Annotated in this window: 40 protein-coding genes, 1 tRNA gene and 2 pseudogenes; 13 read left to right on the forward strand and 30 right to left on the reverse strand. The window is 66.7% G+C overall.

All coding sequences use genetic code 11. The features are described from left to right. Nucleotides 1–555 precede the first annotated feature (555 nt). Nucleotides 556–882 (reverse strand): P-loop NTPase family protein, encoded by a 327-nt coding sequence (locus E1261_RS10325; RefSeq protein ID WP_132405219.1) that lies wholly within the window; start codon nucleotides 880–882, stop codon nucleotides 556–558. A gap of 163 nt (nucleotides 883–1045) precedes the next feature. On the opposite strand from E1261_RS10325, the gene E1261_RS10330 reads away from it, so the two are divergent. From E1261_RS10330 to E1261_RS47090, 3 genes and pseudogenes are all read left to right on the forward strand, one after another. Further along, a complete protein-coding gene (locus tag E1261_RS10330) occupies nucleotides 1046–2287 on the forward strand; it encodes a helix-turn-helix domain-containing protein (protein WP_238176121.1) in 1242 nt (413 codons plus the stop codon). Next, complete coding sequence (locus tag E1261_RS10335; protein ID WP_132405223.1) at nucleotides 2284–2808, forward strand: NUDIX domain-containing protein; 525 nt, start codon at nucleotides 2284–2286, stop codon at nucleotides 2806–2808. The genes E1261_RS10330 and E1261_RS10335 overlap by 4 nt, the downstream gene beginning before the upstream one ends. A 3-nt stretch (nucleotides 2809–2811) precedes the next feature. Beyond that, nucleotides 2812–3093, forward strand: a pseudogene (locus E1261_RS47090) (flavoprotein); the annotation flags it as partial. 256 nt (nucleotides 3094–3349) lie between these two features. Here the strand turns inward: E1261_RS47090 and E1261_RS46285 are convergent. The 9 genes from E1261_RS46285 to coaE form a co-directional block, all read right to left on the reverse strand. Then, nucleotides 3350–4564, reverse strand: a complete 1215-nt coding sequence (locus tag E1261_RS46285) for a class I SAM-dependent methyltransferase (protein WP_165952444.1) — start codon at nucleotides 4562–4564, stop codon at nucleotides 3350–3352. 185 nt (nucleotides 4565–4749) lie between these two features. Continuing rightward, nucleotides 4750–6420, reverse strand: coding sequence for a hypothetical protein (locus E1261_RS10350; RefSeq protein WP_132405227.1), 1671 nt, complete (start codon nucleotides 6418–6420; stop codon nucleotides 4750–4752). 137 nt (nucleotides 6421–6557) lie between these two features. After that, on the reverse strand, nucleotides 6558–8105 hold the full coding sequence (locus E1261_RS10355) for an ATP-dependent nuclease (protein ID WP_132405229.1): 1548 nt from the start codon (nucleotides 8103–8105) through the stop codon (nucleotides 6558–6560). Nucleotides 8106–8111: 6 nt separating this feature from the next. Next, on the reverse strand, nucleotides 8112–10217 hold the full coding sequence (gene uvrB, locus E1261_RS10360; protein WP_132405231.1) for an excinuclease ABC subunit UvrB: 2106 nt from the start codon (nucleotides 10215–10217) through the stop codon (nucleotides 8112–8114). A gap of 48 nt (nucleotides 10218–10265) precedes the next feature. After that, the gene (locus E1261_RS10365) at nucleotides 10266–11063 is read right to left on the reverse strand and encodes a hypothetical protein (protein WP_132405233.1); all 798 of its coding nucleotides are present in this window, start codon (nucleotides 11061–11063) and stop codon (nucleotides 10266–10268) included. A 28-nt stretch (nucleotides 11064–11091) separates the two neighbouring features. Then, the gene (locus E1261_RS10370; RefSeq protein ID WP_132405236.1) at nucleotides 11092–11937 is read right to left on the reverse strand and encodes a hypothetical protein; all 846 of its coding nucleotides are present in this window, start codon (nucleotides 11935–11937) and stop codon (nucleotides 11092–11094) included. 41 nt (nucleotides 11938–11978) lie between these two features. Continuing rightward, nucleotides 11979–12965 carry a hypothetical protein gene (locus E1261_RS45905; RefSeq protein WP_202874593.1) on the reverse strand — a complete coding sequence of 329 codons (987 nt, stop codon included), beginning with the start codon at nucleotides 12963–12965 and terminating at the stop codon, nucleotides 11979–11981. Beyond that, on the reverse strand, nucleotides 12962–14167 hold the full coding sequence (locus E1261_RS10380; protein ID WP_132405238.1) for a PrsW family glutamic-type intramembrane protease: 1206 nt from the start codon (nucleotides 14165–14167) through the stop codon (nucleotides 12962–12964). Before E1261_RS10380 ends, E1261_RS45905 begins: the two co-directional genes overlap by 4 nt. An 82-nt stretch (nucleotides 14168–14249) precedes the next feature. Continuing rightward, nucleotides 14250–14867, reverse strand: a complete 618-nt coding sequence (gene coaE / locus E1261_RS10385) for a dephospho-CoA kinase (protein ID WP_132405240.1) — start codon at nucleotides 14865–14867, stop codon at nucleotides 14250–14252. 17 nt (nucleotides 14868–14884) lie between these two features. Here coaE and E1261_RS10390 point away from each other — a divergent pair, with 17 nt between their 5' ends. Next, nucleotides 14885–15517, forward strand: a complete 633-nt coding sequence (locus tag E1261_RS10390; RefSeq protein WP_132405242.1) for a hypothetical protein — start codon at nucleotides 14885–14887, stop codon at nucleotides 15515–15517. A gap of 58 nt (nucleotides 15518–15575) precedes the next feature. Here E1261_RS10390 and rpsA read toward each other — a convergent pair whose 3' ends face one another. The 3 genes from rpsA to E1261_RS10405 form a co-directional block, all read right to left on the reverse strand. Beyond that, nucleotides 15576–17072 (reverse strand): 30S ribosomal protein S1, encoded by a 1497-nt coding sequence (gene rpsA, locus E1261_RS10395; RefSeq protein WP_132405244.1) that lies wholly within the window; start codon nucleotides 17070–17072, stop codon nucleotides 15576–15578. Nucleotides 17073–17336: 264 nt separating this feature from the next. Continuing rightward, nucleotides 17337–18224: a phosphotransferase family protein gene (locus E1261_RS10400; protein ID WP_238176113.1), complete on the reverse strand. Its 888-nt coding sequence runs from the start codon at nucleotides 18222–18224 to the stop codon at nucleotides 17337–17339. A 13-nt stretch (nucleotides 18225–18237) separates the two neighbouring features. Beyond that, the gene (locus E1261_RS10405) at nucleotides 18238–19116 is read right to left on the reverse strand and encodes an SGNH/GDSL hydrolase family protein (protein ID WP_202874599.1); all 879 of its coding nucleotides are present in this window, start codon (nucleotides 19114–19116) and stop codon (nucleotides 18238–18240) included. A gap of 120 nt (nucleotides 19117–19236) precedes the next feature. On the opposite strand from E1261_RS10405, the gene E1261_RS10410 reads away from it, so the two are divergent. Genes E1261_RS10410 through E1261_RS46290 form a run of 4 tightly spaced genes read left to right on the forward strand, consistent with a single transcriptional unit; the run spans nucleotide 19237 to nucleotide 22303 of the window. Beyond that, the gene (locus E1261_RS10410; RefSeq protein WP_132405248.1) at nucleotides 19237–19803 is read left to right on the forward strand and encodes a TetR/AcrR family transcriptional regulator; all 567 of its coding nucleotides are present in this window, start codon (nucleotides 19237–19239) and stop codon (nucleotides 19801–19803) included. Further along, nucleotides 19800–20315, forward strand: coding sequence for an SRPBCC domain-containing protein (locus E1261_RS10415; protein ID WP_132405250.1), 516 nt, complete (start codon nucleotides 19800–19802; stop codon nucleotides 20313–20315). Before E1261_RS10410 ends, E1261_RS10415 begins: the two co-directional genes overlap by 4 nt. Nucleotides 20316–20324: 9 nt before the next feature. Further along, entirely contained in the window at nucleotides 20325–21125 is an 801-nt protein-coding gene (locus E1261_RS10420) for a class I SAM-dependent methyltransferase (RefSeq protein WP_238176114.1), read from the forward strand. Then, entirely contained in the window at nucleotides 21122–22303 is a 1182-nt protein-coding gene (locus E1261_RS46290; protein WP_238176115.1) for an acyltransferase family protein, read from the forward strand. Before E1261_RS10420 ends, E1261_RS46290 begins: the two co-directional genes overlap by 4 nt. 544 nt (nucleotides 22304–22847) lie before the next feature. On the opposite strand, the pseudogene E1261_RS46295 reads toward E1261_RS46290, so the two are convergent. Then, a pseudogene (locus E1261_RS46295) lies at nucleotides 22848–24707 on the reverse strand (alpha-(1->3)-arabinofuranosyltransferase domain-containing protein); the annotation flags it as partial. 86 nt (nucleotides 24708–24793) lie between these two features. On the opposite strand from E1261_RS46295, the gene E1261_RS10430 reads away from it, so the two are divergent. Both E1261_RS10430 and E1261_RS10435 read left to right on the forward strand, forming a co-directional pair. Then, entirely contained in the window at nucleotides 24794–26020 is a 1227-nt protein-coding gene (locus tag E1261_RS10430) for a lipopolysaccharide biosynthesis protein (protein WP_132405254.1), read from the forward strand. A 14-nt stretch (nucleotides 26021–26034) separates the two neighbouring features. Beyond that, nucleotides 26035–26946, forward strand: a complete 912-nt coding sequence (locus E1261_RS10435) for a hypothetical protein (RefSeq protein WP_132405256.1) — start codon at nucleotides 26035–26037, stop codon at nucleotides 26944–26946. Here E1261_RS10435 and E1261_RS10440 read toward each other — a convergent pair. Genes E1261_RS10440 through E1261_RS10450 form a run of 3 tightly spaced genes read right to left on the reverse strand, consistent with a single transcriptional unit; the run spans nucleotide 26932 to nucleotide 30581 of the window. Further along, on the reverse strand, nucleotides 26932–27906 hold the full coding sequence (locus E1261_RS10440) for an ABC transporter permease (protein WP_132405258.1): 975 nt from the start codon (nucleotides 27904–27906) through the stop codon (nucleotides 26932–26934). The two genes, E1261_RS10435 and E1261_RS10440, sit on opposite strands and share 15 nt — an antisense overlap. Nucleotides 27907–27912: 6 nt before the next feature. Then, entirely contained in the window at nucleotides 27913–28818 is a 906-nt protein-coding gene (locus E1261_RS10445) for a carbohydrate ABC transporter permease (protein ID WP_238176116.1), read from the reverse strand. A 5-nt stretch (nucleotides 28819–28823) separates the two neighbouring features. Next, nucleotides 28824–30581 carry an extracellular solute-binding protein gene (locus E1261_RS10450; protein ID WP_132405262.1) on the reverse strand — a complete coding sequence of 586 codons (1758 nt, stop codon included), beginning with the start codon at nucleotides 30579–30581 and terminating at the stop codon, nucleotides 28824–28826. Between the two features lie 159 nt (nucleotides 30582–30740). Between E1261_RS10450 and E1261_RS10455 the strand changes: the two genes are divergently transcribed. Continuing rightward, the gene (locus E1261_RS10455) at nucleotides 30741–31211 is read left to right on the forward strand and encodes an NUDIX hydrolase (protein WP_132405264.1); all 471 of its coding nucleotides are present in this window, start codon (nucleotides 30741–30743) and stop codon (nucleotides 31209–31211) included. 164 nt (nucleotides 31212–31375) lie between these two features. On the opposite strand, the gene E1261_RS45910 is transcribed toward E1261_RS10455, so the two are convergent. Both E1261_RS45910 and polA read right to left on the reverse strand, forming a co-directional pair. Continuing rightward, complete coding sequence (locus E1261_RS45910) at nucleotides 31376–32227, reverse strand: hypothetical protein (protein ID WP_238176117.1); 852 nt, start codon at nucleotides 32225–32227, stop codon at nucleotides 31376–31378. Nucleotides 32228–32229: 2 nt separating this feature from the next. Continuing rightward, a complete protein-coding gene (polA, locus tag E1261_RS10465; protein ID WP_132405266.1) occupies nucleotides 32230–34947 on the reverse strand; it encodes a DNA polymerase I in 2718 nt (905 codons plus the stop codon). A gap of 85 nt (nucleotides 34948–35032) precedes the next feature. Here polA and E1261_RS10470 point away from each other — a divergent pair, with 85 nt between their 5' ends. Further along, nucleotides 35033–35452 (forward strand): hotdog fold thioesterase, encoded by a 420-nt coding sequence (locus E1261_RS10470; protein WP_238176118.1) that lies wholly within the window; start codon nucleotides 35033–35035, stop codon nucleotides 35450–35452. Here E1261_RS10470 and E1261_RS10475 read toward each other — a convergent pair. Further along, nucleotides 35415–36032 carry a GNAT family N-acetyltransferase gene (locus E1261_RS10475; RefSeq protein WP_132405268.1) on the reverse strand — a complete coding sequence of 206 codons (618 nt, stop codon included), beginning with the start codon at nucleotides 36030–36032 and terminating at the stop codon, nucleotides 35415–35417. The two genes, E1261_RS10470 and E1261_RS10475, sit on opposite strands and share 38 nt — an antisense overlap. 128 nt (nucleotides 36033–36160) lie before the next feature. On the opposite strand from E1261_RS10475, the gene E1261_RS10480 reads away from it, so the two are divergent. After that, nucleotides 36161–36901, forward strand: coding sequence for a DUF554 domain-containing protein (locus E1261_RS10480; RefSeq protein ID WP_132405270.1), 741 nt, complete (start codon nucleotides 36161–36163; stop codon nucleotides 36899–36901). An 18-nt stretch (nucleotides 36902–36919) separates the two neighbouring features. Here E1261_RS10480 and E1261_RS10485 read toward each other — a convergent pair whose 3' ends face one another. The 10 genes from E1261_RS10485 to E1261_RS10535 form a co-directional block, all read right to left on the reverse strand. Continuing rightward, nucleotides 36920–37663, reverse strand: a complete 744-nt coding sequence (locus tag E1261_RS10485) for an ABC transporter ATP-binding protein (protein WP_132405272.1) — start codon at nucleotides 37661–37663, stop codon at nucleotides 36920–36922. Continuing rightward, complete coding sequence (locus E1261_RS10490) at nucleotides 37660–38610, reverse strand: ABC transporter ATP-binding protein (protein ID WP_132405274.1); 951 nt, start codon at nucleotides 38608–38610, stop codon at nucleotides 37660–37662. Before E1261_RS10490 ends, E1261_RS10485 begins: the two co-directional genes overlap by 4 nt. Further along, nucleotides 38607–40304, reverse strand: coding sequence for a branched-chain amino acid ABC transporter permease (locus E1261_RS10495; protein ID WP_132405276.1), 1698 nt, complete (start codon nucleotides 40302–40304; stop codon nucleotides 38607–38609). The genes E1261_RS10490 and E1261_RS10495 overlap by 4 nt, the downstream gene beginning before the upstream one ends. After that, nucleotides 40301–41617, reverse strand: a complete 1317-nt coding sequence (locus E1261_RS10500) for a branched-chain amino acid ABC transporter permease (RefSeq protein WP_238176119.1) — start codon at nucleotides 41615–41617, stop codon at nucleotides 40301–40303. Before E1261_RS10500 ends, E1261_RS10495 begins: the two co-directional genes overlap by 4 nt. Nucleotides 41618–41702: 85 nt before the next feature. After that, a complete protein-coding gene (locus E1261_RS10510) occupies nucleotides 41703–42944 on the reverse strand; it encodes a branched-chain amino acid ABC transporter substrate-binding protein (protein ID WP_238176120.1) in 1242 nt (413 codons plus the stop codon). A 414-nt stretch (nucleotides 42945–43358) separates the two neighbouring features. Beyond that, a complete protein-coding gene (locus E1261_RS10515; protein ID WP_202874604.1) occupies nucleotides 43359–43946 on the reverse strand; it encodes an ANTAR domain-containing response regulator in 588 nt (195 codons plus the stop codon). 16 nt (nucleotides 43947–43962) lie between these two features. Then, nucleotides 43963–44733 carry a transcriptional regulator gene (locus E1261_RS10520; protein ID WP_132405280.1) on the reverse strand — a complete coding sequence of 257 codons (771 nt, stop codon included), beginning with the start codon at nucleotides 44731–44733 and terminating at the stop codon, nucleotides 43963–43965. 94 nt (nucleotides 44734–44827) lie between these two features. Then, nucleotides 44828–44913 (reverse strand) — tRNA-Leu (locus tag E1261_RS10525). Between the two features lie 227 nt (nucleotides 44914–45140). Next, nucleotides 45141–46592: a pyruvate kinase gene (gene pyk, locus E1261_RS10530; protein ID WP_132405282.1), complete on the reverse strand. Its 1452-nt coding sequence runs from the start codon at nucleotides 46590–46592 to the stop codon at nucleotides 45141–45143. A gap of 99 nt (nucleotides 46593–46691) precedes the next feature. Further along, nucleotides 46692–48248 (reverse strand): metallophosphoesterase family protein (locus tag E1261_RS10535; RefSeq protein WP_338033920.1); only part of this gene is annotated, 1557 nt, incomplete at its 5' end.

Consider the following 48248-nt stretch of genomic DNA (forward strand, 5'->3'; position numbering starts at 1 on the left):
CCCCGACCTCCACGCGCTACCGCGCGCCCCGCGGACTACCGCCCGCACTCAACTACCCGTGGTCGCCGTCACCTGCCGCCTTGGCCAGCACCTGGAACATGTTGGCCAAGGCGCACCGATGCTCGCCTCCAGCGAGCTCTTGGGCGCCCGTGGGCTAGGCCTTTCTACAGGTCAGGTCGCAAGTTCAGAGCCGGCGTCCAACTCCAACCGATCCCGTACCGGCGCTGGTATTGATCTGCAGCTGTCATCGGCCCATCCCTAGATCGGCGTCGTTCGAGACACCTAGGACCGCACGTAGGGCCTCACCGTAGGAGCCGCCTGTACGACGGACGGCTCCTCGTTCGAGCTTTGCGATGTAGTGGGCGTCCAGTGGGCGGTTGTCGCCCTTCGTGATCCACAACCAGGTGCAGACGGCGTCCGCCAACTCCGCGCGTGACATGGAACGGTCGGCGTCAGCCGGGGATGGGGTGCGGAGTCTTGCTTCGCGGAGCGCGTGATTCGGGGACAGCAGGGGTTGGTCCTCTGATGGAGAGCGGGGCGGGCGCGGATCTGATGTCAGCACGCCCGCCCCGCTTGCTGAGGAGGTTCCGAGAGCAGTACGGCGACCTGCTGAGCTCGGAGCAATTCGCGGAACTCGAGCGGGTTGCCGCTACCTGCGAAGTGGACGAGGCTGGGGACGATCAGAGCCCTGTCGTCCAGCTCCATGACCGCGGCCAGGGCGTTGTGAAATTCGTCGGGAGCGGTCGCAATCTCGTCGATGAAGAGGGCAACTAGTTCGCGATGATTGGCTGCCGCGCAGTCGACGATTCGCTGGCGACGCGACGCCACTTCGGCATCTGTCATCAGGAAGTGTTTCTTGAAGTAGCCAAAGGCGAACCGCATATCTGACCCCGTTGCTGCTGAGTTGCTGATGAACAATCAGCGTCGGGCAGGATGCTTTGACAGCGACATGGTGTGCTGCCGACGCAGTACTGAACCTGTACTGAACCGACACCCGTTGTTCGGCTGGAGCGGTGCACGCTTGAGTGCCAGACTGGGGCCCGTGATGGTGCAGGTCTGGTCGGGCCGTGAAGTGCGAGCTCTGCGCGAAAGCCAGCGGCTCAGCATTCGCGAGTTCGCGGCGCGGATCGGCGTGAGCGAGCGGATGGTGTCCCGCTGGGAAGCGGGCGGTGAGCGGATCCGGCCGAGGCCGATCAATCAGGAGGGGCTGGATTCGCTGCTGGCCGGCGCGAGCGACGACGTACGGACGCGGTTCGCCTCCCGCCTGGAGATTGCCAGGGAGCCAGTCCCTGCCGCTGTGAAGCATCGACCAGCTACCGCGCTTGCAGGACGACGAACCCACGATCCGGACGTTCTCGCGATGCGTTCGTTCCGATCCGCTGACCTGCAGGTCGGCGGTGGACACTTGTACGGCTCAGTGGTGAAGTACCTGCGCACAGAGGTCGGTCCGCGGCTGTTCGGCGGCGACGACCCTGTCGAAGATCCGGGTGTCTTCACAGCCGCTGCCGGTTTGACCGAGATGGCTGGTTGGATGGCTCATGACGCGGGCCGAGACGACCGCGCGTACAGTCATTTCCTCCGCGCGTTCCACCTGTCGAAGGCCGGTCAGGACCGACAACTCGGAGTCCACGTACTCGCCAGCCTCAGCCATCTGGCACACCACCGAGCCGACCCGAACGGCGCGATCCGCTTCGCCCAAGCGGGCGAGACGGCACTCGCTGAAGGTCCTGCAAACCCCGAACTCCGGGCACGACTCCTGGCCATGCAAGCGCGCGGACGAGCGGCACTAGGTGACGATCACGAGACGCGGACGTTGCTCGGCAGAGCCGAATCCGCAATCGGTGGATCGTCGTCAGATGCATCATCGGAGTGGATCAGTCACTTCGACAGCGGAAGCCTGGCGAGCGAGGCCGCGCGGTGCATGCGACAGCTCGGGCGCCCCGCGGAAACCCAAAGCCACGCCGAGGCGATCATTCGACTACGGCCGTCGAACCGGACTCGCAGTCATGCCTTTGGCCAGCTCTTCCTGACGGCTGCACTCATTGATCAGGGCGAGCCAGAGCAAGCATGTCGGATCCTGCACGACGTTGTGGAATCAACGCAGAGCCTGGGCTCCTACCTGATCGTTCAGCAGCTCCGGGAGATCTACGAACGCCTGACGCCGTACGCGGGCATCAACAGCGTCAGCGAAACCCGGCAGGTGCTCGCTGAGACTCTGCGCCAGCGGGCCTGGCTGCAGCAATGGATCATTTCTGGCACCGTCGAGACACAGCCCGAGCAACGATGACGGCCGACGAACCGCTGTACAAGCGCGACCCAGAGGCTTGGCGGGATCACCTGGCCGAGGGCAATGCCAAACAAGCACGCAAGCGTGTCGGTGCCGATGCGATTCTGCGAGACGAAGGCGGCCGGATCCTTCTCGTCGACCCTGACTACAAGCCCGACTGGGATCTCCCCGGCGGGATGATCGAGGCGAACGAGCCGCCGCTCGACGGCGTTCTCCGCGAGCTGAACGAGGAACTGAACCTTCAACTCGACCCGTCCGACCTGACGCTCGCCTGCATCGACTGGGTGTCGCCCCACGGCCCGTGGGACGACTCGTTGATGTTCATCTTCGACGCCGGCCGCCTCTCCTCAACGCAGCTCGCTCACCTCGAGCCCGACCTCAGTGAACTGCGCCGCTACACGTTCCTCGCGCCCGACGAAGCCCGTGACCGACTTCGACCGTACGTCTGGCTCCGCCTCGAAGCAGCCCTCAAGGCCGCCGAGTCGCACACCGTCGCCTACCTCCACGACGGCAGGAGTTGAGGTGTGAGTCGTATTCTGCATCTGATCGTTTGCGGCGCCGGCCCTGCGGAGCGAGTCGCGGACCTGATCGACTTGGCGCGGCAGAACGGCTGGGAGACGTATTGCATCGTGACCGAGGCCGCGGCTGAACACTTCGTCGATCTCGACGAACTGCGGAAGGCCGCCGGGCATCAGGTCCGAACTACTTATCGTGTTGAGGGTGACGGGCGGGTGCCGCCTGCCGATGCGGTGATCGTGGCGCCGGCGACCTACAACACGATCAACAAGTGGGCGGCAGGAGTGGCAGACAACTACGCACTGACGCAGCTCGCCGAGCTGACGGGAAGCCGGCGTTCGCATCGTCGTTGTTCCTTTCGTCAACCAGGCTCTGGCGGCGAACGCGGTGTTCCGTCGAAGCGTCGAGAGCCTCCGCGCGGCCGGGGTTCGCGTCCTGTTCGGGCCGGGCGAGCTCGAGCCTCATCCGCCTCGGACCGGTGGCTCTGCACTGGCCTGCTTCCCGTGGAGTCTCGCGCTACGCGCCGCCTCCTAGTGCGGCGCCCCGTCAGCTCGACCGTCCGGCTGCCGATCGGCGTCGCAGGACCCGGCGTCGATCGTGTGCTGAGATGCTTTCGCCCCCTTCGGCCTTGTAGGCATGGACGGCGAAGCGAGGGAACTGGACCAGATCGGGGTCGAGGTCCTTGACATCTGCCGCCAAGTCCTGGCGAACGATCTCAAAGGCTGAGGGCGCTGCTCGCTGCAGACGGCTGAGCGAGGAGGTGATCTGCCGGGCCACGATTTCCTGGCTCGGGCGGTCGTCCTGAGACTGGTAGGTCTGGCTGAGCACCTTCTTCAGCTTGGGGAACCCTGATTCGCATGCGAGTGTGTCGACCTGCGCGTAGATCGGCTGGTACTGGTTGCTAGGGCTGCCCAGGACCAGCAGAATCCCGCCTGGGGTGAGCGAGCGTGCCAACTCGCGGATCTCGACTTCGAAGGCGGCCGTCATGCTCGGCACAGTAAGGAAATTGCACAGGATGATGAGGTCGTAGGCGCTCGGCGGGAAGCCTCCTTGATCGAGTGCGAACTCACGGGCCTGACGTTCGCTGAGGTACTCGTCAGCTCGGTCGAAATCGGCTTGAATGTTGTTCGCGACAGCGCCGATGCCGTCGTGGTGCAGTTGGCGTGCTGAGAAGGCCTGGAAGTTGCGATATGTCGTTCCATACAGCCGTCTCCGCCCGTGTGTCGGGACCATTTCGGATAGGAATTGGATCAACGGCGCCCATGCCGGTCCGCGGTCGACCGAGCTAGGAATCACGGCCGGTGCTGGTTGGATCGGCTGCTCAGTTCGCCGACACCAGTCGGCGAACTGAGCGTAGTAGTCGCCGACAGCGTAGGAGGCTGGAGAAGGACCAGCGCCTACCTCCAACAGTGTGACCGCCGTCTTGCGAATAGGCAGATGACCCAAAGTACACAGAGCATCGAGGGCCTGCCGGATACGCCCATACCGGTCGAGCAGGTGCCAGCAGATGTAGGCGAGGCACTGCTCACGGGTGTCGAACGGCAGGCTGTCGCACCTCGCTAGGACCGGATTAAGTTGGTCGATGACCGCTTCAGCCTCCGGACGATCCCGCGCGTCGTACGGCATGAGCTGCTGGATACCTCGAGACAGATCATTCATATCGCCGTACCGTGCCGAGCCCGGTGACGTCGCTGCACCAATCCAGGTATCTGCAATGGCAAGCTGCCAACGCTTGGCGGTCGGTTGTGTCCCTGATCGCATGACGTCCCTCCGCGGATTGGCGGCCACATTGGCCTTGCTACTCTCATCGTCGATCCAGTGACATAACAGAGGTCACAGAGCCGTATGGTGATACGCGAAGCGCCAAGGGTTTGCCGGGGTATCTCTGGCGACCTGGTGGTGTTGACCTGAGTGGAAGAGTCCGGTCATGGACGTGCTGACGACCGCTAGTTTTGTCGGCTCTTGACGTAGTTTCGGAACGCCAGCAGACCCGTGACGAGAGGGATGGCCACGGCGGCACGAGCCAGATGCTGCCACAGCGACGTCAGAGAGGAATTGCCTGCGTAGAGCAGGCCAGTTAGCGGGCCGACGGCCTGCTTCCCAGCCTCCCCGAGAAGCGTGAGAAGCCCATGTGGGGTCGGATCAGGCTTCAACCCGAGACTGATCGCCGCCACGCAAAGAGAGACGGCCATCCATGTGAAGAGCGCGGGCATCGGCCGTTCGCCGTAGCCGAGCAGCCGGTACCCAGCGAGAACGGCGTACTCGACCCGGCTCGTGACGCCACGGTGGCGTAGACGGTAGGCGTTCCAGGCAACTTTGGTTCTCGTCGAGCCCGGGGCACCCTTCTCGATCACAAGGCGTTGTAACTCCCGCAGCAGTTCTGCGTCCTGGCGAAGCCCGCGATCGAGCTGACGGCGATGGCGATCGCTGGTCGACCGGTGTTGCTTCCAGCGCTTGAGCGGCTGAAGCAGCCCATGCTCGGATCCCGGAAGGTCAGCTGTATCGGGATCAACATGGTAGGTATCAGCCATCGCCGCGAGGACATCCCGTCCTGCCAGGCCGTGTGGTGTCCTGAAACCGGTCAGAACTGAGCCGGCGAGATGGTCTGCGGCACGGGGTACGTTGCGCGACGTTTTGATGTCCGCGATAAGGAAGCCGTCGGCCGAGCCGATCAGATGGCACTTGCTGACCATCCCGAGTGTAAGCGTCCCGCTGAGCTCATCAACGACTGAATCCTCATCCGCGGACAGGGTCGGATGCTGTTCACCGGTATCGATGGAACAGGTCAAGCTGTTGACCGTCGATCCCGTCCCGAGCGTGAGGTGTGCAGGTCCGCTGATCTTGCAGTCCTGGACGAACTTCGACCGGATCTGCACGGCCGACTGGGCTTCCAACCGCAGATCCGTGAGCATCTCCACAGTCCAGTCCCGACCGGCGTAGTCGGATCCGAATCGGAGCGTCGCCGCGTCACTCTGGCCGGTCAGCTGGACGACGATCGGTGCTTTCTTCGCGGGAAACCTCAGGTCGGCGGATCCGATGACTGTCAGCAACATGATCCGCGGGACGTTCCCGCCGGGGAGGTCGATCGACGACGTTCCTCGCACAGTCACGTAATCGCGATCGGATTCGAGCCGTAGAGTCGAACCGGTCACCGCGACATGAGCTGCCGCAGGAAAACCTCGCAAGAGAGCCAACGTCCCCGACTGAATCTCGACGCGGCCCCTGTACTCGTCGTGGGCGCCGATAGTTAGCGGTCTGTTCCCCGCGCCGGATGCCAGCGTCACGTCTCCGAGGAACGCGCTATCGAGATAGACGTCCACGCGGTCCGGTTGGGAGTTCACCTCCTCCAGGAGCAGGCTGAGGCGCGCCGATCGGTCTAGGTGGCGAAGGTGTACCGCATGCATACCGCCGACGAACGCGAAGCGCATCTGGGTGTTGGAGCCCTCCGGCAGGTTGGAAAGATCAAGGTGGGCAGGTCCGGCAATTGTCAGATCCAGGGCTGAGTCGAACCCCTCAGGAATATCTACCTTCGTTACGACGGGCACCTCGCGAAGTCCTTCGAGGTACGTCTGTAGCTGGTCTTCCCATGCCGGGCGACCGGTGGTGTTCGTTGGCACAGGTCGATCCTGGAGCGATGGCATCGCCTAATCAAGACCAATCGCCGGAGGTTGTGGCAGCTCAGCCGCCAATCAGGCTGGCGCGCCCGCATGGAGAAGCCGTCTGGCGCCGTTGTGGGCGCACGCGACCATTCCAGTCATCGATAGAGGTCCGCGTGTCCCGACATGATCGTGTTCAGAATCTCGATGAGCTCGTGTGCGCTTTCCTCCACCTCCGCGCGCGACCCATCGGGACTGTTGAACCAGGCGCAGACTTCTTCGACGAGCGCGCCTTTGAGGGATCGTTGTGCTTCCCAGGTAGCCCCAGCGGCGCGTGCGGTCTCGATCTCGGCAACTCGCTCTTCGAACCGGCGAGGGTAGTACTTCTCGATCATCGGCTCGGTCGTGGTGATGAACCGGTCGGCCGGCCACTTGCTGAAGGCCGTGGTCAGCGCATCTGTGGCCTTTTTGCCGGACTGGTCGCCGTCGACCAGGACCCATGCCCTCGGCGTAGGTTCGGAGTCATCGCTCTTTTGCACGAACAACATGAAATGCCTGAGATCCTCGAAGATCTTCCTCACACGGCCGGTGCCGCCGGCAGCGAGGGTGCGGAAGCCCGCAAGCTTCGGGACGAACGCAGGTATGAGCACCTCACGGAAGAATCTCTCCGCAGTGCTCTCCTCGAAGATCAGCCAACCGATCGGCTCAGTGATGTCATAGCCAAGGTCAGCCAGGGCCTCGCGACGGTCGAGTGCGCTGTCGAGGCGCGTGTACGTCGTGGTTGGCACTTGACCGTCGGACTGCTCGAGAGTTGTTCGGTACACGACAGCGCCGGCAGCAGACCCGAGCGTCCGCAGTACGAGGTCGCTATGTGTCGAAACAACAACCTGGTAGCCGAGCTCGTCAACCGCTTCGAGGATGACCTTCAACAACTCACGCAATGCCTCAGGATGTAGATCGTTCTCGGGCTCTTCGAGCAAGAGGACACGACGGCCGGGGCTCGCAAGCTCGGCGAGGATGGTGATGACGCTGCTGACCCCCTCCCCCATACGTTCGAGCGATACGTTCTCGTATTGCCTGATTGACAGACCCGGCTGCTGGCCATTCTGACTAACGAACGTTCCGATCGACGTCCCAGGTCCTAGAACCCGCCTGACGAGTTCGCGATAGCGCCGTCCCTCCGTATGGTCGCCTGACAGTGACTGCAGCAGCGCTGTCAGGTCTCGGTCGGTTACGTTGACGCTTCGGGAGCGGTCGTCGTCCACTCCGTGGTCGTATGCGTTGACCTTCCTTCTTGCGAAGACCGGCACGAAGAGATGGTGCGGACGGCGCGCGGCCAGCGGTGCAATGCCGGTCGCGGCCCGACCGTTGTCCCAAACCAGCCGCACGGTTGGCTGTTCGTCTGATGGTGCTGTGACTCTGATTCCGAGATTTGGTGGTACTGAGCTCGGGTCGGGAAAGGAAGTCGTTGCTGCTTCGACCGGTGGGTCCGCGAGCGCCATGTCGACCAGCACAGGGTCTGCGCTGCGGAGTCGATGGTCGTCCTGATGGAACTGAGCTCCGGCCTGTGCAAGGTACAGCGCTCGCAGGAGGGCTGACTTGCCGGAGTTGTTGCGCCCGATCAGCACGGTGACCGGGCCTAGTTCGAGCTTCTCCGTGTTGACGATCGAACGATACGACTGGACTCCGACCCACTTGACGATCAAGTCGCGCTACTTGGCGCCGGCGTTGGTCATTTGGCGGAGTTCTTTCTTGAGTTCGGAGATTTCGTCTCGGTAGCGGGCGGCTACCTCGAACTGGAGCTCGGCGGCGGCGTTGTGCATCTGGTCGGTGAGTTGCTGGATGAGGTCGGCGAGGTCGGAGGATGGCAGGCCGCCGGCCAGCTCGCGGGCCTTCTCGCCGGCGCGGCCCTTGCCGCCGCCGGGGGTCGGGGCCTTGCCGCGGGACTGGTTGCGGCCGGAGCCGAGGAGCTCGGCGGTGTCGGCGTCCTCGCGGGCGAGCATGTCGGTGATGTCGGCGATCTTCTTCCGCAGCGGCTGCGGGTCGACCCCGTGCTCGAGGTTGTACGCGACCTGTTTGGCGCGCCGCCGGTTGGTCTCGTCGATCGCCATCTCCATCGACGGCGTGATCTTGTCGGCATACATGAACACCGCACCGGACACGTTTCGAGCGGCACGGCCGATGGTCTGGATCAGCGACCGCCCGGAGCGCAGGAAGCCTTCCTTGTCCGCGTCCAGGATCGCGACCAGCGACACCTCCGGCAGGTCGAGACCCTCGCGCAGCAGGTTGATGCCGACCAGTACGTCGTACTCCCCCATCCGCAGCTCGCGGAGCAGCTCGACCCGGCGCAGGGTGTCGACCTCGCTGTGCAGATATCTGGTCCGGATGCCCATCTCCAGCAGGTAGTCGGTCAGGTCCTCCGACATCTTCTTGGTCAGCGTCGTCACCAGGACCCGTTCGTTGCGCTCGGTCCGGATCCGGATCTCGTGGATCAGGTCGTCGATCTGGCCCTTGGTCGGCTTGACGATCACCTCGGGGTCGATCAGGCCGGTCGGCCGGATGATCTGCTCGACGAACCCGTCGGACTTGTCCTGCTCGTACTGCCCCGGGGTCGCGGAGAGGTAGACCGTCTGGCCGATCCGCTCCAGGAACTCCTCCCAGCGCAGCGGCCGGTTGTCCATCGCCGACGGCAGCCGGAAGCCGTGCTCGACCAGGGTCCGCTTGCGGGACATGTCGCCCTCGTACATCCCGCCGATCTGCGGGACCGTCACGTGCGACTCGTCGATGACGAGCAGGAAGTCCTCGGGGAAGTAGTCGAGCAGGCAGTGCGGCGCCGTACCGGCCTCGCGGCCGTCGGTGTGCCGGGAGTAGTTCTCGATCCCGGAGCAGGTGCCGATCTGGCGCATCATCTCGATGTCGTACGTCGTCCGCATCCGCAGCCGCTGGGCCTCCAGCAACTGGCCACCGCGCTCGAGCTCGGCCAGCCGCTCGGCCAGCTCGGCCTCGATCGAGGCGATCGCGCGCTCCATCTTCTCCGGCGCGGTCACGTAGTGCGTCGCGGCACCGATGTAGAGCTCGTTCTCCTCGCTCAGCACCTCGCCGGTCAACGGGTGCAGCGTCATCACCCGCTCGATCTCGTCACCGAAGAACTCGACCCGGACGGCCAGCTCCTGGTAGACCGGGAAGACCTCGAGCGTGTCGCCGCGGACCCGGAAGGTGCCGCGGGTGCCGGCCAGGTCGTTGCGCGCGTACTGCACGCCGACCAGCTTGCGGAGCAGGCCGTCGCGATCCATCTCGTCGCCGACCTTCACGTGGATCATCCGGTTCAGGTACTCGTCGGCGGAGCCCAGGCCGTAGATACAGGAGACGGTCGCCACCACGACGACGTCGCGGCGGGTCAGCAGCGACCAGGTCGCGGAGTGCCGGAGCCGCTCGACCTCCTCGTTGATCGAGGAGTCCTTCTCGATGTAGGTGTCCGTCTGCGGAACGTACGCCTCGGGCTGGTAGTAGTCGTAGTACGAGACGAAGTACTCGACCGCGTTCTCCGGGAAGAAGTGCCGCAGCTCGGTCGCGAACTGCGCGGCGAGCGTCTTGTTCGGCTGCAGGATCAGCATCGGGCGCTGGATCTTCTCCGCCAGCCAGGCCATCGTCGCCGTCTTACCCGTACCGGTGGCACCCAGCAGTACGACGTCCTGCTCGCCGGCGTTGATCCGCCGCTCGAGCTCTGCGATCGCGGCCGGCTGGTCGCCGGCCGGATCGAAGTCGGACACCACCTTGAGCGGCGCCACCATACGCTGGAGATCCGTGACCTGTCTCATGTCACCCAACGGTACGGGGCGCCGCCGACAAAAACTGAAAACCGCAGGTCAGAAGCTCTTTTCGACGCTGGCGTTCATCGACTGGAGCTGGTTGAAGCGGCGCTCGTAGACCCGCGCCTCGAGCCCGGCGTCGGTGGCCGTCACCCGGTCCCACTTGTCCGAGTACGCCGTCACGAAGCCTTTGTAGTCGATCAGGCCGTTCTTCGAGGTCTTGATCTTGGCCGTGTAGTTCAGCGCGTAGCAGGTCTTGATCGCCTCGTTGGCGGGCTTGCAGACCTCACCCTTGCCGATCACCACGTTCTGCATCCCGTTCGACTCGATGTCGACCAGGTGCTCGGCGAATCCCTTCGCGTCGTACAGCTCGGTCTGCCGGACCCAGTAGTACCCGTCGATCAGGCCGCGGACGTTGAACTGCTGCAGGATGTAGTTCCGCCCGGACTTCGACCTCGGGTCCGGCAGCCAGCCCTTGGCCGGGGTGAACCAGATCCCGCGGCCGACCTCGACGCCGACGTCGTTCTCCTTCTTGGAGTCGTCCGGCTTCGAGCCGGCCGGCGGCGTGTACAGGGTGCCGGGCGCGTCCGGGGTCTGGACCGCGGCCGGCTTGTCGTCGCCACCGCCGGTCACCAGCAGGACGACGCCGACCGCGACCAGGACGATCGCGAGCGCCGCGCAGCCGATGATGATGAACTGCGACCGGTTCGACTTGGCCGGCCGGCCCTGCGGCCGGCCAGGACCGGGTCCCCAGCCGCCGGGACCCGCGGGTCCCGCGCCACCGGTGCCGGTTCCCCAGCCACCGGGTGCGGCGGCCGGCGGCGGTCCCGGAGGTGGTCCGTACTGCTGACTCATAGCTGTTCCTCGTGGTGTCGGGGGTTCGTCACAGGCTGTCGAGAACCGACGTCTTCATCTGGGCGGCGTCCGCCTCGGCCTTCGGCGCGAAGTCGGTGCGGGTCCGGAAGTCCAGCGCGGTGGCCACCTTGTCCTTGCGCAGGTAGACCTCCACGTAGCCCTGGACCGCGACGTCCTGACCGGCCTTGTCCTTGGCCGTGGAGGTGTAGCTCATCGCGATGCACTCCTCCAGGACGTCCTTCGGGCACGGCAGGTTCCGCTCGTCACCGAGTTTGGCGATCTCGTTCTCGGTCTCGCCCTCGATGATCGCGAGCAGGTACGCCTTCGCGGTCACGTTCTGCTTCTGGCGGACCCAGAAGAACGCCCGCGCCTCACCGTTCGGTGCGTAGGTGACGAGCTCCTTGCCCTGCTTCTCGGTCTCCAGCACACTCCAGCCCGGGACCGGTACGACGGAGACGCCGAACGCCACCGGGATCGCACCGGCGGGCGGCGTGTACGACGTGCTCGGCGTACTCACGCTCGGAGTCGTCGACGGGACCGGGTCGACGCGCTTGTCGTCGCCACCGGACAGCAGCACCAGGGCCACTGCGACCAGCGCGACGACGACCAGACCGGCACCGATCGGCAGCAGCACCGGAGGGATCCGGGGCCGCTTCTTCTCGGGCGGGGGGCGGCGCAGCGACGGCGGTCCGACCTTGTCGCCCCAGGCAGAAGACGTCTCGGTGGCCGGGCCGCCACCCTGCTCAGGCCCCGGCCCGGACCACGGCGACGCCGTACCGCCGGGTGCCGGTGGTACTTCGAGATTCCACGGGGACGGCGGCAGCGCCGGTGCAGGCGCTGCCGCTGGGTCCTCGTCGGGGCCGGGTTTGCTCACCCATGGGTTGCTGTCCCCGGCCCCCTTGTCGCGTTTCCCGGTCACTGGCTGTTGAGCACCGACTTCAGCATGGCAGCGCTGTCCGTCTGTGCGGTCGTGACCTTGTCCTTACGGGCGAGCACCCTGACCAGCGTGATGACGCCGTCCTTGCGCTCGATCACGCCGACGTAGCCGACGATCTCGGTGGTTCCCTGCTGGCCGGTCGACAGACCGGAGTAGCCCTGCGTGGCGGCCGTCTTGATCTGAGTCTTCTCGTCGGCGCCCGGCGTGGCCCGGACCGGCGCCTTCGTCTTCACGTCCTTCAGCGACTTGGTCTCGGCGGTCAGCAGCTTCGGCAGGATGGTGTCGACCGTCTCACCTTCAGCCTTGAACACCTGGACCATGAAGTAGGCCTCACCCGTCTTCAGCAGGTAGACGCCCTTGAAGTCCTTCAGTTCCTTGCGGACGTAGCCCGAGGCCGGCTTCACGAAGATGCCTTCGCCGACCTCGATGCCCTCGTCGGTGTTGGTCGGCTGGTTGGTGCCGTTGTCACCACCGCCACCGGTCTCCGGCGGCGGCTGGACCTGCTTCTTGTCGTCACCGCCACCGAAGATCAGCGCGAGCACGATGCCGATCACCGCGACGACGACCAGGCCACCACCGGCCAGGTACAGGATCTTGCTGTTGCCCTTGCCACGCGGGGCTCCGCCGCCGTACTGCGGCTGTCCCGGATACCCCTGCTGCTGCGGGAACTGCTGCTGCCCGGGATAGCCCTGCTGCTGCGGCGGGTACTGCTGCTGCCCGTACGGCGGTTGTCCCGGCTGCTGCCCGTAGCCGGGCGGCGGGCCCTGCGGGGGCTGCTGCCCGTAACCAGGCGGCGGACCCTGAGGCGGCTGCTGGCCGTAGCCCGGAGGCGGACCCTGCGGAGGCGGTCCGTAACCGGGCGGCGGCCCTTGCGGGGGCTGCTGGCCGTAGCCAGGCGGCGGACCCTGCGGCGGCCGGCCCTGCGGAGGCTGACCCTGCCCGTACGGAGGTTGCTGGTTGCTCATGCCTGCGTCTCCCCAGTCGTCACGTCGTACCCACTCGCTGTCGCCGGTGCGGTCACGCCACGGGCCGCCTTCGGCACCGAGCGGACGGAGTTGCCACAGGCGGAGCAGAAGTCCGAGTGCGGCAGCAGCGGCATCTCACAGCGCGAGCAGAAGGCCTGGTCGCCGGAGGCGTGGTTGGAGCCGCCGCGTGCGGCCGCCTCCAGCGCAGCCTCGAGCAGGCCCTTGTGCAGCACGGTCCGGACCCGGATGATCAGCGCGCCCAGCAGTAACAGGCCCCAGAGAGCACCGAGTACGGCGCCGATCGTCGAACCCTGACCACCGACGAAGCCGAGCAGGTAGACACCGCCCTGGAACAGCGCGTTCACCACGATGGCCTGCAGCAGAGCGACCACCCAGCGCGGCGTGAAACCGTCGTACCCGGCGCCGAGGCCGGAGAACTCCGCACCGGCCAGGCCGGTCGCCGAACCGTAGATCAGCGGCTTGATGAAACCGTGCAGCACCACGATCGAGATCCAGGTGCCGGCACTGCTGCCCGGACCGGCGAAGCCGCCGCTGATCCAGCCCCAGTGCAGTACGAGCGTCTCGAAGCAGGCGAACCCGACACCGGCCACCACACCGAAGGTGAAGCCGTCCATCAGGTCGTCGTACCGCGGCCGCGAGGCCAGATACAGCGGGCCGATCTGGCGGATCAGCTCCGAGACGACGGGCACCAGCAGGAGCAGGAGCAGCAGATCGCGCCCGGACGGACCGACGTCGTTCGACCCGATCGTGTCAGTGGTCAGCGAGATGCTGTCCGACCACAGCCAGGTGAAGACGGCCGCCAGTACGCCGGTCAGCACGAAGGCCGCCGCGACGACCGGGATCGGCTCGTCCTCCCACAGGTTCACGTCGTACAGATAGAGGATGTACACGATCGGCACCGAGAAGGCCGCCACCATGATCGCCACCGGCAGCGCACCGAGTGCGGCCGTCACGACGGTCAGCAGCAGCGCGATGCCGAGTGCGACCTTGTACGTGTAGGGCTGCTTCCCCGAGCCCTGCGGCATGATCGTGGAAACCAGCTTGAACGACGCGACCGACTCGTCGGGCCTCGCCGCGTACGCGTTCTTCCGCTCTGTGTCCCCGGACCGCAGATCGTTGCCACAGTGGTGGCAATACCGCGAGACCTCGGGGACGTCAGAGTTGCAGCGCGGACACACCACGCCATCCTCCCTACATCTGGGCTTTCGGACCGGACAGATTGTCGTACAACCGATCCCGGAAACATCATTTACCGCGCAGGGGTCACGGTTTCGTGTCCGGACCGTGCCCTGCGCGCTGCCGCAGAGTGGTCCACACCTCATCGACCCGGGTGTCCAGCTCGGCCAGCGTTCCGTCGTTCTCGACCACCACGTCGGCGACGGCGAGCCGCTGCTCGCGCGTGGCCTGGCTGGCGATCCGCTGCTCTGCCTCGGATTCCGCCATCTTTCGTTGCTGCGTCAGCCTTTCCAGCTGGACAGCAGCCGGTACGTCGACCACCAGCACCACGTCGAACCCGTCGGCCTGACCGGTCTCGACCAGCAACGGAATGTCGTGCACCACGATCGCATCGTCCGGCGCCGCCGCCTCGATCTCGGCTGCCCGGGCTCGCACCCGCGGATGAATGACCGCCTCCAACCGACGTCGTGCGTCGGCGTCGCCGAACACGATCCGCCCGACCGCCGGCCGATCCATCTCACCGTCGGCCGTCAGCACCCCGGGCCCGAACGCGGCCACCACCTCGGCCAGCCCGTCGGTCCCCTTGGCCACCACCTCGCGCGCCAGTACGTCGGAATCGATCACGATCGCACCCCGCGCCGCCAGCCGCGACGACACCGCACTCTTACCGGATCCGATTCCGCCGGTCAGTCCCACTCGTAGCACGGGAACTACTATGGCTTATGGGGTGGAGAAGACGACGCCAGGACCTGCGTGAGCTGCGGCATGTCCGGCTGATGGCGGAAGAGGACGCCATCGTTTTCGGCGAGGAACTGACCCGGTTCGGGGACGCGCACGAGCTCGGTCCCGATGCGCGCCACGACTACCAGACCGCACTGGACGCCTACGAAAGAGCCAAGCGGCTCGTCGACAAACTGAAGACCGTCGAGGCGATCAGCGCGGTGATCGATACCTTGACCGCCGGCCGCTACGCGCTGGCCTGTGCGCGGGCCCGGGTCGACGGGCTTCCACTGCCAGAGCGCCGTACACCGTGCTTCTTCAACCCGCAGCACGGACCGGCGAGCGTTGACGTGGTGTGGACGCCGCGCAGCGGCCCGACCCGCAAGGTGCCCGCCTGTGTGCAGGACGCGGCGCGACTCAAAGCCGGGGAGGATCCCCCGGTGCGCATGATCCGGTACGGCGCACAACAGGTGCCGGCGTGGGAAGCGGGTGCGCCGAACGAGCCGTACCGGATCGGTTTCTTCACCTCGAGTACGGCGCGCGCCGCGATGATCGAGCTGAGGGCCCGGATGAAGGGTGAGGGCGGCGGCAACTGGGGCAACGGCTTCCGCACCTCGAAACGCCGCGGGCCCTAGGCGTGCGAGACCCCCGCACCCAGAAGGATGCGGGGGTCTCGGCGAACTACTGAGCTGATCAGCCCTGGCCGGTCAGCTTCTCACGCAGAGCCTGCAGGGCCTCGTCGGAAGCGAGCGCGCCCTCGGCGGGAGCGTCGTCCTTCGGAGCCGCGCTGGCGCCACCACCGGTGGCCGAGGAGTACGTGGAGGCCTCGCCGGCCTCGACGTCCGCCGTCTTGGCGTCCTCGATCTGCTTCTTGTGGGCCTCCCAGCGCAGGTGGGCCTCGGCGTACTGCCGCTCCCACTCCTCACGCTGAGCATCGAAGCCCTCGAGCCACTCGCCCGTCTCCGGGTCGAAGCCGTCGGGGTAGATGTAGTTGCCCTGCTCGTCGTACGTCGCCGCCATGCCGTACAGCGTGGGGTCGAAGTCGTCGGAGACCGGGTCGACACCCTCGTTGGCCTGCTTCAGCGACAGCGAGATCCGGCGACGCTCGAGGTCGATGTCGATGATCTTGACCATCACGTCGTCGTTCACCTGAACGACCTGCTCCGGGATCTCGACGTGACGCTCGGCCAGCTCGGAGATGTGCACCAGACCCTCGATGCCCTCCTCCACGCGGACGAACGCACCGAACGGCACCAGCTTGGTGACCTTACCCGGGACGATCTGGCCCATCTGGTGGGTCCGGGCGAACTGCTGCCACGGGTCCTCCTGGGTCGCCTTCAGCGACAGCGAGACGCGCTCGCGGTCCATGTCGACGTCCAGCACCTCGACGGTGACCTCCTGGCCGACCTCGACAACCTCGGTCGGGTGGTCGATGTGCTTCCAGGACAGCTCCGAGACGTGCACCAGACCGTCGACGCCGCCGAGGTCCACGAACGCACCGAAGTTGACGATCGAGGAGACGACACCCTTGCGGATCTGGCCCTTCTGCAGCTGGGTGAGGAAGTTCATCCGCACCTCGGACTGCGTCTGCTCCAGCCAGGCGCGACGCGACAGAACCACGTTGTTGCGGTTCTTGTCGAGCTCGATGATCTTGGCCTCGATCTCCTGGCCGACGTACGGCTGGAGGTCGCGGACGCGACGCATCTCGACGAGCGAGGCGGGCAGGAAGCCACGGAGGCCGATGTCCAGGATGAGTCCACCCTTGACGACCTCGATGACGGTACCGGTGACGACACCGTCCTCTTCCTTGATCTTCTCGATCGTGCCCCAGGCCTTCTCGTACTGGGCGCGCTTCTTGGAGAGGATCAGGCGGCCTTCTTTGTCCTCCTTCTGGAGAACCAGGGCCTCGACGTGATCGCCGACGTTGACGACCTCGTTCGGGTCGACGTCGTGCTTGATCGACAGCTCGCGGGAGGGGATCACGCCTTCGGTCTTGTAACCGATGTCGAGGAGAACCTCGTCCCGGTCGACCTTGACGATGGTGCCCTCAACGATGTCGCCGTCGTTGAAGTACTTGATGGTCAGATCGATCGCCGCGAGGAAGTCTTCCTCCGACCCGATGTCATTGACCGCTACCTGCGGGGTGCTGCGTACTGCGGGGTCGAGAGGTGCCTCGATGCTGGCCGTCATGTGGTGGGTTGCTCCGTGGACTGGTGGTCTAGTCAGGTGCGTATGAGCCGTTGGATCGCATCACACCGCTGGACTGCCTGGAGAGCACAGATTCACCACCGACAAGCTGCGAGCACGAGCCTGCTCCGTCCGAGGTCGCGCAGGCCCATAGCGCATCTCACAGAATACCGGTCTTGACGGAGGCAGCACAACCTGGGGCACCCGGTCGCCACCGGCCGCCCGCCGAGGTGTCCCGACGTGCCACTCAGCTCACTGCTGAGTCGACTATATGGCTTCCAGATCCGGACGGTCTCCGGCCAACTTCCGGGTGTCCAGCATCCGGGCCACCAGCGCTCCCGCGGCGGCCGCCACCTCGTTCGAGGCGGAGCGCGACGCAAGCTCCAGGAGTGCCCACAGATCGGCGGCCCGGCCGCGCTCGACGAGCGGCTCCCCGAGCCCCAGTTCGCTCCACCGGAGCACGCTCAGCACCCCGCCGGCCAGCACCGGGTCGGTGCAGAACCGGAACAGGTTGCCAAGATCGGCGTACGGCGAGCCTGCGTGAGCGAACTCCCAGTCGATCAGCCCCGTGATCTTGACGCTGTCAGGGTCGATCAGCAGGTTCTTGGGGTTGAAGTCGCTGTGCACGAGGCAGACCCGGTCCGCCGCGTCGTCCAGCAGGTCCCCCGCCATCAGGGTGAGATCCGACAGCACCTCTCGCTGGGCCGGCCTCAGCTCCAGATCCAGCCCGGCGGCGAAGTCCGTCAGGTCGGCATACCCGAACGGCTCCACGGTCAGGTCACCGCCGCGGAACATCCCGGCGGTCAGGAACGGCATCCCGCTCAGCCGGGCGAGCAACTCCCCCAGCTGAGCTCCGACCTTCCGTCGTTCGTCCGGACCGGCCGTCTCCAGGTAGACCTGCAGGTTCACGCCGGGCAGCCGCTCCATCAACAGGTACGGCGGGTCCTCCCACGACCCCTCGCGCTTCAGATCGAGGATCCGCGGTACCGGTAGCAGCCCGTGCACCAACTGGAGCAGCGCCGCGTCGACGACCGCCCGGTCCGGGTCCTTCACGTACAACTTCAGGACGGCATCCTCGCCGCCGGCGGTCACCGCGAAGGTCTGACCCTGGTAGCCGCCGGTCAGCGGAACTGCGCTCGCCTGAAGTCCGTCCACCCCGCCGATACTGTCAGAGCCTGGCTTGCGTACCGATCGCCGCCAGGACCGTCGGTACGGCGTTGCGCAGGCCGGCCGCGTTCGGGTGCAGCGGAACCAGGCCGTTGGTGAGCGCGCTCGGGATCAGCCCCTCGATCCACCGCGTCCCGATGGGCTTGCACATGTCGTGGCCGACGCTGGGCGTGGCCAGATCGACGTACGTCGCGCCGTGCGCACTCGCCTGCTCGGCCATCCGGCGGTTCAGCCGGGTCAGCGCCGACTGCAGGTAGTCGGCATCGGCACCCCACACCGGCACGACCGGCCAGCAGCCGCCCTTCCGGATACCAGTCGGGTAGCCGACCATCAGGATCTTCGCGTGCGGCGCGCGGGCCCGGATCTGCTCGATCACCGTCCCGTACGTCGGCGCGAACGCGTCGATCTTCTGGGCCAGCTTGTCCACGCCGCCCGCGGTGTTGGTCGCCTTGCACGAGGTCCCGACCGGTTGCGGCAGCAGGTTCACGCAGGAGAACGCGAGCCCGACCAGCCCGATGTCGTTGCCACCGATCCCGACCGATACCAGCGTGGTGTCGGCGCTCAAGGCGTCGTACTGCGGTGCTGCCGTCCCGAGGATGATGCCCGGCTGCGGGTTCGCGAAGTGCGCGGTCGTCGCCGCGCCACAGGTCACGTCACGGAACTTCGCGGGCTCCAGCTCCGCGGCGATCAGGGACGCGTAGTTGAGCGCCGAGCGCGCACAGGTCAGCACCTCCTTGGCCGGCAGCACGAGCGACCCCGCGGCGAACGAGTCGCCCATCGCCACATAAACCAGCGGCGGAGCAGCCATCGCCGGCAGCGGCGTCAGCCCGCTGGCGAGCAGACCGGTCGTCGCCGCCACCGCTATCAACATTCTCTTCATGCCGCCGCCTTTGACGTTAAGTGACCAACCAGTAACAGCCCACAATGAGCAACTTTCAGCTTTTCGGCAAGACCTCGGCGCGGTTTGACTTATTTACGCTACCGCCGTAGCGTAAATGCCATGACCCGGGGACGACCGAGAGACACCGCGATCGAAGGCAGGCTGCTCGCCGCCGCGGCCGAAGAGCTGCGCCGCGGCGGCTACGAAGGGCTGTCGATCGACCGGGTCGCCGAGCGGGCCGGGGTCGCCAAGACCACGCTGTACCGGCGCTGGGCCTCCAAGGCCGAGCTCGTGGTCGCCCTGATCGCCTCGATGCGCGAGGAGATCCCGTTCGAGCCGTCCGACGACCCGCGCGGCGACCTGACCACGCTGGTCGTCACGATCGCCGCCGGTCTCAGCTCGACGCCGACCAGCTTGATCGCAGACCTGGCCGCCGCGTCCGCTCGCGATCCGCGGGTGGGCGAGAGCGTCCGCGCGCTCTGGGCGGACCGGCACGGAGCCGTCACCGCCGTCGTCGCAAAGGCGCAGCAGGCCGGAATCGTGCTCAGCCACGTAGCACCCGCCGTACTGGTCGATCAGTTGGTCGGCCCGCTGTACTACCGGCTCCTCGTCACTGGCGAGCCACTCACCCCTGACTACGCCCGGACGCTGATGCTCAGCGTCCTTGGACCTGAGGAGTCCCCATGATGCGTCGCCTGCTGGTAGGCCTAGGTGTCTTCGTCCTGCTGCTGATCGGCTACACCACCTACACGATCGTCCGGCCGACGGTGCTGCGCACCGAGGTCGAGATCGACGCCTCCCCCGACCAGGTCTGGACGGTCCTCGCCGACCGCGAGCACTACCCGGCCTGGAACCCGTTCATCGTCGCCTCGACCGGTGACCTGATCGTCGGTGCGACGATCACCAACGTGCTGCGCGACACCAAGGGTGCGGAGACGACCTTCACCCCCAAGCTGCTGGCCGTCCAGCCCGGCCGGGAGCTGCGCTGGATCGGGCGGATCGGATTCGGCGGGGTCTTCGACGGCGAGCACGCGTTCCGGATCGAGGCGCTGCCCAACGGGCGGTCGAAGCTGATCCAGGAGGAGATCTTCCGCGGCGCCGCCGTCCCGTTCACCGCCGGCATGCTGCGCGACACGATCGAGCCACAGTTCCACGCGATGAACCAGGCGATCGCGACGCGGGCGGTCCAAGGTCGCTAGTGTGACCCGGTGGTCGAGCCGCAACGTATTGAGCTGACCGAGGCCGAGAGCTCACAGGCCAGCCGGACCTACTGGAACTCCGCCGCTGCCGAGTACCTCGAGGACCACGGCGACTTCCTGGGGGACGACCGGTTCGTCTGGGGTCCCGAGGGCGTCGATGAGGAGTCCGCGCAGCTGCTCGGACCGGTCCGTGGCAAGCGCGTCCTCGAGGTCGGCTGCGGTGCCGCGCAGTGTGCGCGCTGGCTGGTCGGCCAAGGCGCGAATGTCGTTGCCTTCGACATCTCGCTGGAGCAGCTGCGGATCGCGCAGCAGCTCGATGCCCGGACCGGGACCGCCGTCCGGACGGTCGCTGCCGACGCGACGGCACTCCCCTATGCCAATGCCACCTTCGACATCGTGTGTTCGGCGTTCGGTGCGCTGCCGTTCGTGGCCGACGCCGGGACCGCGCTGCGCGAGATCGCCCGCACCCTCAAACCTGGTGGCCTGCTGGTCTTCTCGGTTACCCACCCGTTCCGGTGGACGATGCCGGACGACCCCTCCGAGGGCGGTCTGCGGATCGACAAGCCGTACTTCGACCGGACGCCGTACGTCGAGGTCGACGACGCCGGTACGCCGGTCTACGTGGAGCACCATCGGACGATCGGTGACTGGATCCGGGCGCTGACCGAGTCCGGGTTCGCCATCGACGACCTGCTCGAGCCGGAGTGGCCCGCCGGTCACACGCTGGTCTGGGGTGGCTGGGGCCCGCATCGCGGGCGCTACGTGCCCGGTACGGCGATCTGGTCGGCCCGCAAGGAGGACTGTGCATGAGAAGACTGGGGATGACGACGCAGCACAGGTTCCCCGCGCTGGACGGTCTGCGCGTTCTGGCCGCGCTGGCGATGCTGACCGCGCAGGTCGCTCTGCACAGCGATGCTGGAGCGCTGTCCGGTCTGCTGTCGCGGCTGGACGTCGGCGCTGCGGTCTTCTGCGCGATCTCCGGCTTCCTCCTCTACCGGCCGCACGTGGTGGCGTGGTTCGAGGGCACACTGCCGCCGCTGACCCTGCCGTACCTGCGGAAGCGGGCCGTGCGGATCCTGCCCGTGCTGTGGGTCGCCGTGCTACTCGCCGCCATACTGCTGCACTCAGCTGACTGGTCGACGTACCTGCAGCACGCGACGCTCACTCAGGTGTACTTCGAGGGACCGCCGGCAGCCGGTCTGACGCAGCTCTGGAGCCTGGCGGCGATTGCCGCGTTCTACGTGATCCTGCCGGCGCTGGCCAAGCTCCTGACCGGGTACGAGCGTCCGACTCGGCGCAGTGTCCGGTGGCGGCTCAGTGTGCTGGCAGGGCTGACGGTGGTCGGCCCGGTGTGGCTGACGCTGATGAGCGCAACGCACCACCCCAACGCCGGACTCTGGCTGCCCGGCTACATCGGCTGGTTCGCGGTCGGCATGGGCCTCGCTTTGTGGCAGGTGGCTCGCAGCACGGGCCGGCTCGGCTCATCGGCCCTCGACATCCTCACCACGATCCCCGGGACCGTCTGGGGTGTCGCAGCCGCGCTCTTGCTGCTCGCCGCGACTCCGCTGGCCGGTCCATACGATCTGTCGACCGCCACCCCCGGCCAGACCGCAGTGAAGAGCCTCCTCTACACCGGCATCGCAGCCTGCGTGCTGTTCCCGGCCCTGGCACCGAGCACACGCACTGCGAACTACTTGGGCAGCAGAACCGCCCGCCTAGCCAGCAACCTCACGTACGGCGTGTTCGCGTACCAGCTGATCGCGCTGACTCTGCTCGCGCGCATCAGCACGCAGTTCGTGTTCCTGTTCGTTACGACGCTTCTCGCGTCCATCGGGCTCGCTGCAGCCAGCTACTACACCATGGAGCGGCCTTTAGCTGGTGTCCGGACCGACGGGTCCGGCGGCGGTAGAACACCGCCATCGCCATCACGGCGAGCACTGCAAGCGAGCCGACCAGGAGACCGGCCCGATACACCCGGTCCGGCATGAACCGCGCGTTGACGAGCTGCTCCTCACCTGCGGGCAGCACCCAGCCCTGCTGCCAGCCGGCGACCCGGATCGGCGTCAGCTTCCGCCCACTGCCGTCGTACGCGACCCAGCCCTTGTTGTAGTTCTGCGCGACGGTCAGCACCGAGGGCTTGCTCGAGGTGGGCACTTCGAGTGTCAGCGCGGCCGGGTTCGGCCGCCACACGTTCACGCCGTGCACCGGCGTGACGGACACGTCACTGAAGCCTGCCTTGGTCAGTGTGACCTCGGTCGGGACCAGACCGCCGTTCGTCAGTACGTCGACCTCGTGCCGACCGGCCTGCAGTACGACGGGTCCCGGATCGCAACTGGTGAACCTGACTGGCCGCCGCTGCAGGAGGTCCCGCATCGTGCCGGTCACTCGGGTCATCGTCAGCTTGCCGTCCACCTTGACGACCGGTCCGGACCCGCAGGACTCACCGACCCGGTCGTCCAGCCGCAGCGCCTGCCGAAGCTCGTCAGCGCCGACGACGCGAATCTCCGAGATCGCTACTGGCTTGTCTGTCCGGGCGAGTCGAATCTCGACCGTGCGCGCCATCCGCTCCCCGAAGCGCACATAGCCGTCCGCATCCAGCTTGCTGGCCGTGGCCGGGCCGCCGTCGAAGCTGAGCGTGACTTCGGTGGGCGCCTCGAGCGTTGAGGCGGTTCGGAACTGCAGCCCACTCAGCTTCCTGGCCGTCGGCAAGGTCAACGTCAGCCTCGGGTCGCGGTCCGCGGCGTCTGCGACCCAGCTGGTGGTGATGTCCTGGTCGACGACCGCACCCGGCCGTCCTTCCGGCGCAGCGACCGCACGGGACGAGGCGGTGACGCCGATCGGTCCGGACAGCAGTCGATCGAGCGCAGGCCCGTCCTGCGGCAACGCCGTACCTTTCAGCTCGTACGACGCGGTCCGCGGCAGGTCCACCGTTCGCAGCAGACCACCTGGCTCATCGGCATCGCGCGCCGTACTCGGCTGGCACAGCGACCGACCGGCCACGTGCAGACAGGCAGAGCGCCCGATCTGCGGGTTCCTGAGTACCAGCGCACTCGGCTGCCGGTCAGCCGCGGGCACCTCGACCCGCTCGGCCCGACTGCCTGCCGGCTGGTCCACACCGAGTTCCCGACGCTGCAACCCATCAGTCTGGATCAACGGCAACTGCCCGTGCGCACCACTCACGTCAGGACTGGTGATCGCCTCCCGGTCACCGCCCAGAGCCGACAGCACCGCCGGTACGTCGCTCGTCGTGCCACGCACCTCGACGAACCGCGACTCCGGGATCAGCCGAGCGACACGCGCGCCACCGACGTCGTAGATCTCCACACTCGGGTACTCCCCGACCGGCGGACCGAAATGCGCGACCCGCCGCAGACCCGCCTCGTCCAGCGTCTCGTGGACGACCGCCGCGGGAGGTACTCCGGCAGCACGGTCGTTGCGGATGACGACGTACCGGACACCGGCGTGCACCAGGGCTTGCTGCAGCGTGCGGTCGCCGACACCTGAGGCGAGGCGGCGCTCCACCTCGTCATCCAGCCACTGCGGCTGCGCAGTCGGTACGACGAGCACGTTGCCGCTCGTGTTCTGCTTCTCGATCCACGGCCGCCACACGGCTTCGTCCAGATCATCCACCTCACCACGTGGCTGGGCGAACGCGGCCGAGCGGTCGGCCGGGGTGCCGTACTCCACGACCAGAAGCAGCGGGACGACCCACCAGACCGAGACGGCGAGGACACAGCCGAGCCAGCCCGCAGCGACCTTGAGCGTCCAGCGGTCGCGACGCCGGGTCAGCAGCCAGACAATCGGGAGGACGAGTGTCAGTCCGGCCGCGACCGGGTCCGCTCCACCGATCAGTGCGAACGCCATGGCAGACCAGCCGACCCGCCACCAGCCCGACCGCGCCCGTGGCGTCACCAGCGGCAGCAGCACCCACGGTGCCATGGCCAACGGCCACACCTCGGCCGAGGTGATCGACATACCGCTGAGGAGCAGCGGGCTCAGCGCGTACAACAGTGCGACGGCGAACCGCGTCCAGGGCACGCCGTACCGCCAGGCGTTGGCCAGCTTCCACACGCCGAGGAACGCGACGCACAGCACCACACACCACCAGAGCCGCTGCCCGACCCAGTCCGGCATCGACACTGCATGCATCAGCCACTGGAACGGACCGATCGGCAGCAGGTAGCCGAAGGACTGACTCTGCAGCTGCCCCAGCGCACTGTCCGGGTCCCACAGGTGCAGTGCGCCGCGCAGTAACGCAGTCGGGTCGTCGACCCTGGAACCGGGAGCAACTGGTCCCGGTGCGCGGTGAAAACAGAGTGCCGACAGCAACAGACAGCCCAGCACGAGCCTCGCTCGCCAGACCACCTGCTCGGACGTTCCTGCCTTCAGCACAGGCGGACACTAACGGATCAGGAGCACTCAGTCGCTGGGCGTGGCCATAGTGATATCGAACTTCCAGCCCCGTACGGTGAGTGGCGATGAATTCCGTCACAGAGCCAAGGCTCAGCTTCCTGCGCAGTGCCACCGTGGTCGCGGTCGGCATGGCGATCATGAACGTCGCCGCCTACGGCTTCACGCTGATCGGAACGCACCGGCTCGTGCCGGAGCAGTTCGGTGCGATCACCGCGCTGCTGGGGCTGCTGCTGATCGGCAACGTCGCCTCGCTCGGTCTGCAGGCCACCGGCGCGCGCCGCCTCGCCACCCACGCCGACGACGGGTCCCTGGCGCACGCCATGCTGCAGGCAGGTCGCCGTACGGCGGCTGGGCTGACTGTGGTCTGTTTACTCGCCACACCGCTGCTCATGTGGCTGCTGCATATCGACTCGATCGTGGCGGTCGTTCTGCTGGCTCCGACGCTCGCTGGGCTGACTCTGATGGGTTCACAGCTCGGTGTCCTCCAGGGCAGCCACCGCTGGACCGAGCTGGCCGCGGTGTACACCTCGGTCGGTATCGGACGGCTGGTGCTCGGCGGTGGCGCGCTGCTGATCCACCCGTCGCTGGACTCGGCGATGATCGGGCTCGCGCTCGGCGCCGCCGTACCCGCCGTACTGGGCAGTGTTCTGCTGCGTGGTGCTGCCGGTGGGACACGTGCTCTGGTCAAGGAGGTACTGCGGGAGACCGCGCACGGTACGCACGCCCTGCTCGCGTTCTTCGTCATCGCGAACGCCGACGTACTGCTCGCCCGCGGCCTGCTCGACGGGCAGCACAGCGGGTACTACGCCGCCGGAGTGATCGTGGCGAAGGCCTGCCTCTTCCTCCCCCAGTTCGTCATCGTGATCGTGTTCCCGTCGCTGGCCAACTCCCCCGGCGACACGGTCAAACTCCGCCGCGCGATCCTCGCGGTCGCCGGCCTCGGCGTCTGCACAGTCGTGGGCACGCTCGTGCTGCCCGACCTGGTCGTCGCCGTGATCGGTGGGCCGGAGAAGTACGCGTCGCTCGGCCCGTTCACCTGGATGTTCGCGATCGCAGGCTCGGCGTACGCCGTACTGCAGATGGTCGTGTACGCCGCCATCGCACAGCAGGAGAAACGTGCCGCCCTGCTCATCTGGGCCGGCCTGATCGTGCTCGCCCTCACCGCCGTCATCGTCCTCACCAACGGCATGACCGGCGTCAAGACCCTGGTCGCCCTCACCAGCGGCTGTGCCCTCCTGCTGTCGGCATTGCTGGCCGCCGGCCTACACCGCCAGCAGTCGACCGTTCGCTAGTCATACTCGGCACCATGACAAGCGACGCCCCGATGCCGGACCCTGTGTTCGCACCGGAGATGCCACCGGACGACCGGGACAAGCTGCTCAAGCACCCCGGCGCGATGGTGCTGGCGAGCCTGCCGACCCCCAAGCCACGGTCCGGCCTCAGGTCGGCGTCGAGGTCCAGCCTCGCTCTCCTCGCCGGGACCCTCGTGCTCGACATCGTCCTGACAATCGTCATCGGCGGCTACCTGTTCGAGGTCCTTCCGAAAGCACCGGCCGGCTGGGCAACAGCCGGGGTCGCCGCCATCGGGCTCGTGGCCTTCTGGTTCAACCTCCGCGACGCGAGCAAGAGTTCGCCGGAGAGTGAAGCCGCGATCAAGTACCACGGCAAGTACCTGCAGGCTGCGGACTGGGATGCCGACGCACAGCAGCTGATGCTGCGCGCGCAGGCTGCTGTCCAAGCGGTCGGGTCGGCTGAGGTCACCCGACGCGGTCTGCTCGACGACATCCAGAACGACGTCGTACTGCCGGAACAGCTGTGGGACATCGGGCAGATCCTGCAGAAGCTGACCGTACTGCGATCCCGGCACCGGGAGATCGATGCGGCCGCAGCATCAGTGCTGAGCGAGACAGTCACTCGGCAGGCCGAGGCGCTGCGGCGGACCGAAGCGGCGATGGAGCGCAAGGTCGCGACCTTGGAGAAGTACGCCGACCAGGTGCGCTCGGCGGATGCGCTGCTGCGCGCCGAGCGCGCGGCGGAGCAGGTACGCAAGGACGACGACGCGTACGTCGAGCTGCTGGCGAGCGCGGAGCCGGCGGCCGGGACCGCGCTCATCCAGGACTTGAGTGAGGACGCCATCGACCTGCACCAGCAACTGGCACTGCGCCTGGCCGCTATTCGTGAGACCGGCCAGGCGCTCACGCCGTCACCAGAGGCTTGATTTCGCGAACTTGCGGGCCAGGGTGTTGGCGATGACCAGCAGCACCAGGCCGATGACCGAGCGGAAGAGGCCGATCGCGGCGGCGTAGCTGAACTGCGGGACCTCGGAGGCGAAGCCGAGTTTGTAGACGTAGGTGTCGAGTACTTCCGACGTCTGCAGGTTCAGGGTGTTCTGCAGCAGCAGGACCTTCTCGAAGCCGGCGGTCATGATCGTGCCGATGTTGAGGATCAGCAGGATCACGGCGACCGGGCGGATCGCCGGGAGGTCGATGTGCCAGACGCGGCGGAGCCGGGACGCACCGTCGACGATCGCGGCCTCGTGCAGTTCCGGGGAGACGCTGGTCAGCGCGGCCAGGTAGATGATCGCCGAGAAGCCCATCGTCTGCCAGGAGCTGGACCAGACGTAGAGGTGCCGGAAGTAGTCCGGGTTGTTCAGTACGTCGATCGGCCCGACTCCGAAGATCCCGAGGAACTGGTTCAGGACGCCGGTGTTCGGGTCGACCAGGACCACGATGATGCCGACCACGACCACGGTGGAGATGAAGTGCGGTGCGTAGGTGATCAGCTGCACCGACCGGCGGTACCACTTGCGGCGGGCCATGTTCAGGCCGAGGGCCAGCAGGATCGGCGGCCAGAAGGTGGCGAACAGTTCGTAGACCTGCAGCACCAGCGTGTTCTTGATCAGCCGCCCGAACTGGTACGACTCGACGAACCGCTCGAAGTGCTTGAACCCGACCCACCGGCTGCCCAGGATCCCGTCGATCACGTTGTAGTCCTTGAACGCGATGATCGCGCCGTACATCGGCCAGTAGGCGAAGATCGCCAGCCAGACCAGCGGGATCGCCAGCATCGCGTACAGCTGCCAGTTCCGCCGCATCCGCGTCCCCAGCCCGACCTTGTTCCGGGCCGGGCGAGCCCCGCTGCGCACGGGCGTACGTCGTACCAGAGTTTCGGTAGCCATGGCGCATCAACCCTTCAGGGAGCCGACCATGGCTCCCTTGACGAAGTGCTTCTGGACAAAGGGGTAGACCAGCAGGGGTGGAATGGTGGCGATCACGATCAGCGAGTACTTGAGCTGCTCCTGGAGTTCCTTCATCCGGATCAGCTCGGCGGTGTCGCGGACCTGGGACGGGTCGAACTGGTTCTGCAGCAGGATCTGGCGCAGCACCAACTGCAACGGGAACAGGTGCTCGTTGGTCAGGTAGATCAGCGCGCTGAACCACGAGTTCCACTGGGCGACCGCGTAGAAGAGCAGGTTGACCGCGATGATCGGTTTGCTCAGCGGCAGCACGATCCGCCAGAAGAAGCCGAAGTCCGTACAGCCGTCGACCTTCGCGGCCTCCACCAGCTCCTCGGGGATCGTGGACTGGAAGAAGGTCCGGGTGATGATCATGTTCCAGACCGCGAGCGCGGCCGGCAGGATGATCGCCCAGCGGGTGTTCAGGATGCCGAGCTGGTCGGCCACCAGGTACGACGGGATCAGGCCGCCGGAGAACATCATCGTGAACACGAACAGCGCCATGATCAGGCCCTTGCCCGGCAGCCCCTTCCGGGACAGCGGGTACGCCGCGAACAGGGTCAGGACCGTCGCGAGCACCGACCCGCCGACGGCGTACAGGACGGAGTTCGAGAAGCCGCTGACGATCGAGTCGTAGTCGAAGACCGCCTTGAACGACTCGATGCTCCAGCCCACCGGCCAGAGCCAGACCTTGCCGGAGACAACGTTCTTCGGATCGCTCAGCGAGGCGCTCAGCACATAGATGAGCGGGTAGAGAACGGCCAGCGTGAACAGGCCGAGCGCGGTGTAGTTGCAGATCATCACGATCCGGTCGGAGCGCGTCTCCTGCACCGGAGCGGGTGTCGCGGTGGCCATCGCCATCACCCCTGGTAGGTCTCGTAGGCGGCCTGCTGGATCTCCAGGTACGGCGTCAGCCCGATCGACTGCACGCGGTCGGTGAAGTCGTTCCACTGCGCGTCGTCGTTCGGATCGAGCCGGCCGGTGACGAACCTGGCCATCGAGGTGGTCACCTCGCTCTTCAGGTTGAGACCGATCTCGGCGTCGAGCGCAGCCTGGTCGGCCTCGAGGGTGACCGGCGGGAACTGCCGTTCCATCGGCTGCTTGTACGGGAACAGGTGGTCCCGGGTCTCCTCGTACAGCGGCGATTCGAAGGTCGGCTTCTTCGGGTTCACCCGCTCGGCCAGCCGGAAATCACCGGACCGGTACATCACGGCGTACTGGTCCCAGGTCTTGCCCTTGGTCTCGTCGGTGTTCCAGGACTCCATACCGAAGACGGACTGCTTGCCGTTGATCCCCTTGTCACCCTTGGCCGACCAGCGGAAGTCGGGCCCGGCGTACGAGCGCAGGATCGCCTCGAGATCCATCTGGAAGTCGGCCCATCGCACCAGCAGGTCAGGACGCTTGCACTTGCGCGTGACCACGAGCGTCGAGACCTCGACACCGACGCTGAGGTAGTTCCAGGGCGCGATCTGTACGCCGTTCGGTCCTTTCAGCGGCGTCATCGTCTCGTACTGGCGCCACCGGGCCTTCGGGTCGTCCAGGTCCAGCGTCATGAACGTGCCCCAGTAGTAGACCCGGGCACCGCCCATGACCGGCCCGTCCGGGTTGTCGCCGTACCGCTTGATCTGGTCCTCGGTCGCGGTGAAGATGTCCTTCGCCAGCAGCCCGTCGGCGTACAGGCCGTGCAGGTACTTGAGGCCTTCGCGCCACTCGTCCTTCACGAAGTTCGCCTCGACCTTGCCGTCGGTGACGACCAGCCAGGGCCGGTCACCGCCGTTGAGGCTGTAGCTCGGGTTGTAGAGGAAGGAGTTCATGAAGAAGGTGTCCAGCGGCGCGTCCTTGTAGCCGCCGAACGGGATCGTCCGGCCCCGGCCACCGAGATCCGCCTTCTTGAACGCGGTCAGCACCTCACGGAACTCTTCGGTCGTCGTCGGCACCGCCAGACCGACCTTGCGGACCCAGTCGGTGTTGATCAGGGCGCGGCCGCCCGAGGCGCGACAGTGATAGCAGTCGTTGAAATCAGGGAAGCTGTAAACGCCGTCGTCCGGCGACTTGATCAGCTTCGGCGCCTCCGGGTAGTCCTTCATCGCCTCCTGCAGGTTGGGCGCGTAGCGCTCGAGGTACGGGTTCAGGTCGACGAAGAGGTTCTGCGCGCCGTACAGGTAGAGCTGCGAGCGGGTGAAGGTGATGCCGAGGAACGCGTCCGGGATGTCACCGGCCGCCATCATCGCGTTGACCTTCGTCATCGTCTCCGGGTCGTTGCCCTTGCCGGCCACCTGCCGCCACTGGATCCGGATCCCGGTCTGCTGCTCCATCCAGCGGGTGAACTCGTTCGTCGCCCAGTCACCGACCGTCAGGCTCTGCGGAACCACGACCGTGAACGTCACCGGTTCGGTCACGATCGTCTGCTGCCGCCGGGCTTTCGGCCCGATGTAGCCCGGCGGGTAGTTGACCCCGGACTTCAACGGCCCGAGCTCCGCGGGCGGCTGGGTCAGACTCTCCGGCGCGGCACCCGCTTCCGCCGTACCGGGACCACACCCGCTCAGTACGCCACTGCCACCGGCCGCGGCCACCCCGACGGCCCCGGCGACGAACGTCCTTCGCTTCACTTTGCGCATCCCGCCTCCAGCTACGGATTGTGAGATATCCGATAGGATCTACGATCGACTGACCGGCAGAATGGCAGAGATCGGATCTCTTCGAAAGAGGTCAGCCAGCGCCCACTGCAACTTTCCTGCGGAAAGAAAGTTGCCCCGCCTGTCGTTTAGGGTCTGGGTATGCCGACCCCGAAGTTCATCCTCGAACTGCGCGAGAAGGTCGGCCACGACCTCCTCTGGATCCCCGGCGTGAGCGCCGTCGTCCTCGACGACCACGACCAGGTGCTGCTCGTCAAGCGCGCCGACAACGGCCGCTGGACCCTGGTCGCCGGCATCCTCGAGCCCGGCGAACAACCCGCCGTCGCGATCGTCCGGGAGATCCACGAAGAGACCGCCGTCGAGGCCGAGGTCGAACGCCTCCTCTGCGTCCAGTCCTTCCCACCCCACACCTACCCCAACGGCGACGAGATCCAGGTCATCGACATCGCCTTCCGCTGCCGCCCTCTGCGCGGCGAGGCGCGCGCCAACGACGACGAGTCCACCGACGCCCGCTGGTGGCCCCTCGACAACCTCCCACCCCTGCGCGACGAGGAACTCCGCTTCATCAAGCGAGCCCTCTCCCCCGACGAAACGCCGTACTACGTCACCTGAGTTCGGGCACCCACGGCATCCTGTACCGAAGGACGGGTAGTAGTCGCGCCCGCGCAGCACTGGCCCGCCTGAGCCGTACCTGCCGAGCCGCTTCAGCCGGACCTCTACCCGTTCTTCGGTACGCCTTCAGCCACGCGCGGATCGGCGAACACCGTTCTGAGACGTCACTTCCGCAGGCTGACCTGCAGGTCCCGCAGCCAGCGTTCCTTGATCGCCGGCTCGTGGGTCAGCAGCTCGGCCAGCTTTCGCCGAACCTCCGGCGTCCGCCCCGCCGCAACCACCTGCACAGCCTCGGCCAGAGCCATCCGGCTCCGCTCGTCTCGCCGAGGCTCGTTCGCTGCCGGATCTGCCCAGGCCGTGCGGCGGAACGACGCCGCGGTCTTGTGCTGGTGGTTGCCGAAGTACGACCAGATCTGGCCGTCCAAGGAGACATTGCGAATTGCGGCAGCCGGCAGCTCCGCTGTGAAGTCCGCGTGCTGCTGCCAGCGGAATGCGTTGGGACTGGTCTGCCGCCGCCCGGTGATCCCGACGAATCTGAGCTGCCGCCTGATGACATCCCACTGCGCATGCTCGTCGTCGATCCACTGCCGCAGGACGGCGAACAGCCGCTCGAAGGTACCGCCCTCGCTGACGAGGTCCACGAAGACCGTCGGCTTACCGCGCATCAGATCTGCGGGTGCGAGCCCGTTCGCCGCCAGGTTGATCCGCAGTTGCCGAATCTCGGCTGCCGTGAACTCGCCTTGGTACTGCCAGCTCTGAGCCATCGATAGCGGCAGCGGATGAAGCCGCGCACCCCACTCGGTTCCGTCGAGCACGCCGCTCAACAGATCGAACAAGCTGTCCACCGAACGGCCGACGAAGTGCAACTCACCGTTCCCGCACTGCCCCAGCACGCGGGCGGCGCATCGGATGAGCTCGTCCAGGAAGAACAGTTCGCCAACCTCGACACCGTCAAGGAGAGAGCCGAGTTGATCCGGCCGGATCAGGTCCCAGCGAAACGGCCGGATCGGCTCCACAACTAGTGGGCGGCTTCGTGCCAGGTGCGGCCGACTCCGACCGAGACGTCGAGGGGGACGTCCATGGCGACGGCGGCGCCCATGTCTCGGCGGACCAGTTCTTCCAGGGCCTCGCGTTCGCCGGGAGCTACTTCGAAGACCAGTTCGTCGTGGACCTGGAGGAGCATCCGGGACTGGAGGCTGGAGGCCTTGAGGGAGACGTCGACCTTGAGCATGGCCATCTTGATGACGTCGGCGGCGGAGCCCTGGATGGGGGCGTTCAGGGCCATCCGCTCGGCCATCTCGCGGCGCTGGCGGTTGTCGCTGGTGAGGTCGGGGAGGTAGCGGCGGCGGCCGAGGATGGTTTCGGTGTAGCCGCTCTTACCGGCCTCGAGGACGATGCTGCGCAGGTAGTCGCGGACGCCGCCGAAGCCCTCGAAGTACTCGTCCATCAGGCCCTTGGCCTCGTCGACGCCGATCTTCAGCTGCTGACTCAGCCCGTACGCCGACAGGCCGTAGGCGAGGCCGTAGTTCATCGCCTTGATCTTGGCGCGCTGCTCCTGGGTCACCTCGGCCGGCTCGACCGAGAACACCCGCGACGCGGTCACCGAGTGGAAGTCCATCCCGGAGTTGAACGCCGCGATCAGGCCCTCGTCCTTGGAGACGTGCGCCATGATCCGCATCTCGATCTGGCTGTAGTCGGCCGACATCAGCGACTCATGGCCTTCGCCGACGACGAACGCCTGCCGGATCCGGCGGCCCTCCTCGGTGCGGATCGGGATGTTCTGCAGGTTCGGATCGGTCGAGCTGAGCCGGCCGGTCGCGGCGATCGTCTGGTTGAACGTCGTATGGATCCGGGCATCGCGCGGGCTGATCGTCTTCAGCAGGCCCTCGACCGTCTGCCGCAGCCGGGTCGCGTCGCGGTGTGCCAGCAGGTATGCCAGGAACGGGTGCTCGGTCTTCTCGAACAGCGCCTGCAGCGAATCCGCATCCGTGGTGTAACCGGTCTTCGTCCGCTTCGTCTTCGGCATCTGCAGCTCGTCGAACAGCACCACCTGCAACTGCTTGGGCGAACCGAGGTTGATCTCCTTACCGATCACCTCGTACGCCGCCGTCGCGGCCTCGCGCACGCCGGTCGCGAACCGCTCCTCCAGCTCCTCCAGATACGGCCGGTCGACCGCGATGCCGTCCCGCTCCATGCCCGCGATGACGTCGATCAGCGGCAACTCGACATCCGCGAGCAGCGCCGTACCGGCCTGCTTCTCGAGCTCGGCGTCCAGCGTGTCGGCGAGGTCCGCGATCGCGCGCGCCCGCAGCATCGTGTGGTCCGCGGCCGGGCCGCCCTCGATGTCGTCGAAGCTGAGCTGACCGTTCTCGACCTCTTCGGTCCGGAGCTCGCGCTTCAGATACCGCACGGTCAGGTCGGCCAGATCGTAGGACCGCTGATCCGGACGCGCCAGATACGCACTCAGCTGGGTGTCCGAGCTCAGACCGGCCAGCGTCCAGCCGCGCTCCAGGAAACCGAGCAGCGGACCCTTCGCGTCGTGCAATGCCTTCGGCTGCTTCGGATCCGCGAGCCACGCCTTCCAGGCGGTCTCGTCCTCGGGAGTCAGCGCAGTCGGATCGAACCAGGCCGCAGCGCCTTCGGTGTTGGCCAGCGCCAGCCCGGTGATCTCACCGGTGCCACGCCCCCAGCTGCCCTGCACTGCAACGCCGACCCGCTCGCCGGCGCTCACGTGCTTGGTCAGCCAGGCCGCGACCTCGCCCGGCTTCAGCTGCACACCATCCAGCTCGAAGCCCTGCTCGACGGTGGCGTCGACCTCCTCGTGCTCCGCGACCAGCCGCTCCCGCAGCACCCGGAACTCCAGGCTGTCGAACAGCGTGTGCACCTGCTCGCGGTCCCACGGCACCCGGACCAGGTCGTCGACGGTGACATCCAGGGTCAGGTCCCGGATCAGCTCGTTGATCTGCCGGTTCCGGATCACGTCGGACAGGTGCTCGCGCAGCGACTCACCGGCCTTGCCCTTGATCTCGTTGACGCGGTCGATCACATCGTTCAGCGAACCGAACTGGTTCAGCCACTTCGCCGCGGTCTTGTCACCGACCCCCGGCACGCCGGGCAGGTTGTCGCTCTTCTCCCCCACCAACGCGGCCAGGTCCGGATACAGCCGCGGCGGCACGCCGTACTTCGCCTCGACCGCAGCCGGGTCCATCCGGGCGATCTCGGAGACGCCGCGCTTGGGGTAGAGCACTGTCACGTTCTCGTTGACCAACTGGAACGCATCGCGGTCACCCGAGCTGATCAGCACCTCGAAACCCTGGTCCGAGGCCTGGGTGGCGAGGGTGGCGATGATGTCGTCGGCCTCCCAGCCGTCGATCTCCGTGGTCGGGATGCGGAGCGCGTCCAGCACCTCCTTGACCAGCGACACCTGACCCTTGAACTCGTCCGGGGACTTCGTCCGGCCGGCCTTGTACTCCGTGTACTGCTCGGAGCGGAAGGTCTTGCGGGACACGTCGAACGCGACACAGATGTGCGTCGGCTGCTCGTCGCGAAGCATGTTGATCAGCATCGAAGTGAACCCGTACACCGCGTTGGTGTGCTGCCCGGTCGAGGTGGAGAAGTTCTCCACGGGCAGTGCGTAGAACGCGCGGTAGGCCAGCGAGTGCCCGTCCAGCAGCAGGACGCGCGGGCGCCCGGTACTTGCCGCGGCAGCAGTGCTCTCCTGCTTGTCCTCGGTCATCGTCGAAGTGTCGGTATCTGGAGCCACATGCCGACTCTAGTGCTTCCCTGGGACAGTTTCCGAACACGGCGGTTAGGCTGCTGCGGTGACAGATATCAGCGCCCTCCCGCCAGGCATGGACATCGAGGGCAGCCTGCTGCAACTCATGGGCATCGTGATCAGTGAAGCCGCACCGGACCGGGTCGTCGCGACCATGCCGGTCAAGGGCAACACCCAGCCGTACGGGTTGCTGCACGGCGGCGCGTCCTGCGTGCTCGCCGAGAGCCTCGGATCGATCGGTTCCGCGCTGCACGCCGCGGCGTACGGGAAGGTCGCGGTCGGGGTCGACATCAACGCGACCCACCACCGGGCCGTTCGCGAAGGCCTGGTCACCGGGGTCGCCACCCCGATCTACCTCGGCCGGACCACCACGTCGTACGAGGTCGTCATCACCGACGACCGCGACAAGCGGGTCTGTACGGCGCGGATCACCTGCCAGCTGATTCAGGCTCCGGCGGGTAGCTGAGCGGTTCGGTCGGCAGCGGCCGGGCCAACTGGGCCCGGCGCGCGATCACCGAGCGTCGCGAGGAGAGCAGTGCCAGCAGATTCGGCGCGTGCTCGGCGGCGAGCCGACGGGCCACCGTGTGCGTGTTCGCGAAGCGCAGTACGCCGGCTTGTCCGAGCCCGAGCCTGGCGAGGAACCGATTCGCCTCGCGGGCGATCGCCGGCGCGACCACGGCCAGGTGTGGGCAGCTCTCGTGCTCGGCCCACGCGACAGCCTCGGCGATCATCGCCTTGCCGACACCGTGCCGGCGGGCGGCGTCACTGACGTGCAGATACTCCACCGTGAGCGTGGTGTCGTCGTGCAGCGGACTGACCGCAGCCCGGCGCAGGTAGGCCATCGCGTGCACCTGCCCGTCCAGCTCGCCGACGATCAGGCGGCCCCACGGGTCGGCCAGATGCTTGCTGACGGCAACTTCTACGGCAGGGACCGTGGGCACGCCCGGAAGGCGGCCGGCACCGGTCGTGGTCAGCTCGCGCCAGAGCGCGACCAGAGCGGCTGCATCCCCCGCCTGGGCGTCCCGCACCGCAATGGCAGCTGCCACAGCGACCTCCTGGTCTGGTCCACCCCCGAGGTGAACGGGACGGGCCCGATACGCTCGTCCTCGCGCAACAGTAGGCCCTCCAGGGTCACTTGCAAAGCTGCGCCCAGGTCATTGAGCGGAGAGCTGCTTTGTTCGTCGGAATCGGCACAGTTGTCAACGTTGCAACGGTTCTGATCGGGTCGACACTCGGCGTGCTCGTCGGGCATCGGCTCAGTCACCGGACCCGCGATCTGGTCACCGACGCGCTCGGTCTGGTCACACTGCTGATCGCGATCACCTCGGCACTCACTGTGGGCGCCAAGGCGCTCAGCGACGCGGTGGGGACCAGTGCACCGGTGCTGATCGTGCTCGGCGCGATGCTGATCGGCGGAATCGCGGGATCGCTGCTCCGGATCGAGCAGCGGCTGGAGGGCTTCGGCGCCTGGCTGCAGCACCGGTTCCGCCGCAGCGACGGGGAGAGCACCTTCGTGGAAGGTTTTGTTACCGCGTCAATGGTCTTCTGCGTCGGGCCGCTGACCTTCCTCGGCGCGTTGTCCGACGGGCTCGGGCGTGGCGCGGACCAGCTGTTCCTCAAGGCCGTGCTGGACGGGTTCGCCTCGATCGCCTTCGCCGCGTCACTCGGCTGGGGCGTGATGGCGTCGGCCCTCGTCGTACTGGTGACTCAGGGCCTGATGACCGCGGTCGGCGCCGTACTGGGCGACGTACTGCCCGAGGCCCACGTGACCGCCCTCGGCGCCACCGGCGGCGTGATGCTGATCGGCGTCGCCCTGCGCCTGCTCAAGATCAAGCAGATCGCCGTCGCCGACATGCTGCCGGCGTTGATCGTCGCGCCCCTCCTCGTTCAACTGCTGGTAGTAATCCGCAGCTGAACGAGGAGGTTCAAGCGATCAGTCCTCGCCGAGGTAGGCCTTGCGGACGTCGTCGTTGACCAGGAGCTCACGGCCTGTGCCGGACAGTTTGATCTGGCCGACCTCCAGCACGTAGCCGTAGTCCGCCCGCTTCAGGGCGGCCTGGGCGTTCTGCTCCACCAGCAGGATCGTGGTGCCCTGCCGCTGCAACTCGGTCACCGTCGACATGATCCGCTTCATCATGATCGGCGACAGACCCATCGACGGCTCGTCCAGCATCATCAGCTTCGGCCGGCTCATCATCGCCCGGCCCATCGCCAGCATCTGCTGCTCACCACCGGAGAACGTTCCGGCCGGCTGCTTGCGCCGCTCCCCCAGGATCGGGAACAGGTCGTACGCCGAGTCCAGGTCGGTGCGGACACCGGCCGGGTCGCGGCGCGAGAACGCACCGAGCAGCAGGTTCTCCTCGACGGTCAGCCGCGGGAAGATCCTGCGGCCCTCCGGCGAGTGCGCCAGCCCGCGGGTGACGATGTCATGTGCCGCGACATTGTCGATCCGCTCGCCCTGGAACCAGATCTCACCCTGGGTCGGCCGGAGCAGCCCCGAGATCGTCCGCAGCGTGGTCGTCTTACCGGCGCCGTTGGTGCCGATCAGCGACACCACCTGCCCCTGCTCGACACTGAAGCTGATCTGCTTCACGGCCACGATCTTGCCGTAGGCAACTTCCAGGTTCCGGACCTCGAGCATCGCCGTGAGCGGCTTGTCCTCAGTTGATTCGGTCATGAGGTCCCCTCCTCGGTGATGTCTTGGGGCCGGTCGTCCTCGTCGTCCTCGTCGTCGTCCTCACCGGAGCCGATGTAGGCCTCGATGACGCGCGGGTCGGACTGCACCTCACCCGGAGTGCCCTCGACCAGGGTCTCCCCGCGGACCAGGCAGAGCACCCGGTCACAGAGGTTGAAGATGAACCGCATGTCGTGCTCGATCACCACGACCGACAGGCCCGAGTCCCGGATCTTGAAGATCAGGTCCATCGCCTGCTTGGTCTCCTGCGGGTTCATACCGGCCGTCGGCTCGTCCAGCAGGATGAGCTTCGGGTCGGTGGCCAGCGCCCGCGCGATCTCGAGCCGCCGCTGATCGCCGTACGGCATGTTCCGGGCCAGGTGCTCGGTCGACCGGCCGAGACCGACGAAGTCGAGCAGCTCCTGGGCCCGGGCCCGGGTGGCTGCCTCCTCGCGACGGAACTTCGGCCCGTGCAGGACCGAGGTGAGCGCGCCCGCGCTGGTCCGGCTGTACCGCCCGACCATCACGTTCTCCAGCGCGGTCATGTTCGCGAACAGCCGGATGTTCTGGAACGTCCGGGCCATCCCCGCCCGCACCACGGCGCGCGGCTTCGGCGGCAACGGTGACAGCTTCGGCAACTCCGGCACCTGTACGGCGGCCGGTGCGGCCGGCTGTCCCTTCTTCGGGCGGACCGGCTTCGGCGCCTTCCGCGGGACACCGGCGAACCGGACCTGCCCGCTGGTCGGCTTGTAGAGGCCGGTCAGGCAGTTGAAGAACGTCGTCTTGCCGGCACCGTTCGGGCCGATCAGACCGACGATCTCGCCCTCGCGAACGGTCAGGTTCACGTTGCTGACCGCCAGCAGACCACCGAACCGCATGGTCACACCGGAGGCTTCGAGTACCGTTCCGCCGACCGCTGGTGCGGCCGGACGGGGTTCCGTGACCGTCATTTGGCCTCCTCGACGAGCTGGTGCTCGACCTCATCGGCCAGCTTCTCGTCCTCTTCGTGGAACTCGAGCTGCCGCCGCCTGCTCGCCACCAGACCCTCGGGCCGGAAGCGCATCATCAGCACCAGCGTGATGCCGAACAGCAGCAGCCGGTACTCCGAGAAGAACCGCAGCTTCTCCGGCAGCAGCTTCAGGATCGTTGCTCCCAGCAACACACCGGCGATGGTGCCCATACCGCCGAGCACGATCGCGGCGAGCAGGAACGCCGACTCCAGGAACATGTACTGGTCCGGGCTGACCGCACCGTCCTGGTGCGCCTTGATGGTGCCGGCCAGACCGGCCAGGAACGCACCGACCGCGAACGCCAGCAGCTTCAGGCCGAAGACGTTCACACCCATCGCCTCGGCGGCCTTCTCGTCCTCCCGGATCGCCACCCAGCCGCGTCCGATCCGGCTGCTGTTCAGCCGGGAGAAGACCAGGATGACGCCGCCGGTCAGCACCAGCAGCAGGAAGTAGTAGTTCGAGAACCGGCCGAGCTCGATCCCGAACGGATGGTGCACGGCACCGAAGTTGAAGCCGAACAGCTCCAGATCCGGGATACCGGGAATACCGTTCGGCCCGTTGGTCAGGTTCGGGCCGTTGTTGCCGTCCAGGTTGAACATCGCGAACCGGAAGATCTCACCGAAGCCCAGCGTCACGATGGCCAGGTAGTCACCCGAGACGCGCAGTGTCGGCGAACCGATCACCAGACCCAGCAGGGCCGCGACACAGGCACCGACCAGCACGACCACCAGGAACGGCGGCTTCCAGCCGATCGTCGCGAACGCCGACTGCGACAGCGTCGCCGCGACGTACGCGCCCGAACCCAGGAACGCGATGTACCCGAGGTCGAGCAGACCGGCCAGACCGACCACGATGTTCAGGCCCATCGCGGTCGCCGCGAAGACCAGCACCGAGGTCGCGATCGACATGTTCGCGTCCGACCCGTCCTGGGTGAACGGGAACAGGAACGCCACCGCGAACGACGCCAGCGTCAGCACCTTGCGGTGCCGCTGCCCGGCGTGGCTGACCCAGCTCATCGCCCCGGTCCGGAACAGACCGACGGCGATCGTCGCGATGAACACCAGACACAGGATGAACAACCACGCGTCATCCAGGCCGAGCGCGTACGCCGCCGTGAACAGCAGCGCCGCCATCAGCAACGCGATGGCCGCGATCTCGGCCCAGGCCGGCGACTTCGCCTTGCTCATGTCGCGCAACCCGTGCCGCAACGGCATCAACCAGGCCGCCACCGCGAGCAGCAGCGCGCCCACCAGCGTTATGTACCCGCCGGGGTTGACGTTGATCAGACCGTCGGACTCGACGCTGATCGCGGCCAGGACCAGGACCATGAAGAACGCCAGCCCGGTCCCGAGCGACCGCAGACCAGCAGTCGTGTCCAGCCACCAACCGAGTTTGCCCTTGTCCAGCACCAGCAGCACCAGCGAGACCACCGCGACGATGATCGCCAGGATCTGCAGACCACCGGGGTAGAAGTTGATCGACAGGTTGTTCAGGATCGAGCCGTCGTAGCTCCACGACAGGCACGATCCGACGATCACGAATACCGCACCGGCCAGGCCGAGCGGCCAGGCGATCGGCCGTTTCTTAGGAGCAGCCGCCGGCGTCACCGGGGTCTCCGTCTGTACGTCGGTCATGCGCGGTCCACCACCCTCGCGCCCAGCAGGCCCTGCGGCCTGAACACCAGAACCAGAATCAGGATCACGAACGCCCAGACGTCCTTCCAGGTACTACCACCGAACTGGCCCGGGATGTACTGCGTCGCCATCGCCTCGACCACACCGAGAACGAGACCACCGACGACGGCACCGTAGATGTTGCCGATACCACCGAGCACGGCGGCGGTGAACGCCTTCAGACCGGCCAGGAAGCCCATCCGGTACTGGATCTGACTGTTCTGCAGCCCCTGCGACACACCTGCGATCGCAGCGAGCACCGCACCGAGGGCGAACGCGACCACGATGATCCGGTCGACGTTGATCCCCATCAGCCGGGCGGTGTCCGGGTCCTGCGAAACGGCCTGCATACCGCGGCCGGTCCGGGTCCGGTTGATGAAGAACCAGAGCAGGATCGCCGACGCGGCGAGCGCCGCCATGGTGAAGATCGCCGACCGCTGAATGGTCACGCCGCCCACCTGGAGCGCCGCACCGGAGACGACGTCGATCTGCGGGAACGGGATACTCAGCTTGGCACTCGGCCACTCGACGTGCGTGATGAGCGTGCGCCAGAGCACCCACCCGATCTCCGCCGTCGCGACCGAGGTCACCGCGGCCAGCACGATCGGCTGGATGCCCAGCTCGACCCGCGCCTTGTTCCGGACCGCGATCGACAGCAACCACCCGGCCACGGTACCGACCGCCGCGCCGACGATGAGCACACCGGGAACGAGCAGCACGCTCAGCTCCCGCTCGACCAGCCGGGCCACGATCCAGAGCAGCAGCGCACCGGCCGCGGCACCGAGCAACGGGGCCCGGTCGAGCCACTTGGTCACCGGGTGGTCCAGGTTCGGACGGCCCGGCCGCGAACCCAGGAAGTACCCGAGCGCCAGCGCACCGCCGGCGAACACGACGATCGTCCACGCGGGCTGGTCGTACATCAGCCGGATGAACTCCTGCAGGAACACCGAGATACCGATCGCGGTGATCAGTGGTGCCAGTCGTGGCGCGTTCCGCAGGGGACGGTACGCGACACGTTCCATCAGGACGGCGGTGCCGACCGCCGCGACGATGGCGCCGATGATCATCACCGGCAGGATCCAGACCGAGGTCTGGCCCTCGAAGAACAACAGATATGTGGTCAGTGCGCCGAACGCACCGATCATGAACACCTCGCCATGGGCGAAGTTGATGAGCTGCACGATGCCGTAGACGACGGTGTACCCGACTGCGATCAGGGCGTACAGCGATCCCAGGGTCAGCCCGTTGATGAGCTGCTGGAAGAACTGGTCCACGTCGACCTCCCAACTACCTCGGTTCCGACATGCCTCGGGGGCGGGAGGATCACTCCCACCCCCGAGAACATGAGGTCGACCTTGCTTACTTGGTCTCGAACGCCTTGGTCTCGACCGTGGCCCAGTCGGCGCCTTCGGCCTTGTAGACGGTCAGCACCTTGGAGGTGCTGTCGCCGTACTGGTCGAACGCGACCTTGCCGGTCACGCCGTCGAACGAAACCTTGCTCAGGGCATCGATCGTCTTCTGGCGGGCGGACTCGGCGTCCGAAGCCCCGGCCAGCGAGGTCTTCAGGGCGGCGATGATCGCGTTGGCCGCGTCGAAGGAGTAACCGCCGTACGCTGCGGAGTCCTCCTTGTAGCCGGCCGCCTTGTAGTCGGCCAGGAACTTCTTGCCGGCCTCGGTCGAGTCGGTCGGGGCGCCGACGGACGTCGAGAGGTCGCCCGCGCTGGTCTTACCGGCCAGCGTGATGTACTTCGGGTCCTTGATGCCGTCGCCACCCATCAGCGGGACGTTCAGGCCGGCGGCCTTCATCTGCTGCGAGAGCGGACCGGCCTGCGGGTACTCGCCGCCGTAGTACACGGCCTGCGGACCGGACGGCTTGATCGCCGAGACGACCGCGCTGTAGTTGACGTCGTCCGGGTTCACCGTCTGAGCGGCGACGATCTGGCCACCGAGCTTCTTGAACTCGTCGGTGAAGGTGCCGACCAGACCCTGGCCGTACGCCTTCTTGTCGTGGATCGTCGCGACCTTGGTGATCTTCGCGGTCTCGAACAGGTAGCGGGCCGCGAACGGGCCCTGGACCGCGTCGGTCGTGCAGGTACGGAAGTAGTTGGCGTACGGGCGCTTCGGCGCCGTCTGCCAGGCCGCACCCTGGGTCAGGCCCGGGCCGGTGTTGGCCGGCGAGACCTGGACGATGTTCTTCGGCGCGAGCACCGGCTGGACCTGCTGGGCGACGCTGGTGTTCAGGGTGCCGACGACACCGATCACATCCTTGTCCCCGGCCAGCGCCGTGGCGGCGTTCTTGCCCGGCTCGGTCTTGCCCTCGTCGTCCTTCGGCACGGCCTCGAGCTTCCAGCCCGGGATCGCGTTGGTGTCGTTGGCCTGCTTGATGGCCAGCTCGACGGAGTGCTGGATACCGAGGCCCAGCGCCGAGAGGTCACCCGACAGCGGCGCAATGATGCCGATCTTGGCGACCTTCGTGCTGCCGCCAGTCCCCCCGGCGTTGTCGCCGCCACTGCGAGAACCGCAGGCAGTCAGGGCCAACGACGCAACGATCAGCGACGCGCCGACCCTTACTACGGAACGCTGGTGCACTGTTCCTCCCATGTCTGGATAGTCCGGCCGATCCCCGGACTCCCGCGTTTGCCGCGAGCATCCGCAGGTTAGACCGCTGAATGCTTCCAAGCGAACAGCGCACTGCCTGTGTTGTGAGGTCGTTACCGCCGTAAGGAGCATCTTGCAATCTGAGAACTGTCTCAGCGGGGACTTGATGACTCAGCGTCAGCTGATCATCCCGTTTGCGTGAAGAATCGCCGGTCCGGAAATGCCGTACCCGGCACGGTCCGTGACAAATCTTCACCAGATATCACCTTCGGGTGACAATCCGTGCCCCTACGGGCCCCACACCGCCGGTACGCCGCCCGTCCGCACCCGCCGGCGCCCGCCCCGACGGGCAGTTCCCCCGATGGATGCCATCGGCAACCAGCTCGTGGAGTCGCCGATCCGGTTTTGCGCAGCCCGTCAGCTGTCTCCGGCCTCGTCGACCACCAGCTCGGCCACCTGCCGCATCGACACCCGCTTGTCCATCGCGGTCTTCTGGATCCACCGGAACGAGTCCGGCTCCGACAGCCCGAACTTCGTCTGCAGCACCGACTTCGCCCGGTCCACCAGCTTCCGCGTCTCCAGCCGCTCGGCCAGATCAGCGACCTCACGCTCCAGCTCCGCCAACTCGACGTACCGCGACGCAGCGATCTCGATCGCCGGCAACAGATCCGCCTTGGAGAACGGTTTCACCAGATAAGCCATCGCCCCCGCGTCCCGCGCCCGCTCCACCAGCTCCCGCTGCGAGAACGCCGTCAGCATCAGCACCGGCGCGATCCGCTCCCCCGCGATCTTCTCCGCCGCACTCAGCCCGTCCAGCTTCGGCATCTTCACATCCAGGATCACCAGATCCGGCCGATGCTCAACAGCCAGCCGAATGGCCTCCTCGCCATCGCCCGCCTGCCCGACGACGTCGTACCCCTCCTCGGCCAGCATCTCGGCCAGATCCATCCGGATCAACGCCTCGTCCTCAGCGATCACCACACGCTTAGCAGTCACAGGGGCCACTGTATCGATCCTCCCCCTAGGACTTAGGCCCCACAAACGTGTCGAGCCTCTCCACGCCCTCCTTCCGGCTCACCGCAATCGCATTCCGCCGCGGCTGCCGCCAAGGAATCCCCAGCACATCCAACGTGTCGGTCAGGATCTTCCGGATGTCCTCGGACTCGTTCGAGAACATGTACCGGAGGTAGTGGAACCGCCGGCCGTCCGGCTTGCTCGCCCAGTTCACGAACCGGCACCCGTCCGAATGTAACAACCCGCGCAGCAACTGTTCGGGGTACTTGGCAACGATCTTCAGTTGCCAGTCCACCAACTCGATCGTCCGCAGATGCTTCCGTCCTGGCCCATGCTGGGGAAACAGACAAGGCCAGTGCTTCCACCTGGCCTCGGTCATAATCGCCCCTGGCCTTCGACGCGGAACCGGACTCGCGGTTGGCTTCACCCGGATGATCGTCTCGGCGATCTCCCGATTGAGGTCCGGATACTTGGCGTCGTTGGCGATCTGCAACGTGAACACACCGCGCCGCGCCTTGGCGATGGAGCCATCCCCTAGATACCACCCGAGCAACAACGCGTACGCCGCCTCGTCGAGGTCAGCCCCGTCACACCGCGGACACGGCGTCGGCTGAAACCCCGTCCCCCGCGGCAGCCCGAGCTCCAGGTACACCCGGCGCCACCGCTTGATCGTCTTGAGCGCAACGCCATGTATCTCCGCGTTCGCCCGATCACTGATGCCGTTCTTCGCCATCCGCAACGCGGAATCAACCGTCTCCTGCGACCTGATGTGCCCCATGCCACATGCTCCCGAAGCCCACCGACAGTTTCGGCGCCCAGAGCCGAGCTCAACAGAAAGAGCCGAACTCACAAATCGTGAGTCCGGCTCTCTATGGTGCCGAGTGTGGGATTCGAACCCACAAGCCCTTGCGGGCAATGGTGTTTGAGACCATCGCGTATGCCGTTCCGCCAACTCGGCAAAGTCCTGCACGCATACTGTAACCGCTCGATCTTCGGTTCCGAAAATCGACGCTCGGAACGGTCCATGACCCTTGAACCGACCAACCAGCGCACCTCCTTCCAAGGGCGCTGGACGGCGTCGCGCGGCCCTGGCGGGCTCGAACACTCAGCAGTGGGCTTGAACAAGTAATGCCTTGTTCAAGCCCACCGTTTCCTGTTCAAACCCACACCAATGCCGCGTGAGGCCTACGGGTTGGGAGTCCGGTACGCCGGGGCGATGCCTTCGATGGCGTCGCCGATGCGGTGGACTCGGAGGGCGTTGGTGGAGCCGGGGATCGATGGCGGGGAGCCGGCGACGATGACCACCAGGTCGCCCTTCTTCAGCTTGCCTAGTTCCAGGAGGCGCTGGTCTACCTGGCGGACCATTTCGTCGGTGTGGTCGACGGTGGGGACGATGTGGGTCTCGATGCCCCAGACGACCGACAGCCAAGAGCTGACCGACGGGACCGGCGTGAAGGCCAGGACCGGGATCTCGGTGCGGTAGCGGGCCAGGCGCAGCGCCGTGTCACCGGACTGAGTGAAGGCGACCAGGAGCTTGGCGTCCAGGCGCTCGGCCACGTCAGCCGCGGCGCGGGCGATGACGCCGCCCTTGGTGCGCGGCTCCCACTCGATCTCCTTGACGCGGGACAGGCCGTGTTCCTCGGTGGACTCGACGATCCGGGCCATCGTGTTGACGGTCTCGATCGGGAACCGGCCGACGCTGGTCTCACCGGACAGCATCACCGCGTCGGCGCCGTCGAGGACGGCGTTGGCGACGTCGGAGGCCTCGGCCCGGGTCGGGCGCGGGGCGGAGATCATCGACTCGAGCATCTGGGTGGCGACGATCACCGGCTTCGCGTTCAGGCGGGCCTGGTCGATGATCAGCTTCTGGACCAGCGGCACCTCTTCGAGCGGGAGCTCGACGCCGAGGTCACCGCGGGCCACCATGAACCCGTCGAAGGCTTCGATGATCTCGTCCAGGTTCGCGACCGCCTGCGGCTTCTCGATCTTGGCGATGACGGGGACCCGGAGGCCCTCCTCGTCCATGATCTTGTGCACGAGCTGGATGTCGGCCGCGTCCCGGACGAAGGACAGCGCGATCATGTCGGCCGGCAGGTGCAGGGCCCAGCGCAGGTCCTCGACGTCCTTCTCGGACATCGCCGGCACGCTGACCGCGACTCCGGGCAGGTTGATGCCCTTGTGGTTCGAGACCGGCCCGCCGACGGTGACGCGGCAGATCACGTCGGTCGCGGTCACCTCCTCGGCGACGAGCCCGATCCGGCCGTCGTCGATGAGCAGCTGGTCACCGGGGTTCACGTCACCGGGCAGACCGTCGTACGTCGTTCCGCAGATGGTCACGTCACCCGGCACCTCCCGGGTGGTGATGGTGAAGCGCTCGCCGTAGGTCAGCGTGACCTTCCCTTCGGCGAACTCGGCCAGCCGGATCTTCGGACCCTGCAGGTCGACCAGGATGCCGACGTTCTTGCCGGTCTCCGCGGCGGCGGTACGGATCCGCTGATAGATCCGTTCGTGCTCGGCATGGGCACCGTGGCTCAGGTTGAGACGAGCCACGTCCATACCGGCTTGGACGAGTTCCAGGATGCGCTCGGGGGCGGCAGTAGCCGGGCCGAGCGTACAAACGATCTTTGCGCGACGCACGTCACAAAACCCTACTCCTACAAGACCACTGTGCTGCTGGTCCACCCCCGTTACTAGTGAGTTAACACCTTGTGACGACCGGCCCCGAAGCCTGAAACGTCAGGAAGGCAAGGGGGTGTAGGGGCCGACGGTGATTTCGCCCGCCAGCCCGGCCGTGACCGTCTGGAGCCCGATCGGCTTGCCATCGGTGTAGGTGACCAGCGTCATCTCCCCCGGCCGCCGCAGCGTGTAGCCGAGCGCGAACGCGTACGCCGCTCCCCCCGTCGTCCCGTTCGTGTACGTCGTGACCGGCCGATCGTCGACGACCTTCGTCTCGGGGCCGACCTGCCGGTGCAGATGTCCGGACAGCAGCAGGGTCGCGCACCCCCGAGTGGCCGTTTCGGCGAACGACGACGGGTCGTGGACGACCATCGTGGAGATCCGCTCGTCCTCGGGCTGCCCGCAGGCGACATCGGCGAGCCGCTTGGACTGGTCAGCGATCGTCTCGTCACCGGGAGTGTCCGCGCTGCCGAGCCCGGTCTTGGTCGGGTCGCTGTCGCCGAGGAACCGGATTCCCTCGACCTCGACCGGTTTGCTGTCGAGGACGGTGAAGCCGTTCTTCCGCATCGCTTCCTCGATGTGGCCGCCGGCGTCATGGTTGCCGGCGACCGCGACCACCTTGAGGTCCTTGAAGTGCGCCCGCAGCGAGTTGATGCTGAACACCTCCCACGACTGCCCGGACGAGGAGTCGTCCCCGGCGTCGATCAGCACCTTGGCACCGGCCACCTTCGCGACCTCGGCCACGACCGGGTCCATCCCGATGTTGTCGTGCCGGTCCGAGACCAGCAGCGCGACCGTCTCGTTCTCGGTCGCCTGGTGGATCCGCCCGCCGACCCGCGGGACCTGGTCCCGCAACCGCCCGTAGAACTCGGTGGAACGCTCGTACGTCTCGACCGCCGTCTTGATGATCCCGATCCCCCCGGTGGTGGAGAACCCGGACGCGACCTCGACCTTCTTCAGCCGCGGGTCGAGCGACAACTGCGGCAGCAGCGCGGACAGCGGCCGCCACTCGGTCGGCGGAACCTCCGCCGTACGCATCCGGCCCGGTCCGAAGATCGACGCGATGGTGATCAGCATCGCGACCAGTACGACGATCGCCCGGTGCTCGAACCGCCGCTCGTGCCGGTGCACGAGGTCCCACAGTTCGCGCCGGCGCCGACGCCCGAGGGAAGTCCAGATGGTAGCGACCACCACGACCACGAGCAGTCCGGAACCGGCGCCCGCGACCAGGTTGTCGACCGCCATCTCCTGGATGACCTGCTGGATCCGCGCGATTTCACCGTCAGGCTGCGAGGCGATCAGCGCGTCGCGGGTGAGCAGCTCGCTGAGGTTGGCGGCGTCGGTCTCCTGTACGTCGACATTCACCCCGATCCCGCCCGGGGTATCGGTCGCGATCCGCAACCGCGGCAGCACGGCCCCGAGATCGAGCGTCGCATGCCCGTCGAACGTCGGCGAAATCGTTGCCGCATGCGCCCCGATCGTCACCCGCTCGGAGTCGTTCGAAAACCCCACCGCCCCGATCACCAACGTCGTCGCCGCCCAAAGCACCAGCAACCCGGCCCACGGCGCCACCGCCCGGACCCGCCTCCGCGTCACCAACCGCGTCGTACCCACAAC

This window comes from Kribbella albertanoniae, assembly GCF_004348455.1.
Taxonomy (GTDB): domain Bacteria; phylum Actinomycetota; class Actinomycetes; order Propionibacteriales; family Kribbellaceae; genus Kribbella; species Kribbella albertanoniae.

Bases quoted from the DNA above. Each gene is read 5' to 3' on its own strand.
- E1261_RS46290 (WP_238176115.1), top strand. From the start codon at position 21,122: ATGAGAAGACTGGGGATGACGACGCAGCACAGGTTCCCCGCGCTGGAC.
- E1261_RS10415 (WP_132405250.1), top strand. From the start codon at position 19,800: ATGATGCGTCGCCTGCTGGTAGGCCTAGGTGTCTTCGTCCTGCTGCTG.
- E1261_RS10440 (WP_132405258.1), bottom strand. From the start codon at position 27,906: ATGGCTACCGAAACTCTGGTACGACGTACGCCCGTGCGCAGCGGGGCT.
- polA (WP_132405266.1), bottom strand. From the start codon at position 34,947: ATGACCGAGGACAAGCAGGAGAGCACTGCTGCCGCGGCAAGTACCGGG.
- E1261_RS10365 (WP_132405233.1), bottom strand. From the start codon at position 11,063: ATGAGTCAGCAGTACGGACCACCTCCGGGACCGCCGCCGGCCGCCGCA.
- E1261_RS10485 (WP_132405272.1), bottom strand. From the start codon at position 37,663: ATGACCGAATCAACTGAGGACAAGCCGCTCACGGCGATGCTCGAGGTC.
- E1261_RS10435 (WP_132405256.1), top strand. From the start codon at position 26,035: ATGACAAGCGACGCCCCGATGCCGGACCCTGTGTTCGCACCGGAGATG.
- E1261_RS10450 (WP_132405262.1), bottom strand. From the start codon at position 30,581: ATGCGCAAAGTGAAGCGAAGGACGTTCGTCGCCGGGGCCGTCGGGGTG.
- rpsA (WP_132405244.1), bottom strand. From the start codon at position 17,072: ATGACGGCCAGCATCGAGGCACCTCTCGACCCCGCAGTACGCAGCACC.
- E1261_RS10510 (WP_238176120.1), bottom strand. From the start codon at position 42,944: ATGGGAGGAACAGTGCACCAGCGTTCCGTAGTAAGGGTCGGCGCGTCG.
- E1261_RS10445 (WP_238176116.1), bottom strand. From the start codon at position 28,818: ATGGCCACCGCGACACCCGCTCCGGTGCAGGAGACGCGCTCCGACCGG.
- E1261_RS10335 (WP_132405223.1), top strand. From the start codon at position 2,284: ATGACGGCCGACGAACCGCTGTACAAGCGCGACCCAGAGGCTTGGCGG.
- E1261_RS10330 (WP_238176121.1), top strand. From the start codon at position 1,046: ATGGTGCAGGTCTGGTCGGGCCGTGAAGTGCGAGCTCTGCGCGAAAGC.
- E1261_RS10430 (WP_132405254.1), top strand. From the start codon at position 24,794: ATGAATTCCGTCACAGAGCCAAGGCTCAGCTTCCTGCGCAGTGCCACC.
- E1261_RS46285 (WP_165952444.1), bottom strand. From the start codon at position 4,564: ATGCGATCAGGGACACAACCGACCGCCAAGCGTTGGCAGCTTGCCATT.
- E1261_RS10490 (WP_132405274.1), bottom strand. From the start codon at position 38,610: ATGACGGTCACGGAACCCCGTCCGGCCGCACCAGCGGTCGGCGGAACG.
- E1261_RS45905 (WP_202874593.1), bottom strand. From the start codon at position 12,965: ATGAGCAACCAGCAACCTCCGTACGGGCAGGGTCAGCCTCCGCAGGGC.
- E1261_RS10410 (WP_132405248.1), top strand. From the start codon at position 19,237: ATGACCCGGGGACGACCGAGAGACACCGCGATCGAAGGCAGGCTGCTC.
- E1261_RS10455 (WP_132405264.1), top strand. From the start codon at position 30,741: ATGCCGACCCCGAAGTTCATCCTCGAACTGCGCGAGAAGGTCGGCCAC.
- E1261_RS10495 (WP_132405276.1), bottom strand. From the start codon at position 40,304: ATGACCGACGTACAGACGGAGACCCCGGTGACGCCGGCGGCTGCTCCT.
- uvrB (WP_132405231.1), bottom strand. From the start codon at position 10,217: ATGAGACAGGTCACGGATCTCCAGCGTATGGTGGCGCCGCTCAAGGTG.
- E1261_RS10405 (WP_202874599.1), bottom strand. From the start codon at position 19,116: ATGAAGAGAATGTTGATAGCGGTGGCGGCGACGACCGGTCTGCTCGCC.
- E1261_RS10520 (WP_132405280.1), bottom strand. From the start codon at position 44,733: ATGGGGCACATCAGGTCGCAGGAGACGGTTGATTCCGCGTTGCGGATG.
- E1261_RS10325 (WP_132405219.1), bottom strand. From the start codon at position 882: ATGCGGTTCGCCTTTGGCTACTTCAAGAAACACTTCCTGATGACAGAT.
- E1261_RS10390 (WP_132405242.1), top strand. From the start codon at position 14,885: ATGGGGTGGAGAAGACGACGCCAGGACCTGCGTGAGCTGCGGCATGTC.